The sequence below is a fragment of the Natronorubrum marinum genome (assembly GCF_052040125.1).
Classification (GTDB): Archaea; Halobacteriota; Halobacteria; order Halobacteriales; family Natrialbaceae; genus Natronorubrum.
Genome location: NZ_JBPPFV010000001.1, coordinates 1,513,120 through 1,567,289 on the forward strand (window position 1 = coordinate 1,513,120; position 54,170 = coordinate 1,567,289).

The following is a 54,170-nucleotide window of genomic DNA, read 5'->3' on the forward strand; positions in this document are numbered from 1 at the left end:
AATGTCGACGATCACGGCGGTGAGCACGACGATACCGGCGACCAGATACAGCGGTCTCATTTCGTTCGAACTACAGGACCGAACCCCGTCAACGGTGTCCCGGTCACTGACGCGGCTTTTTCAGTACCGACGAAACCGGCGGTGACGTCCCCAGTGTCGACGTCCGAAAACGCCGTTCTAGCGTCCCATAGGGTTTATAGTATTCACGCCACACCAACGATTATGAGTACACGAACGGGTGCCATCGATGGGTCCTTTTGGGGGGAGGTCGACGACGACCTGGCACTCTCTCGGTATCGGGCACTCGTCGAAACGATCGACGACGGTATCTATCAACTCGATGCCGACGGGCAGTTCGTCGCGGTCAACGACGAACTCGTGGATGCGACGGGGTACGCTCGAGACGAACTCGTCGGCGAGCACGTTTCCCTCCTTCTCGACGATTCGACTATCGACGCGATCGAACGCGACCTATCGAATCGGCTCCGAACGGACGGCGCCGACGCCGCGACCTTCGAACTCGAGGTTCGAACGGCCGACGGCGAGACGCTTCCCTGCGACGTTCGAATCAATCCGATCGTCGAGGGCGACGAGTTTCGAGGGACGATCGGCGTCGCCCGCGATCGTTCGCGCCCCACCGAGCGGTTACGCGCGGCCGACGCGGAGCGATCGGCACCGACGGATATTGCAGACACCACTTCCGAGTCGATCACGGCCATTCTCGACGACGCGAACATCGGCGTCGTCGTGCTCGATGAGGCGTTCAACGTCGCCTGGATCGACGAGACGATCGAGGGATTTCTCGGTCTCGAGCGCGAGTCTGACGTCGGTCGGGACGGCCGGACGATGTTCGAAGAGACTCTCTCTGAGACGATCGCCGAACCCGGTTCGTTCGCGGAGACCGTGCTGACCACCTACGACGAGGACAGCTACGCCGACGGTCTCGAGTGTCGAGTCACCGGAACCACAGGCGACGATCTCGAGGAACGATGGCTCGAGTACCAGAGCGAACCGATCGAGTCGGGTGAATACGCCGGCGGACGGGTCGAACTGTACTACAATATCACCGAGCAGAAGCGGTCGGAGGGTGCCTTACGGGAGAGCGAGGAGGAGTTTCGCTCGCTGGCTGACGCCGTCGAGGAGTACGCGATCTTCCGGCTGGATTCGGACGGTCACATCGTCAGCTGGAACAAAGGGGCGGCGCAGATCAAGGGATACGATCGAGCGGAAATCCTCGGCGAACACATCTCCACGTTCTACACCGAAGACGACCGCGCGGCGAACGTTCCCGAGAGAAACCTCGAGGCGGCGACCGAGAACGGCTCCGTCGAGGACGAAGGGTGGCGGGTTCGGAAGGACGGCGGGCGGTTCTGGGCGAACGTGACGATCACGCAAATTCGGGACGACGACGGGACCCATCAGGGGTTCCTGAAGGTGACTCGGGACATGACCGATCGGTGGGAGTTCGAACGAGAACTCGAAACCGAACTACAGCGCATTCTCAGCCGGATCTCCGACGCGTTCTACGCCGTCGACGACGAGTTTCGGTTTACCCACGTTAACGACCGCGCCGAAGAACTCCTCCAGCACTCCGAGGCGGAGTTACTCGGCGAGCAACTCTGGGACGTCTTCCCCGACCTCCTCGATCTCGAGGAGGTCTGGGACGCCTTCCAGACGGCACTGGAGACGCAGGAACCGACCAGCTACGAACTCTACTACGACACGCTCGACTTCTGGGTCGAGGCGAACCTTTACCCCTCCGAAACCGGTATTTCGGTCTACTTCCGCGACATCACCGACCGGAAAGAGCGCCAGCAGGCCGTAGAGGAGTCCGAGCAGCGCTATCGGACCCTCGCCGAGTACTTCCCGAACGGACTCGTCACGCTGTTCGACCACGATCTCGAGTACACGCTGGCGGCGGGCCAGGGCTTCGATCGGCTCCCCGTCGATCCCGAGGATCTCGAGGGAGAGAGCTTCTACGACGTGTGGCCCGAGGAGACGGGCGAGATGCTCGAGCCGGCGTTCCTGGCCGCCCTCGATGGGGAGGAACGGTCGGTCGATCTCACGTATGCCGACCGCGAGTGGGTGGTCCACGCGGTGCCGATCGAAGACGACAGTGGCGAGGTGGTCGCGGGCATGACGATGGCACAGGACGTCACGGAGCAAAAGGAGCGCGAGCAGTACCTCGAGGACGCCAAAGCCCAACTCGAGGCCGCGACCGAGGCCGGAGCCGTCGGCACCTGGGAGTGGCAGATTTCGGAGGATCAGTTCGTCACCGGCCGATCGTTCGCCAAGACGTTCGGCGTCGATCCCGAGGCGGCCCGCGAGGGCGTCCCCCTCGATCGAATCACGTCGTCGATTCACGAGGCGGATCGCGACCGCGTCGAGCGACGGATCGAGGCTGCCGTCGAGTCGGGCGAGGAGTACGAGGAGGAGTATCGCGTCTGGAACGCCGACGGCGAACTCCGGTGGGTCGTCGCCCGTGGACACGTCGAGTACGACGAGAACGGAACCCCTGAGACGTTCCCCGGTGCGCTCACCGACATCACGGAGCGAAAGCGAACGGAACTGGAACTCCAGCGGAACAAAGAACAGCTCCAGTCGCTGTTCGAGATCCTCCCCGTCGGGGTCATCGTCGCGGAGCAAAACGGCGGTATCGTCGAGGCGAACAGGGCCGCAAAGGAGATCTGGGGTATCGACGAGTTCGACGCCGACTCGTTCGACGAGTACGATCAGTTCCCGGTCAGATGGGCTGACACGGGCGAGCCGCTCGAGCGCGACGAGTGGACGATCGCTCGTGTCCTACAGGGCGAGGAGGTGACCGAGCCCAGAACCTTCGAGATCGATTCCAGAGACGGCGAGCGACGAATTCTCAGCGTCAGAGGGATGCCGATCAGAAACGCGCGCGGCGACGTGACGCGTGCCGTGATCACGCTCAGCGACATCACCGAACGCACGGAGTACCAGCGACGTCTCGAGGAGACGATCTCCCAGCTCGAGGAGTCGAACGAACGGCTCGAACACTTCGCCTACGCGGCCAGTCACGATCTACAGGAGCCGCTGCGAATGGTCTCGAGCTATCTCCGCCTTATCGAGCAGCGGTACGGGGACGAACTCGACGAGGACGGCGAGGAGTTCCTCGCGTTTGCGGTCGACGGCGCCGATCGGATGCGCGAGATGATCGAGGGGTTGCTCGCCTACTCCCGGGTGGAGACGCGGGGCGATCCGCTCGAGCCGGTCGATCTCGACGCGGTGCTCGCGGACGTCGTGGCGGATCTTCAGTTCCAGATCGAGGACTCCGAGGCCGAGGTTACGAGCGACGAACTCCCGCGCGTCGAGGGTGACGCGAGTCAGTTACGGCAGGTGTTCCAGAACCTGCTGACGAACGCGATCACGTACAGCGGCGACGAGCCGCCCCAGGTACACGTCGACGCCGAGCGACGGGGTCGGCAGTGGGAGGTGTCGGTCCACGACGAGGGGATCGGCATCGATCCGGAGGATCAGGAACGCGTGTTCGAAATCTTTCAGCGGCTCCACAGTCGCGGGGAACACGCTGGGACGGGGATCGGGCTCGCGCTCTGTCAGCGCATCGTCGAACGCCACGGCGGCGAGATCTGGCTCGACTCCGAACCGGGCGAGGGGACGACGTTTTCGTTTACCCTGCCAGCGGCCGAGCACGAATGAGGGCCAATCGATCGCCTCGAGAAAATCCTCCAACGGTTCGACCAGCCCGTCGATCCACCCCCCGTCCTCACCGGACACGTACCGGACTGCGATCGTCTCACGTTCGTCTCCGCCGCGCGCCGTGTCGAGTCGCTGGATGCGCTCAGTTCACTGCCAGATTCTCGTGACTTCGACGTGTCCGTGCTCGGCGTGATCGTCCGTCCCTCCGTTCTCGATAGCTCGGTCTTTTAGTCGGGGTTCTTCGAACTCTCGTGCATCGTCCCGTGGATACCGTTCTGGACGCCCGTACGACCCCTGGGCGCTCGACTGGTGCGCCTTTACGCTCGTTTCTGGCGTATGCCCACGCTTTGGCGCTCGTCGTCGGTCACGCCCTCGATAGACTCGAGCGGTCGACGTGACGGGAATCGAATCCCTCCAATCGGAGATTACCCAGCCGCCGAACGCAACTAATACGGTGTTGTAGCTCCCTCGATACGAGCAACCGACTATTATCGAGCGCTCGCCCGCGCGCGTACGTGACTTTTATTAGGGCCGGACCACTACCCGAAAGCAGGTTTTACATGTCCCAGGAAAGTGAGTACGGCGCCGGACAGATTCAGGTCTTAGAGGGCCTGGAGGCCGTGCGAAAACGGCCGGCGATGTATATCGGCTCTACGGATTCTCGAGGGCTCCACCATCTCGTCTACGAAGTGGTGGACAACTCGATCGACGAGGCACTGGCTGGCCACTGCGACGACATCACCGTCACGATCCACGACGACAACTCGGTGAGCGTCGCAGACGACGGCCGCGGCATCCCCGTCGACACGCACGACGAGTACGAACGCCCGGCTCTCGAGGTGATTCTCACTGTTCTCCACGCCGGGGGGAAGTTCGACAACAAGTCCTACCAGGTCTCCGGCGGTCTCCACGGCGTCGGCGTGAGCGTCGTCAACGCGCTCTCCGAGCGCCTCGAGGCCGAGGTCAAACGCGACGGCGGCGTGTTCGAACACGCCTTCGAGGCGGGCGAACCCGTCGGCGACATGGAGCGCGTTCGCGACATGGAGCCGGACGAGGAGACCGGCACGCAGGTTCGGTTCTGGGCCGACACCGGCATCTTCGAGGCCGACGAGTTTTCGTTTTCGACGCTCTCGAACCGGCTTCGCGAACTCGCCTTCCTCAACTCGGGCGTCCGCATTACGCTGCGTGACGAACGCGAGCAGACCGACGACGGCGAGTTCGTCGCGGACACCTACGAGTACGACGGCGGCATCCGCGAGTTCGTCGAGTATCTGAACGAGACGCGCTCGGCGATGCACGACGAGATCATCTACTTCGAGGACGAGGACCAGAACATCCAGGTCGAGGTCGCGATGCAGGCCACCGAGGAACTGCAGGGTTCGATCCACGCCTTCGCGAACAACATCAACACTCGAGAGGGCGGCACCCACCTCACCGGGTTCAAGACCGCGCTCACGCGGACGGTCAACGACTACGCGGGCGACAACGGCCTGCTCTCGGATCTCGAGGAGAACCTCACGGGCGAAGACATCCGCGAGGGACTCACCGCGGTCATCTCGATCAAACACCCGGACCCGCAGTTCGAGGGCCAGACGAAGACGAAACTCGGCAACTCGGAAGTGCGCGGGATCGTCGAGAGCGCGATGCACGAGGGCCTGGGCACCTACTTCGAAGAACACCCCGACACCGCACAGGCCATCGTCATGAAGGCCGTCGAGGCCGCGAAGGCCAGAAAAGCGGCCCGGAAGGCCGAGGAGTTGACGCGACGCAAGTCCGCGCTCGACTCGACCTCGCTGCCCGGAAAGCTGGCCGACTGCCAGACCAAAGACCCCGACGAGGCCGAACTGTTCATCGCGGAGGGAGACTCCGCGGGCGGCAGCGCGAAACAGGCCCGCAATCCGGAGTTCCAGGCCGTCTTGCCGATCAAGGGGAAGATCCTGAACGTCGAGAAACACCGACTCGATCGGATTCTCGAGAACGACGAGATTCGGAACATGATCACCGCAATCGGGGCGGGGATCGGCGACGAGTTCGACGTCGAAGACGTCCGTTACAAGAAGATCATCATGGCGACCGACGCCGACGTCGACGGCGCGCACATCCGGACGCTCATGCTCACGTTCTTCTACCGGCACATGCGGCCGCTTCTAGAAGGTGGCTACGTCTACGCGACCCAGCCGCCGCTGTACCGGATTCGCTACCGCGGCGAAACGTACGACGCGATGACCGACGCCGAGCGCGACGAGATCGTCGAGGAGAAGTGCGACGGCAACCCGACCCAGGTCCAGCGGTTCAAGGGACTGGGCGAGATGAACCCCGAACAGCTCTGGGAGACGACGATGAACCCCGAGAACCGTATCCTCAAGCAGATCACGGTCGAGGACGCGGCCGCGGCGGACAAGATGTTCTCCGTGCTGATGGGCGACGCCGTCGAACCGCGCAAGCAGTTTATCAAAGACCACGCTCCCGAAGCCGAGTGGATCGATATTTAGCCGAGGTGACGTAACTACATGAGTTCAGACGTACCCGAACCGACTGACGTACAGGCGCGGGCGGTCGAAAACGTCCGCATCGAAGACGAGATGGAGCAGAGCTACATCGACTACGCGATGTCCGTCATCGCGGGGCGAGCCCTCCCGGACGTCCGGGACGGCCTGAAGCCGGTCCACCGGCGCATCCTCTATGCGATGCACGAGATGGGCGTCTCCTCCGGCAGCAGCCACCGCAAATCCTCCTCGATCGTCGGGGAAACGATGGGTGACTACCACCCTCACGGCGACAGCGCGATCTACGACACCCTGGTCCGACTGGCCCAGGACTTCTCGATGCGCTATCCCCTCGTCGACGGGCAGGGGAACTTCGGTTCGATGGACGGCGATCCCGCCGCAGCGCCCCGATACACCGAGGCGCGGATGGCCCCCGTCGCCGAAGAGTTGCTCGAGGACATCGACAAGGACACGGTCGACTTCTCGGCGAACTACGACGACCGCCTGCAGGAACCCGACGTGTTGCCGGCTGCCTTCCCGAACCTGCTGGTTAACGGCTCCTCGGGGATCGCGGTCGGGATGTCGACGAACATCCCGCCGCACAATCTCGGCGAGGTGATCGACGCGACGATCGAACTGATCGACACCCCCGACGCGACGGTGGAGGACCTGATGGAGCACGTCAAGGGTCCCGACTTCCCGACCGGTGCGAACATCGTCGGTCGCGACGCCATCTACTCGGCGTACAAGACCGGCCGCGGTCGGATTCGCGTTCGCGCGGAGTTCGAGGTCGAGGAGTGGAAGAACGACCGCGAGCGGATCGTGATCACCGAACTTCCGTATCAGGCGAACAAGGCTCGAATGGTCGAGCGCATCGCCGACGACGTCAACGAGGGCCTGATCGAGGGGGTCTCCGACCTGCGCGACGAGTCGGACCGCGACGGCGTCCGCGTCGTCGTCGAGTGTAAACGCGGTGCGAACGTCGAGGTCGTCAAGAACCGACTGCTCGAGAACCACCTCGAGAAAACCTTCGGCGTCATCAACCTCGCACTGGTCGACGGCCAGCCTCAGGTGCTCTCGCTTCGAGAGACCTTGGAAGAGTACGTCGCCCACCGGCGGGAGGTCGTCCGCCGCCGCAGCGAGTACGACCTCGAGGAGGCCGAGGACCGAGAACACATCCTCGAGGGTCGGCTGACGGCCGTCGAGAACGCCGACGACGTCGTCGAACTGATCCGGAACAGCGAGGATCGCTCGGCCGCGAAGGAAGCCCTTCAGGAGGCGTACGACTTCTCACAGGCCCAGTCCGAGCACATCGTCCGGATGCAACTCGGCAGTCTCACTTCGATGGAGACGGCCGAGATCGAAGACGAGTACGAGGAGGTCCAGGCCGAGATCGAGCGCCTGACAACCATCCTCGAGAGCGAGCAGGAACTGCTCGCGGTCATCAAAGACGAGTTGCGGGAGATCAAAGACGAGTATTCGGACGACCGTCGGACTTCGATCGTCGAGGATCAGGGGACGGTCACCCACGAGGATCTCATCCCGGAGGAGGAGGTCTTCGTCGTCATGACCGAAGACGACTACGTCAAGCGGATGCCTATCGAGAACTTCGATCCCCAGGGCCGCGGCGGCAAGGGGATCATCGGCGCGGACGTCAAAGACGACGACCGCGTCACGACGGTGTTCCGGGCGAACACCCACGACTACCTGCTCTGTTTCACCAATCAGGGCAAAGTCTACCAGCTCAAGACCTACGAGATCCCCGAGATGGGCCGGACGGCCCGCGGGAAATCGGCGGTCAACATCCTCGATCTCGACCCCGGCGAGGACATCACGGCCATCGTCGACACCGACGCCTTCGGTGAGGACGAGTACGTGACCATGGCGACCCGCCACGGCTACGTCAAGCGAACCGCCGGCGACGACTTCGAGAACATCCGGACGACGGGGATCATCGCGGCCGACTTGGAGGAAGGCGACGAACTCGTCGACGTCGAGGTCACCGACGGCTCGCAGGATCTGGTCATCGCCACCGAGGGCGGGATGACGATCCGGTTCGACGAGAGCGAGGTCCGCGCGATGGGCCGGAACGCCCGCGGAGTCAACGGGATCAAACTACAAGAGGGCGACGCGGTCGCCGGCCTCGTCGCGACCGACGAGGAGGACGGACAAGCGCTGCTGACCGTGACGCGCAACGGGTACGGGAAACGGACCCGGCTCTCCGAGTACCGCACCCAGTCACGATACGGAAAGGGACTGATCGACATCAAAACGGGCGAACGGAACGGTCCCGTGACGGCGGTCAAGGCCGTCGACGACGACGACCAGCTCGTCATGATGAGCGAGCGCGGCCAGATCGTCCGCACCCGCGTCGACGAGATTTCGGAGGTCGGCCGGAACACGATGGGCGTGATCGTGATGGCCGTCGAGGACGGCGACGCGGTCGCGAGCGTCGACGACATTCCGGCGGCCGCGGCGGCCGACGCCGAGGCGGACGACGATGCCGAGGCAAACGATGCTAGCGATGCGGACGGCGAAGTCAAGGCAGACGCCGACGAGAACTGAGCGGCCCACAGCAATTTTTTGCGCGTCGAAGCGCCGTCGAGCACGGTAGGCGAGCGTAGCGTCGCTAGAGACTCTCGAGTAGGGATAAGCTATAGAGGGTCGAGACCTGCGGGCGACTCAGTGTGCGGGCTCTTCGGCGGGCGCGACCATGTCTTCGATCCGCAGGATGAGAATGTTATTGGTGTCGTCTTTGCCGTCGACGCGGCCCTCGATGACCAGTTTCGACAGCGGCGTCGGGCCGACGATGACCGAGTCGTCCTCGTGGATCTCGCCCATCGAGCCCTGCATGTGAATCTCGGCACGGCAGAGTTCGGGGTGGTGGACGCTCGAGAGGTCGATCTCCTCGACGATGACGTCCTGGACGGGGTTGCCCTCGTGCTCGAGCGGGACGGAGGCCGGATCGTCCATCTGCTGGATCTCGAGGGCCTCGTAGGCTGCGGCGGTCGGCTTGTAGCCACCTTTCGGGCCTGGTACACCTTCGACCAACTGCAGGGCTTTGAGACTCTGCATCTGGTTGCGAATCGTTCCGGGATTCCGGTCGACCTGCTCGGCGATGTCCTCGCCTTTGATCGCGGATTCGGACTCCTTGTGGAGATTCGTCAATGCGCGGAGGATCTTCTTCTGGCTGGGGGTGAGTTCGATGGATGACATACGTTATTGTTCGTAATTGATTTCCTTAAACCCGACGGGTACGCCGGGCTGACACACTCAGATTTTGCTGTTTGAACCGGTCATAGTAAGGCGTTTGGGTTCGTCATCCGTTTCGGTCTCCGTCCGCCGACTATCCGCCGCTCATGTCGGGACGAGCCAGCCCTCGAGGACCACGTCGGTGAGCACGCCATTGAGGAAGAACATGAAGGCGAACCCGAACGAGAACGTCGCGGCGTTGATCCGGGTGATGACGGCTTCGGCGTCGAACCGGATGAGTTCGGCGACCTCGATGAGCACCTGGAGGATCGCACCGATCGCGATGGCGTAGAACAGGACCGCGAGCAGAGTGGACTGGCCGAAGCTGCCGACCCAGCCGCCGAGAATAACGGTGCCCCCTGCGATGGCACCCATCGCGACGAAATGGTATAGCGGCGGCGTTGCCCTGTCGCGAGCGACGGCGGCGACGATGGTTGGGCCTTCCATTACGTTGTGCATCACGAACGCCAGGACGAGCAACATCACCAGCGATGCGTCGCCAGCCACGTAGGCGACGCCGATGCCGAGCCCCTCGCCGAGACTGTGCAGGCCGAGCGCGAGCGCGACCAGATAGGCGATTTCGAGGCCGCTTTTTTGCTGGTCTGCCATCTTGCGCTGACGCCACTCACTGGCAGCGTACATGACGAGGAACGTCCCCCCGACGCCGACGACGGCCAGCGCGGCAGCGAAACCGGTACTCTCGGCAGCAGCGCTATACTCGAAGATCTCTTCGGTCATCTCGACGGCGATGAAGACGAGGACACCGGCAGCGAGCGCCATGAAGGCGTGTAAGTACCGGGGATCGAGATCGCGAATGAACGGGAACCAGAGCATCCCGATCAACACCGGAATGATACCGGCGATCGCCCCGATTATCGTCAGCATCCAGAGCATATCGGCCGTGCTCGCTTCGTCCACGCTTCCGAGGTCGCCGAACGGCGAAGTGAGATAGAGCGCTCCGAAGATGGCCCCGAACACGAGAAGGGGACCGATCGCTAATAGCCAGCGAGGCAGGTCGTGTATCGACCGATCCGTCATCGCGAACCGACACCTCCAGCAACACACGCTCGAGTCGTCATTACACCTCGATTAGGGGCGTCTAAACTTATACCTTTTCCACGCACTATCCATTAGATTGAATCTAAATGAACATCTCGATCAGTTTCCTGTACGAATATGGACCGTTCCGTGTTATTGTTCAATCTCCGCCCCTCGAGCCACGCGAACGTGGTGGGCGACGGTATCGGGGAGCGAGACCGACTCGTCGTGCTCGCTCGAGCGCGCCGTGATCATCCCGAACGGTGCGACCTCGACGATCTCGAGTTCGACCCCGGGTTCGACGCCGTGGTCGGCGAGGTAGGAGAGGACGTCCGCGTCACGGTCGGCGACCTCCTCGACGACGACGATGTCGCCCTCTTCGAACTCGGTGACGGATTTGCCGTCGGGACGCTCCGGCGGCTCGAGGTCGGCGCTGGGGATCGGCGAGCCGTGGGGGTCGACCGTCGGCTGGCCTAAGGCGTCCGCCACGCGGGCCTCGAAATCCTCGCTAATGTGGTGTTCGAGCCGGTCGGCCTCTTCGTGGACCTCCGCCCAGTCGTAGTCTAAGTGTTCGGTGAGGTAGGCCTCGAGCAGTCGGTGGTGGCGGACGACCTCGAGGGCGACGGTCTCGCCCTCGTCGGTCAGCGTGACGCCGCGATACTTCTCGCGGTCGACGAAGCCCCGTTCCTCGAGTTTATCGAGCATGCTCGTGACGGTCGGCGACGTGACGTCTAGCTCTTCGGCGATGGCCGACGTCTTGATCCGCTCGTCGGTCTCGCGCTGGAGCTGATAGATCGCCTTGAGGTAGTCTTCCATCACGTCGCTCAGCATCATTCTATCAGAGATTTAGCCCCGTCTAACCCTAAATCTGTCGCCGTCTCGATCGTTACCATCAAATCGCCCCGTCGTAAACTGGACGTATGGGCACGACTGTCAGAATCATCGGTGCGCCGATGGACTACGGCGCGGATCGTCGCGGAGTCGACATGGGACCGTCCGCCATTCGGTACGCGGGACTGTCCGAAAGACTCGAGCGCGCGGGTGTCGATCCGGTCGACGCCGGGGACCTCGATATCCCGCGGGCCGAAGAACGGGATCCGGACGCCGGCGGCCCGAATCGAGGGAACGCCAAATTCCTCCAGGAGGTCGAAGATATCTGTACGCGGCTGGGAGACCAGGTCGCAGAGACGCTCGCCAACGGCGAGTTTCCGCTCGTCCTCGGCGGCGACCACTCGGTCGCCATCGGGTCGATGCACGGCGCCGCTCGAGACGCCGACCTCGGCGCGATCTGGTTCGACGCCCACGCGGACCTGAACACGCCCGAAACCTCGCCGAGCGGCAACGTCCACGGGATGCCCCTCGCCGCGACGCTCGGCCACGGCGCGTTCGCGGAGATGGAGTGGGCCACTGCGCCGCGCGTCCGAGAGGAGTCGATCGCGTACGTCGGGCTCCGGAGCATCGACGAGCGTGAACGCGAACTCGTCCGGGAGAGCGAGATGACGGCGTTTACGATGGCCGACATCGACGAACGCGGCATGACGGCCGTCGTCGAGGACGCACTCGACGTCGCAACCGCCGGCACCGACGGCGTCCACGTCAGCCTCGACCTCGACTGGCTCGACCCCAAAGCGGCTCCCGGCGTCGGGACGCCCGTCCGCGGCGGCGTCACCTATCGGGAAGCCCACGCCGCACTCGAGACCGTCTCCGAACGCCACGACAGCGAGGGAATCCTGCGATCGATGGACGTCGTCGAAGTGAATCCGATCCTCGACGAGGGGAACGAAACGGCGACGCTTGGGGCCGAACTGACCGCGAGCGCGTTCGGAAACCGAATTCTCTGAGCTCGAAACCTGTCAGGTGTCCGAGTTTCTGAGAATCGAATACTGTGGGGTGAGAACACAACACAACTCGATACGTGTTCCAACACCTTTGTATCGTAGTGTATCAGACTGTCGAATATGACTGAGAACGTCGTCGTGCTCGGCGCGGGCTATGCCGGTGCTGGTGCGATCAACAAGCTCCAATCGGAGCTCGGGGGCAACGCGCGGCTAACGTGGATCGCAGACGTCGACTATCATCTCGTTTTGCACGAATCCCACCGCGTGATTCGCGACCCGAACGTTCGCTCGGACATCACGTTCCCGGTCGAAGATATCGCCGACCCATCGACCCGGTTCATCCAGGACGAAGTCACCGGCCTCGATGTCGACGAACAGGTCGTCGAACTCGCCGATAGCGACGACGTCGACTACGACTACGTCCTCGTCGGCCTCGGGAGCCAGACCGCCTACTACGGCATCCCCGGTCTCGAGGACCACTCACTGACGCTGAAGAGCCTCGACGACGCCCTGGAGATCCACGAGGCCGTCAAGGACGCCAGCCAGGCCGCAACCCGTGGCGAACCCGCACAGGTCGTCATCGGCGGTGCCGGTCTCTCGGGCATCCAGACCGCCGGCGAGATCGCCGAGTTCCGCGACAACCACCGCGCGCCGATCGAAATCCACCTCGTCGAGGCGCTCGAGGAGATTTTCCCCGGTAACGATCCGGAAGTCCAGCAGGCGCTGCGCGACCTGCTCGAGGAGGCCGGCGTCCGGATCCACACGGACGACCCGATCACCGAAGCCAAGGCGGACGTCATCGAGTTCGACGAAGGCGAACCGCTCGAGCACGACGTGCTCGTCTGGACCGGCGGCATCACGGGCCGCGACGCGATGGACGGCGTCGACCTCGAGAACGAACACAACCGCGTCAACACGGAAGCGAACTTCCAGACCTCCGACGAGCGCGTCTTCGCCATCGGCGACTCGGCGATCATCGACCAGGGCGACCAGCCCGCACCGCCAACTGCACAGGCCGCCTGGCAGGCCGCCGAGGTCGCCGGCGAGAACATCTCGCGCGCCATCGAGAACCGCCCGCTCAAGACCTGGGAGTACAACGACAAAGGGACCGTCGTCTCCGTCGGCGAGAAAGCGGTCGCCCACGACGTACAGATGCTCCCCGTCGACACCTTCGGCGGCTTCCCCGCGAAGAACCTGAAAAAGATGATCGCCGCCCGCTGGATCGCGGACATCACCTCCTGGAACGTCGCCCGCAAGTCCTGGTCGTCGCTGTAGTCCGGCCACACCCCAGTTCCGAGCGCTCGAGTCGGTCTTTTTGCAGTGCTAGTGAGATTCGTTACGTCGATATTCACAGTGTCGGTGGGATTCGTTGCGTCGATAGCGTCCACACGTACAGCAGGATACGCGCGACGTCTTAGAACCGCCCGTCGAGATAGCTCCGTGCGAGCGTCGCCTCCGCTTTCCGCAGGTGGTCGCCGGCCGTACTCGTCGCGATTTCCAACTCGTCCGCGACGTCGCGTACGGTCCCTTCACGCGGGATTTCGTAGTAGCCGACTCGCTCGGCAGCCGCCAGTGTTTCCCGCTGTCGTTCGGTCAGTCCGACACGACCGCCGGTCGGCCCCATCGCAGTCACGGCCTCGAGTTCGACGCCGAATTCGTCGGGAAGTTCGTCTACGACGGTATCGACATCGGCGGCGGTTCCCAACACCTGTATCGTGAGTCGACCGCCGGGGAGGAACGTGATCGGCGGTACGGCGACGAGATTCGTCGCCGTGAACGCGTCGTACAGCTCTCGATCGCTCTCCGTGGGCGTATCCCTGACGTAGAGGTACAGTTCGTCGGCCCGACCGTCTACCAGTTCGTACTCGCGGATCGACGCCGTCTCTCGGAGCGCCCGCTCGTACACGTCGCGGTCGGCGAGCACGCGAAACACCAGCGCAATGTGGTCCCCGCTCGTCACGTTCCACTCGAGTAGCTCGCTCCGGTGAACCGCCTCCCGGTCGTCGATCAATCGATGCATCGGATGTTGGGCCCACTCCGGCATCCGGATCGCGACGGAAAACGATCGCATACCGATACCGACGGGGGCAGCTTATAAATAGCCGGATGTATCCGTGATAACGACCAGAGTATCGGGCCACCGATCCGCTACTATGAGCGAGGAGACACGCGCTCCAGAGACGACTAGCACCGGTAGCGACGCGGTGTCCACCGACGACGATCGCGGCGATCCCACCGATACTGGCGGCGACCGACTGGATCGTCCGAAACCGCTGCCCGTAATCGGCAACCTCCACCAGATAACCGGCGATCCGCTCGGGTTCTTCGACGCGGCACGCGGACACGACCTGCTGCCCTACCGGATGTTCACCGACCGGTGCTACGTCGTCGCCCATCCCGAAGGGGTCCAGACCGTTCTCGTCGACGACGATGACGCGTATTGCAAGGGGGAAATGATGCAACGACGGGTCGGGAGCCTCCTCGGCGACGGGGTTTTCCTCGCCGAAGGCGGCGACTGGCAACACCAGCGGTCGACGATGCAGCCCGCGTTCTACCGCGAGCGGATCTCCGGCTACGCAGACGCGATGATCGAGCGGTCCGCGAGGACGGCCAACGGCTGGACGGACGGCGAAATCGTCGACGTCGCCGATGCGGCGAGCGAACTCACCCTCGCGGTTCTGGCGGACACCCTGCTCGGAATCGATCCCGGGTCGGATCGGGACGTCGTCGCTCGCGCGGCCGACGCCATCGCCGCGAGATACGACTCCCGGCGCGTCGGCGCGTTCCTTCCGGAGTGGATCCCCTCGCCGACCAACCGTCGCTACCGCCGCGCGCTAACGGACCTCCGACGGACTATCGACCGAATCATCGACGACCGACGAACCGCTCTCGAGGGAGGGCGCTATTCCGGAACGGATCTCCTGTCGATGCTCATCGCCGCCACCGCTGACGGCGGGATGGACGACCGGACGCTTCGGGACAACGTCGTTACGTTCCTGTTCGCCGGCCACGAAACGACGGCACTCGGCCTGACCTACGCGCTCCATTCGCTCGCGACCGAGCCCGACGAACAGGCGACCGTTCGAGACGCGATCGCGGAGTTCGGCGACCCCGCGACCGATCCGGACGGCGCGGCTGCACCCGACGCGCTTCCGGCCGTCGACCGCGTCGTCGACGAGACGCTTCGGCTCTATCCGCCGGTACACGTGTTCTTCCGCGAGCCCGCTCGTTCGGTCGACCTGCTGGGCACTCGAGTCCCGGCCGGAACCGTCCTCGCACTGTCGCCGTGGACGTGCCACCGAGACCCGCGCTGGTGGGACGATTCCGAGTCGTTCCGCCCGGATCGCTGGACGAAATCGATGGGAGAAGGAAGAGACCGGGGGCCGGCATCGGAGTCGTCCCGTCCGGAGTACGCGTACTTCCCGTTCGGCGGCGGCCGGCGCCACTGTATCGGGATGCGCTTTGCGCTGCTGGAACTCCGAGTTACTCTCGCGGTGTTGCTCTCTCGGTACCGGTTCAGTCCGGTTACCGAGACGCTGTCCTTCGCTCCGAGCGCGACGCTCCAGCCCGACGGGCCGGTTCGGCTGCGAGTCGACGCCGACCGATCCTGACCGGGTTGACCCGTCCGGTTCGTGCCCAGCGAGTCGGTGCTTTTCCCGTGACGCGACGGGCGAGGTCGCGCCCCGCCTCAGTCGCTAGTGTCGCCGTCGTTGCGCTCTCCAGCGGCGTCGGCGGCCGACGATCCCATCGGCTCGGCGGGAACGCCCGCAACCGTCGTCCCCGGCGGCACGTCCCTCGTGACGAGCGAGTTCGCCGCGACGCGCGCATCCGCACCGATGTCGACCCCCGGGAGAACGATGGCGCCGGCGCCGATCATCGCCCGTTCGCCGATCCGGACCTCACCCGTCCGATACTCGTTCTGCAGGAACTCGTGACAGAGGATGGTCGCGTCGTAGCCCACGATCGCTTCGGCTTCGACGGTGATCAGTTCGGGCCAGAAGACGTCCGGCGTGGCCTCGAGCCCCCAGGAGACGCCCGGCCCGACGGTGACGCCGAGCCGTCGGAGGAGCCAACGTTTGAGTCGCAGACTCGGGGAAATCCGCACGAGCCAGACGACGACGTACGAGATCGCGACTCGAAGCGGACTACGAGCGCGGGTCCAGTCGGCGAGCGAGTTCCCCGGTCCCGGCGTTGGATGGCGCCGGACGCGGTCGTGGCGGGACGGCGTCTCGTCGGTCACTAACTGAAGGTATGACCTATCACTACATGAAACCGACCGATCGTCGTCAGGGCCTCGCCAAACCTGACACCGGTTCCGGTCCAGACTGTCGGGAGTTCGGAATCAGGGTGCGATCGATGTCGATTCATTGCAGTCATCTCCCCGCGTTTCGTTTCGGAACCCCGTTGCACAATCCATTACGGGAAACGCGATAATAGTAATAAACAATCGCCGTTCGTTAACTGTTCTTTGCCCGGACAGTATAGTTGGGGGCCCAACCAGTTAGGGCCAACCGTTGTTTCGCATGGCATCATTGTGTCGGACGTAATGTCGCTTCAACGAGATACCCTCGAGCGCGAGACGGTGTATTCGCTCCTCGCCAACCGAGTCCGTGGGTATTTACTCAGGTATCTATCGATCACCGATCGGACGACGGTGTCGGAAGCCGCCCAGCGGATCGCCGACTGGCAGCGCGAGACGACGGCAACGACGTTCGAATCGGATCGGACGGCCGTCCTCGTCCAGTTGGTCCACAACCACTTGCCGCGGCTCAGTCAGTACGATGTCGTCGAGTACGACCGCACGACCGAAGAGATTACCCCCAGCTCGAACTTCGAGGCGGTAGCGCCGTATGTCTCGGATCTCGAGATCTCGATCGATCACCAGTGACGCGCTATCAGGCGGGTTCGACCGCCGCGTCGCCGGCAGTTCGCTCGCCGGGGACGCCGACGAGTTGCCGGAACGCATCCCCGGAGATTCCACAGCGATAGGCCGGTTTGTACATCATGTTCTCGCCACCAGCACGGACGTCGAACGCGCTCGCGACCGATTCTCGAAGATAGTACTGCGCCCGTTCGTTCCCCGACTTGACGTAGTAGTCCGACAGCCGAATTGGGTGGCGCTCGAAGCGGCCGCCGGGTTCGCAGCCGTCGATCAGTACGACCGGTTTCTCGAGGTAGCACTCGCCGTCGCGAGCGCGTTTGGTGTGGGCGTTGTCCGGGTGTGCCGCGAGGATCGATTCACGTTCGTCCCGGGGCATCTCGGGGGTGACGACATCGACCCGGTCGACCGTGAAGAAACCGATCAGGTAGCGATGAGCGCGGTCGCCGTCGGGTCGGCGCAGGCCGGCGTAGAAGCCAACGACGTCGCCCGGTTCGAGCGCGCGTAGCCTCGAGACGTAGCCGCTGGTGCGGTGTTCGCCGTAGGTCAGCGCCTCGAAATTGGGATCGCGGTGGAACGGCCAGGACTCGAGTTCGTCGCCGGTGACGGTCCGGTCGGCGTCGCCGATCGGCTGGGGCGTGATCCGGGTTGTGAGGTCCGCCGCAGTCTCGTCGCTCGTGCGGAGCTTCCACGAGCCGAGCGTGGCGGTCTCGTCCGTTTCGCAGGTCTTCTCGGGGATCGGGACATACTCGAAGCGGCCGTCGTCGTACAGCGGCGCGAGCGCGCCCAGATTCGTGCTGTCCGCTCCGACTCCCGCGAGAACCACCGTCATTAGTCCTCCGTGGGGATGGCTGGGACGTAAACCCGACGATCGGCGGAGCGAGGACGGGGCGCGAGAATCCACGGAGACAGTGAGCGTGAGCTTTCGACGCCGCAGGCACCGTCCTCGAATCGGTCGGCTGCCGGCTACGACGAACATTACCGGGTCGACGATCGAGCCGAGTAAAACAGGGGGACGAGCAAGACGAGGAAGAGACAGCCCATCACAGCGATCCCGATCCAGATCGTCGACAGCCACGCTTCGGGAACCACGCCGGCCAACTCGAGCACCCAGAGGAGACTGTAGCCGCCGACGACAACGAGCGAGCAGACGTAGAGCCGGAGTCCCCAGCCGACGACGTGGTAGAGGGTGGTCTTCGTCACCTGCGGCGGGACCAACTCGAGCCCGAACATCAGAGCGTCACCGTTCGGTCGAAGACGCGCGTCTCTGCATCGCCGTCGGTAGCGACGGCGACGATTCGAACGTCGACATCGCGTGGCGTCGTCGAATCGACGGCTTTGCGGACCGTCGCGGTGTCGCCGACCGCGTCTACGTGGACGGTCCGCTCTGCGGTCCCGTTCGGGGTCCCATCGGCAATCGTCGGCGTGCCGTCGGTCGTCATCGCCGTAATTTCGACACGTTCTGCGCTGGTCATCGACGTTACCTCGAGGGTGACGAACCCATCGGTCGCGTCCTGAACTACCGTGCTCGTCTCGACCGCTGCTTTCGGTTCGGCCTCGTCCTCGAGGTCACTCTCGACGCCGATGAGGACCGTCCCCACGGCGGCCGAACAGAGCACCGCTACCCCGACGAGTAGCAGTCCGGCGACGACGGGATTGACGGCGCGGTCGGTCGGTGACTCGAGCGAGAGACGCATCGGTTTCGATACCTGTTGTGAGTCATGGCAGTACGTGCGCTTGAATCTATTTGCCGCGGACGGGACGGGAGGGCTCGAGGGTCACACACGTGTCGTTCACCGTGCAACGGCCCCATCGTGAGTAGCCAGCCGCGTCACCAAGTAGCTCTCCGGAGAAGAGAACGGATCATGACAGCTAGACAGATATATTATCGTATGCCGTCCAACCCTGAGATTCGAACCGAGCATCTGGACGCCAATATCATCACCAGTATCGCCGCTGTGGTCGGCATTTTCAGCGCGCTCGTCGCCGGCGATCTGGTGACCGGCGCGTCGCTGGCGATTCTTTCGGCGCTGCTCTGTTTCGTCTATCGGCTGGTGCTCGCCGTCGAACACCTCGCGTACGGTTCCTGACCGCGATCTATCGTCTCGAGACCCGGTGTGGATGCGCAGATGCGTCGCTCGAGACTCGTTGATCGCCCTCGACAGAGCCTCACATCTCCCCGTCTGTCCAACTGTTGGATCTGCGCGCGAGCGAGAGATCGGTCTCGAGTGCTGCCATCCGTGAACTCATCGAGAAGGGACGCTCTCGTGATCAATTTCCTCTCGCCGTGACTGCCCGCCGTCGGTCTCGAACTCGTGGACGGCTCGATTCAGCGGGTTCGAATCGGTAGTCGAACCGGAACGCCGCTGATAATTCGTCGTTCGACCCGGCAGCTGATTGGCGGTTCTTCGTTGGAATAGTACCGTAGGCTGATTGGTAATCGCTGTTAACGGAATCTCCGCCAACGGTCCGAATTTCTTCCTCCTCGAGCGAACAGCGAGCATCCGTACCGGATGTTTGACGACTGGATGGTCTTGGCGGTTCGACCCTCAAAGTCAACGACTCTCTTTTTGCGGATCTGATTTCGTTTCGTCTCGAATGCTCTCGAGTACCGCTGGTGGTTCTATCGTGTCCGAAAAAATATACCATTTCTAATATATCTATGCTTCATGAGCACCGACAAGAAGTCCATCCCGGTTTTGATCCCGGAAGGGCTGGTCGACGAACTCGACGAACTCGTCAAGGAAGGAACGTTCGGTTCACGATCCGATGCGCTGCGATATGGCGCACGGCTGGTTGCACGCGAAGCACAACAGAAACGACTGCACGAACGAACGTCGAGAACTGCCGAACAGGATATCGAGGATCGGCTGGAGAGAACGCGTGTACGTTGATACCGACGTCGTTCTCGCCGTTCTGAAGGCAGATGATTGGCTCAGTTCGGCCGTTGATCTCGAGAATATTCCCGACCCCAAAACGTCCGTCGCGACCTCTATCGAGGTGCAGTACGCGATGCAGGACGAATGGGATCGAGAGCGTCGGCCAATGGTTCACGAACAGTTCGCAGACGAGGCCATTCAGCTCGTTTCTCTGCCTTTCGAGCACGTCGACGCCGACTCGACGTTGCAGCGAGCGTACGAACGGCTGAATCTGTTCGATGCCGTTCACTCGGTGTTGCTACGGTTCTCGGCGAGACGATTGTTTCGACTGATACGCCGTACCCGTCGATCCAGGAAATCGAACACATCGACCCGCGCGACCTCGAGTAATGCCCGTCGTAGCAGCGTAGCTGGACTATCGCTCGAATTGGAGTGATTAGGAGTGACCGTCAGCGATCCCTCTCTTGCGTTTGCGTCGTGAAAAGTGGAATTACGATCGCAGCGAAGCCGCTTCCTGTCCCCAGTTTTCCGATGTGAAAAGTGGGACCGCCGAGAATTGAACTCGGGTCCTACGGACCCCATCCGCAGAGGATACCACTACCCCACGGTCCCGCATCTTGGTGGAGGTCGGTCTGCTGTTTAAGCGTGTCGTTTCGGGTCGACTGCCGGTCCGAAAACAGCTCCAGTGGCTACACTCGAGCGAGACTCGACTCAGACCAGCACGCGCTCGAGCGACACCACAATCCCACGATCCGCATCGGCATCGCCGACGAACTCACCGAGACACACCGCGGCCTCGTTCGGCGTGTAACACGCGACGAGGTCACCCTCCGTGACACCAGCATCAATCTCGAGCACGCCCGGTGCGTAGACGGGAGCCCCGTTGGCCACCTCTCGAGCCGCATTCTCCGCGATCGTAATCGACGGGAGATCCTCGAGAATCCGTTCGGCCGGATCGACCACCTCGAAGAGGGGGTCGGGATCGTCGTCCTCGACCCAGAAGGCGAGCGCGTCCAGGAAGTCGGACGTGCTGTGGAGGTCGCTGTCGTCGAACGGAGTCGTCGCCGAGCGACGTAAGTGGCCCATGTGGCCGCCCGTCCCGAGCGCGAGGCCCAGATCGTGACAGAGCTTGCGGACGTAGGTCCCGCTCTCGCAGCGAATCCGCAGGAGGACCTGTCGATCGTCGGTCTCGAGCACCTCGAGATCGTATATCTCGCGGACGCGCAGGCGTCGCGACACCGCGCTCTTGCGCGGCGGCTTCTGGTAGATGGGGCCCTCGAACTCCGCGACGACCGACTCGACGTCGGCGGGCACCGGTGCGTGACACTCGAGGACGGCGATGTACTCCTTCGATCCCTCGAGGAAGACCTGTGCCAGTCGGGTCGCCTCACCGAGCATGAGGGGGAGACAGCCGGTCACCTTGGGATCGAGGGTTCCGGCGTGAGCGGCTTGCTCGACCGTCGCGTCGGCGCCGTGTTCGGCGAGCGTCTCGGCGACGGAGTCGCGCAACCAGCCGCTCACCTGGTGTGAGGAAGGGCCGGGTGGCTTGTCGAGGTTGACGACGCCGAACGTGAGCAGTGCTACGGGCGAGCGGTCGTCGGGCGGGCCGCGGAGACGAGGACGATCAGCCATGGATCAGAACTCGTACTCGATCGGGATCGGTGCCTGCCCCTCGTCGCCTGCGGCCTCGTACTCCCCGACGGCGGTGACGAGCATGTCGAGTACTGCGTCGGGCTCCCAGCGAGCCGTGTTCACCGAGAGATCGTAGATCGTCAGATCTTGGATGTCGATGCCGTAATACTCTTGATAGCGCTTCGCCTCGCTGGCTTCGCGCGCCTGCGTCTCCTCCGTCGCGCGGGCGGGGTCTTTCTCTTCACGCTCGGCGATGCGCTCTCCTCGCACCCGTGCCGGTGCGTCAAGCCAGAATCGGAAGTCGGCTTGCTCGCCGGCCAACCAGCCCGCGAGTCGCGACTCCAGCACCAGATCGTCCTCCTCGACGGCGATTTCGCGGAGCCGGCGATCCAGATCGCGGTCGATCTGGGCGTTCTCCTCGGCGAGTTTGTTGAACTCGAGCGGCGTGTAGCCGCGTTCGTCGGCCAGTTCTCGGAAGATGTCGCCGCCGCTGACGTGATCGAGATCGAACGCGTCGGCGAGCAACTCCGCGGTCGTGCTCTTTCCGCTCCCTGGCGGGCCGGAGACGGTGAGTAACATAGTCGAACTGCGCGGTGACTGGTCAAATGGGTTTTGAATCGCTCGACGGAGCACGAACGTATCGCCGACCGAGGAGTCACCGAACAGACGCAGAGCCGAACTGTCGAAATCTTCGTCTCGAGGGGTTCAAGCCCCGGACGGCGTCATATCGATGTTCAGTGCTTTGCGCAACAGCTGCGTAAAGCCCATCGAGCACAGGAAGTACCAGACGATCCAGGCCGGCATCGGGCCGAGCAGCCCGGAGTTCCAGCCCGTCTCGCCGACCAGCGGCATGACGACGGTGCTGTCGATACCCACGCTCTGGATCTTCCAGTACATCCAGAGGAACAGTGGAATGGTAAAGAGCATGATCCAGACCATCGGCCGCAACTGCTCTTTGAACATCCCGAGGTTCTCCGCCATTGCCTCCATCTGTTCCTCGCGGACTTTCTCGAGTTCGTCGTCGAGACGCTCGATTTCGGCTTCGCTGGCGCCGCGCTCTTCGGCTTCTTGCTTGCGCTCGCGGGCGTCTTTCTGCTTCTGCTGCATGGCCTTCATCCGCTCCTGGTACTTCCCCATAATTTCGGGGTTCATGAGGTTCGCCTGCAGAAGCGTCGAATACAGACCAGTCAGCAGCGCCACAGAGAGAATAACCGCGTAAAACGGTAGTGCAGCGTCGAGCGGGCCGAGTGCCGCGTTGAGCGCTTCACCGACCGTATTTCGGACGGACTCGATCCAGTAGCCGAACATCAACAGGAGCGAGCCTACGCCAGCCAGTTTGTCCCACTGTGACCACGACGATTCTTCGGCGTCGATATCGACGTCGGTGTCGTAGCTATCGACATCGCCGTCGCCGTCGAGCGCCTGATCGTAGGCCTCGCGATCGGTGATCGCGAACCCTTCGTCGCCGTCGACTAATACACCTTTTTCGATCAGTCGGCCCCATTGTCCGCTCGTAAGCTCCCCGCGGACGTCGGCCCACTCGACCTCGCCCCCGTTTCGATCGGCCGCCTCGCGAATGGCCTTGAGGGCGTCCGTCATCGAAGAATCCTCGCGGACGAGGTCGTTGATCTTCTCCGCTGTACGCGTCATCTGTGTAGGGCTAGGGTACGTTCGGTATACAAGTGTTTATCTTCGTTTGTAGTGGCCGGGTGCCAGTTAATAAAGACATCACACTTAACGATTAGGTGTGACCAATTAATTCATATATTCTTTGATTGGCAATCTATATATGATTAATACCATGGTTTTATATTGGCCTGACAATATCAGAGTCAGTAAATGAGGGTGGATCCGAAGCGGAGATCCGATAATAGGGTCGCTGATCGTGGCATTAGCCCATTGGTGGGGCTCATCATATTGATTGGGCTCATCGTGCTTGGAAGCGTCCTGATCATCTCAATTGGAATGGACGCGAATAAAGACATAGAAGGCCAAATCTCAGGTGAGCAGGGCAAACAAACGATGGTGAATTTTGATAAGGACCTCACAACTTATTTGCTAAACACTGATGCGAGTGGTTCTCTGTATCTCCCAGAGACTGGACAAAGTGAATTGATTGATGGGGGGAATGTCGCAGTCACCATTTCGAACGGGTTCGAGACTGAAGAACTCGATGAAATTTCGATGGGAACCCTTAGATATGAAGACACTACTGGCAATGAGTTCGGGTATCAGGCTGGTGGGGTCTGGCGCGTCGAAGAACACGGAACGACGATGATTTCGAGTCCCGATATCCGGTACTATACCGAAATGAATGATGGCGAAGAAGTCGGTCGACTTGATCTGTCGATAGCGGACTTTGCGGGGAACGCCGGTCAAGGTGAACACACGGTTCAATACGAGGATTCAGACTCGGTTGATCTTGAAGGAGCAATGGAAGAGGTTGGATTCGTTCGTCACGTTGAAATAACGATCAGTGACACACCCTACCACGATGGCTGGTATGAGTTCCTGCAATCGGAGTTCGACGCCAGAGACGAAGGTGACGACTGTCCCAACCAACCAACCACAAACGTCATCTGCCAACCGGCTGACGACACCGTAACGGTTGTCGCAACGATCGACGGAAACAATTCGTTTGCGACGCAGATCGGTATTCGGCCGACGATTTACGGTGGCCTGTACGCCGATAGTATTACCGATCAGTACGACAGCGAACTGAACGTATCGGGCTACGACGATCACGATGCGACGGCGAACGTCTCCGAAGATCTCTTCGTCGTCAATAACGACTTCGAACTGGATGATGATGCCGATATCGAAGGTGTTCCCGTCGTCAACGGAACGATAGACGCGAGCGGAACGCCGGCGATTTCGCCGATCGGGTACGCTTCAGCTCTCGAGGAAGGGACAGCACCCGGACATTACGAGTATATCAACACGACGGAAGACGGGTCGACAGCCGTCTTCTGGTTGACCGATCAAGAGAAGACGCTCGTGGCAAATATGTCACGCCCCGCCGAAGAGATCCAGCCGATCACTGACAAACTCGAGAATAGAGCACTCACGTATCTTGCAGACGATGGTGAGTCGATCACCGGTAACTCCCTCGATGCTGGACTATACTACGGAAATACCCTGAACGTCGACACGATCGACACCTCGGAAGGGGACGTACACATCGGTATCGACGGCTCGAATCCCGTCCAACTTTCCGATATCGATGTGACTGGAGGCAATCAGACGTACGTCTACACCAATACGACCGCCGGGGTAACGGTCGAGGACATAACCGTTCCCGACGAGAATACAGGGGACTTCTGGCTGTACGGAACGGAAGATGCACAAATCACGGTCGAAGACAAGTATGAGGGTGTGATTTACGCACCCGGCAGCGACCTCACGATAGAAGACGACGCGGAACTCACCGGAGCAGTTGTCGGTGGGGAGACGACCCTGCAAGGGGATGCACGAATCAACTTTGACCGGACGTTACGAACTGACGCGGCGATTCCTCCGGAGAACAGGAATATTTCGGTCGAAGAAGCGAGAACGAGGGATCCGCTCGATGTCACGTTCGTTCTTGATCGCTCTGGTTCGATGGGAGGACCAGGTGTAGTTATGGGTGGCGATTGGCAGTCTGTACCAGTTTCAACGTATTCCACAGCTACAGTTGATCCAGAAGCGGATCATTCTATTGAAACCCGCTCATGTAGCATTTTTGGAGGATGTGATAGTCCAACAGTAGTTGATCCAGGGGAATCGTTCTCTATGGGTGGCTGGTTCTCTACAACTGAGGTCAGAGTTAAAGACGGTTCTAGTGGTGATAGTGTGATAGTTGGATCAGAGAGTGGTAACGATCCATGGGGGCTCCGTGCTGATGCGACAAGGAACTTCATCGATTTGATGAGCGTATCGAACGACGATCACGCTGGCGTATTTGAGTTTGATAACGGAGGCTACGAACTGCATCCGTTGAGCGATAATCTTGAATCTGTTCGGGAAAACGTATCGGTCACAGCAGATGGATCCACAGACATTTCAGCAGGGATTGATCTCGCACTTGACGAGTACAGTGGTACGGATCCAAGCGATAGAGAACGAGTCATGATCCTGTTGAGTGACGGTTCCAACACGATTGACGGTGCAGATACTCGAACGGAAAACCAGGCCATTCGTGCGGACAATCTCGGCGTCACCATCTATGCAATTGGGCTTGGCGAGGACGACCTGAACGAAGAGTTACTCGAAACGATTGCCGACGAGACCGGGGGAGATAACATTACGATCGACAACGCTGACGAACTCGAGGACATTTTCGAAGGAATCGCTGACGACGTGATCGAAGAGGAAGCGAACCTCACGCTCGATATTATGATGGATCCGCAAGTCGACGGCTCTTCGAGTGATTACGTGATTAATATCGACGAGCACAAAGTGAACCTCGATAGCTAAAATTCGCGGAAATAGTCATACTTCTGTCTCGGTGTTGTTGAAAGACGACGAGCACCCACGGTCGGCTAACTTATTGACCTACACGATTTCACTGCTACTCGCTAGTAAAAACACGTATGAACGAATCTGAACTGTTTTTGGAACGTTTGATCGAACAACTCTATTGATATACTGATTCTCAATATATTCGATATGATCGCACCGCGGGGAGAGAACGTATCGATTTCGGCGGGCCGAGGACAATCAACGGTGCTGGGGATCGTCCTCTTAATTGGAATGGTTGCGGCCGGCAGTGTCGGCATTCTTCTCGTTGCTGGCGATTCGATCTCCGATATCGAACACGAGTCCGAGCAGGACCGGATCGAACAAGCCTTCGTCGAACTCAGCCAGAAAATGGGCGAATCGTCGACGAACGACGATGTCACCCAATCGATGGATCTCGAAGCCGGAGAACAGGGTGCCGTGGCACGTCAAAACACGGGCTGGATCAACGTTTCGTCGGATGGACTGAACGAGCCGATCAACGAGACGATCGGAACTATCGAGTACGAAAGCGACGACGGAACCAAAATTGCCTACGAGGCCGGCGGCGTATTTCGAGAAACGGGTGAGGAGACACGTGTCGTCTCCGCGCCACCGATCAACTACGATGTCGGGAGTGAGACACTCTCACTCCCGGTAGTCACCGTCAGCGGTGAACAAACGCTCCACTCGGGGGACATTAAGTTCAAACACCAGAACACGACGACGTACGCAGATGCAAACGTTGTCGAAGACGCTGACGTGACAGTCACGATCAAAAGCGAGTATTACCGGGGCTGGCAACGGTTCTTCGAACAGGAAGCCGGTGACACGGTAACTGACAACGTCGATCCTGATAACCAGACAGTGACCGTCAAACTCGGCTATCAAGAGATGGAAAATGCGTTCGACACGGGTGTTACACACCCACCTGACGGGCTTGATGACTTCTGTACTGGGTCACCCCACGATCCGGACTGTGTTATCGGTGACAATGCACAAGAGGGGCTCATGCAGCCGATTGATCCCGTTGTCAACGATATGATCGCGGATGCGAAATCTGGGGAGATGGAAGTTGAAAATCTCTCTGGCGAGGAAGCACACGACGGCGAAGATCAGTTATCCGCAGGGACGTACTTCACGGAGTCTATCGAGGAATCCGGTCACTTCGAGTTCGATCTATCGGACGGAAATGCGACGCTCATTGTCGAGGACGATATCCTTGCCGACGGAAAGACGATCACGGTAGACGACTGGGACGACGACCATCACCTCCGAGTGTACGCCGGCGGGGATCTGATTATGGATGGTGGTGGCGACATTTGTGTACAGTCGTGTACGCGTGAAAGTGCCAAATTGATTCAGGTTTACGGAACCTCCGAGATGGGAGTAGACTTCGGAACAGGCGGGTCACCGCAGTTCGAGGGAGTCCTTTACGCAGCCAGCGATAAAGACAGCTGGGGAGAACGCGCTGGCCAATGCGACACCGATGTCCAGGTATGTATCCAGTCAAACCCGGAAATTTTCGGGTCGATCGTCGCCGGTTCAGTTGATGTCCATTCGAATGCAATGGACTTCACGTACGATACGGATCTTCAGGATGCGGATATCGATATGTACCCTGATGAATATTCACTCCCACCTCGACTGACATACCTCAACGTCGCTCATCACGAAGTAGATATTAAAAACAACTAACGGTCGTTACGCTGCGTCTTCGATCGTTGCCTTCACGTCCTGCCAAACCTCGTCGGGTGCCTGCTCGCCGTTGACTCGCTCGAGCGACCCCTCATCCTCGTAAAACTCGATAACCGGCTCGGTGTTCTCTCGGAACACGCGAAGCCGTTCCTTGACGGTCTCCTCGGTGTCGTCGTCGCGCTGCTCGAGTCGGGCCTCCACGTCGGGGTCCTCCGGCGGGTTGTACTCGATGTGGTAGATATCACCAGTTTCGGGATCCATCCGGCGACCGGTGAGCCGGTGGACGAGTTCGTCCTCGCCAACGTCGAGGTAGAGGACGACGTCCAGATCGGTCATCCCTTCGAGTTCTTCGGCCTGCTCGATGTTTCGCGGGTAGCCGTCGAGGACGAAGCCCTCGGCCTGGGAGAGGGCTTCGTCGACGATGGCGTTGACCACGTCGTCGGGGACGAGTTCGCCCTGGTCCATATACTCGCGTGGCGTGTCGTACTCGGTGTCCATATCGGAGATATCCATGTCCTTGTTCGCTCGGAGCGCGTCGCCGGTGGTGATGTGATCGACGTCGAACTCCTCGGTGATCTTTGCACTTTGGGTCCCCTTGCCTGCCCCGGGCGCCCCCAGGATCAGAATTCGTGGCTGTGCCATACGCCCTCGTTCACCGGCGTCACATAAAGGCTTAAAGAAACGCGCACATCCTCTGCAGTATGACCCGTTTCGAGGCGGCCGACCCGGCGGAGCGACGAAAATTGTACGTCGATGCGATCACGGCTCACCGGCAGCGAGGAAGCGAGTTCGTGACCCTCGAGGTCGACGGTGAGGTGTTCGATACGGACGGCGACGACGGGACCTTCGATGACGGCAACGGGGGCGAAAGCGACGTCGGTGCCGGCGACGGACTCGATCCGGAGCTCGGTCTCCCTTGGATCCAGTTCGGCGACGGAACGATCAACGTCGACTGTACGGATACGGAACTCGAGACCCTCAAAACCGTCCTCGGAGAGTTCCCGGCGTTCAAGATCGACGAGATCCACCGGCCGGACGATGCCGAAGGCGTCAACGTTCGTATCAGTGCGAAAGCGGATCCCAACCGGATCGCCCAGTGTCTCGACGCGATTTTCCAACGAGTCTACGAACTCCCCGATGACGTTCGTATCTGGGTCGTGGAGATCTGACTCGCCGTCCTCCGCGAGACTATTTCGAGACCCGAGTCGATCCGCCAGTTAGTCGATCGAGAGCGTGCCGTCGCCGGCTTCCTCCCCATCTTCACCCTCGTCCCACTCGAGTTCGAACTCGAGTCCGAGCTCGCCCGGGCCGTCGGGCGCCGAACTGGAGGTTTCTCGTTCGGCTTTGATCTCGAACGTCGGCCGAGCGGGCGGATCCATCGTTACCGACTCGCCACCTGCTTCGAGCGAGATCGAGTCGCCGTTCTCGAGGCTGTCGGCAACGGTTCGAAGGTAGTTGGCGATCTCGGCACGCTCCATGCGTTGCTCGAACTTGAAGAGAACCTCTTCTGGCATGTGTACTCATATGTGGTCAACGGTATAGAACGTTCCGCAAAACGTCATCGAGAACGTGACCTAGTTTCGGTCACGTTCGCGACGACACCCGTAGCGCGCGCGAGCGAATTACCGCGTGGTACGACGGGGGTTGGTGCGCCGTTGTAATTTCCCCGTTGCTCGCGGTCCGAACACGTTCGCTTTCGGGCGAAAATTCCCCGAGTAGCTGTCCGATACGAGACAGGAATTTCGACCCACAGCGATAGAAAAAAGGTCTCTCCCCCAAAGCGGATGTTGAGGGACTGAGAAATAATGGCAAGGGTCACCGTAATCGAACGCCGATATCCGCGGTAACAGTGGACGACGAGACCGATTCAATCGGGCCGTTTCCAAATAGATAAGTGTCCCCGGCCATCATCGTCCGAGATATAAGCGGTATACAAACGAGGTGAATACAATCTTCAGCGCACTTACGACCCCGATGCAGGTGCAGACGCGCGTAGACGTGTTCGAGAGCATCTTTCAGGTGTTTCTCGCACTCGGAACGCTCGTCGGTGTCGTCGTCATCGCGTACACCTTGTACAACGCGTACAAGTATCGCGATACTGACGACGCGAAAGCCGACGATTCGCTGCCCACACTCGGGGAGTTACCGACAGGCGGAGAGGGTGGAAAGAAACTGTTCCTATCGTTCGGAATCAGCGCCATTATCGTTATTTCGCTGGTAATCTGGACGTATGGAATGCTGTTGTACGTCGAGGACCCGCAGGACGACTTCGAAGAGGAACCGGTCGATATCGAAGTGGTCGGCCAAGGCTTTGCCTGGTCTTTCGAATACGAAAACGGTGCCGTAGAGAGAGGGACGATGACCGTTCCTGAAGATCATCCGGTCGCAATTCAGGTGACCTCTGGCGACGTCTGGCATACCTTCGGGATCTCCGATCTCCGTGTGAAAGCGGACGCGATCCCGGGCGAGTACGACGAGACGTGGTTCATTGCCGACGACGCCGATGCGGAACACGAAATCGAGTGCTTCGAACTCTGCGGTGACCAGCACACGCAGATGGACGGTACCGTCGAGGTACTGCCGGAAGACGAGTTCGAAACATGGCTCGACGAACGGTTCAACCTCGAGATCAGCTTCGAAGACCCGGAGGGCGAACCGATCAACGAAACCGGTCCACTCACGCTCGAACTCGTCCACCAGGAGAACGACGAGTTTGACGAGGACCTCGCGTACTCGTATACCGAGGAAGACTTCGATAACGACACGATCACCATCGAAGACATCGAACAGGGTGGTGAGTACGACCTGGTAATCGAGTTCGAAGAGGAGGAGTTCGAGACGATCGAGGACGAGCTCTCCATTACCAGTCCGTCGAGCGAGACCTACACGCTCGGTGAGGAAGATGAAGAGGACGAGGAGAACGATGAAAACAACGAGGACGAAGCGAACGGCGAAGAAGCGGACGAAGGCAATGAGGAAGGAGGTGAGGACTGATGAGTGACTTGCCCCCGATGACGTCCGTCAAGCGATGGCTCGTCACGACGAACCACAAGGACGTCGGGATTCTCTATCTCGCGACGGCGCTGTTCTTCCTTCTGTTCGGCGGCGTGCTCGCGCTGATTTTCCGCGCTCACCTCTGGGAAACGGGTGGAACGGGACTGCTTACGGGGAACCAGTTTAACCAGGCCGTCTCAGCCCACGGACTGTTGATGGTGTTCTGGTTCCTTTCCCCGATTGCGTCCGGATTCGCGAACTACTTCGTGCCGCTGCAGATCGGGGCGAAGGACCTCGCGTTCCCGCGATTGAACGCCCTGAGTTACTGGTTCTACCTGTTCTCGGGCATCCTCATCGCCATCTCGTTCTTCCAGCAAGGAACGTTCGCGGGCGGGTGGACGATGTACGCGCCACTGAACGTGCCGACGTACACCCCTGCGATGGAGGCGACGACTGGCAGCAATGCGACAGTCCTCGCGTTGTTGCTGTTCGTCTTCTCGATTACGCTCGGGACGGTGAACTTCCTCACGACGATTCACCGGTCGCGCGCAGAGGGACTCGGCCTCTGGAACATGCCGATGTTCACCTGGTCGTGGCTGCTAACGGTCTGGATGATGCTGTTCGCGTTCGCGGCGCTGCTCGCCGCACTGCTGTTGCTGTCGATCGACCGGCTGTTCCTCACGCAGTACTTCGCAACAGATCAGGGATCGGGTCTGCTGTGGGCGCACCTGTTCTGGTTCTTCGGGCACCCGGAGGTGTACATTGTCTTCTTCCCTGCGCTGGGGATCATGTTCGAGACGTTCCAGACCTTCTGTGGTCGACGGCTCGTCGGTCGGAAGTGGGTTATCATCGCGATGGTCCTCGTGGCCGTCCAGTCGTTCCTGGTCTGGATGCACCACATGTTCCTGACGACGATCAACCTCGAGATCAAGACGCTATTCATGGCGACGACGATCGGGATCTCGTTGCCCTTTGACCTGATGGTCTTCGCGCTGATCTACACGATGGTCAAGGGCCGCGTTCGGTTCACGACGCCGTTCCTGTTCAGCCTCGGTGCGCTCGTCCTGTTCATTCTCGGCGGCATCACGGGAGTCTTCCTCGGTGCCGTCGTGCTGGACTACGAGTTCCGCGGCACCTACTGGGTCGTCGCACACTTCCACTACGTGATGGTTTCCGGCGTGACGGCGCTGATCGCCGGCCTCTACTACTGGTGGCCGAAGATCTCCGGGAAGATGTACTCCGAGACGCTCGGCAAACTCAACTTCGCGGTCTACTTTATCGGCTTCAACCTGCTGTACTTCCCGATGTTCCTCGCCTGGGAGACGCCGCGGCGCGTCTTCAACTACGGCGAAGGGATGCAGATCTACCATCAGATGGCGACCGTCGGGGCGTTCGTTCTGGGCGCGTCGTTCCTGATCATGTTCTACACCTTTGCGAAAAGTTGGATTTCGGGGCCCGACGCACCCGATAACCCGTGGGAATTCTCCCGCACCGCCGAGTGGGCGATCCCCTCGCCCCCGCCCCTCGAGAACTGGGACGGTCGGCCGAGCTACGCCAGCGGCCGACTCGAGTTCGTTGACGACTCCAAGGCGGCCACCGACGGCGGCGTCGCCACCGGCCACGGTGAAGCGACGGCAGTCGATACGAGCGAAGAGGAACACGCCGACCACGCCAGTATCTGGCCGCTCGGTGTCGGATTCGGGACCTTCGTGTTCTTCCTCGGCCTGACCGGCCTGACGCCGTACGTGGTCGAGTTCGCCCAGGCACGAGGGCTCGAGGGCGTCGGAACTGGAGCCGAGCAGACCATCCTGTACCCGATCCTTATCGTCGCCGGACTGGCCATCCTCGCGGTCACGCTGTACAAGTTCGGTATGGAAGAGTTCAACGCGCCCGAGATGGCGATCGCTGAGCGCTGGCCGTTCGAGGGCGTCGGCAACACGAAACTCGGCGTCTGGTTCTTCCTGGCGTCGGACGTCGTCGTCTTCGGTGCCGCGATCGGCGCGTTCATCTTCATGCGCCTGCACATGGGCTGGAACAACTGGACGACAGTCCCATTCGCTTCCTGGCCCGGCCTGCTCAACACCTACATCCTGCTGACCTCGAGTTTCACGGTCATCCTCGCGCTCGTCTTCGCCGAGCGCAAGAACAAGAAGGGGCTGCTCGGCGCCATGGGCGCGACGCTCCTCCTTGGATTGGCGTTCATGAGCGTGAAGGCCTACGAGTACAGCGTGAAGTTCGCCGACGGCGATTACTGGTGGTACGGTATCGAGTACTCCATCTACTTCGTCACGACGGGACTGCACGCACTGCACGTGGTCCTCGGATTGCTCATCGCCGTCTTCATGATCTACCGGATCCTGAGCGTCGATGCCTACCTCGAGGATCATCGGCCGGTCGAGTTCTTCGGCCTCTACTGGCACTTCGTCGACATCGTCTGGGTCTTCCTGTTCCCGCTGTTCTACCTGATGTAGCGGCCATCCGCTACACGGGATTCGAATTTCGGTATTTGTGAAGCCGTAGTTCCTCCCGAGCGTTAGCGATAGTAGTCGCTGAACGTCACTGCACATCCGATCGCAGGACGGCTGCGCGGTTCGGAGCGTACGCGGTTCGGAGCGAACGAAGTGAGCGAGAACCGCGAAAAGCGAACGGGGAGCGCAAGCGATCCGTGAGCGAACGAAGTGAGCGAGAACTGCGATAGTGCGATCGGTGTGTAAATCGTTTCAGTTGTTACTATAGTCGCTGCGCTGAGTCGGATCCGTCTGGAAGTCGTTACCCGACCGAACGGTTCCGATCAGCTACCCGCCGTAGCTACGCTCCGACTCGCTCACACGCCGGCGAGTGGCGATCTCCGCTCCGTCCGAACCGGACTGTAACTCTCCCGAGAGCGTGGTTCCCGATCGCCGACCGTACGCTCGTCTCTCGTCGCGACTGTCAGGGCACACGACGCTCGAAAAAATCACGGAACGCGTCTTCCGGTCCAGAAGAATCGTGGGTCGAGACCGCGCGTACGGCCGAGATGTTCCCGCCGGCTCAACGCTCGGTCTCTCGAGACGCCGAGCGGGCGGCGAACAGTGCGATGACAGCGACGAGCACTACGATGACCGATACGCCAGCGGCGAACAGTTGGCTGTAGGGTGCCGTCGTTCTCGATTCCGTCTCGGTCGCGCTATCCGCCGAATCGGTACCGATCGCTTCGCGAGTGTCGACGAGTGCGTCGGTCGCAGCCTTCGCGTCGACGATACCGTGCCCGTAGCGCGTGTCCATCGTCTCCGTATCTGCGCCGTCGGGTTTCCAGGTCGTCCCGTAGAGTGCCGTCGAGATCTCCTCGGTCGTTGCATCGGGTTCGGCCGACAGCATCAGCGCGACCGTTCCCGAGACGTGTGGTGTCGCCATCGAGGTGCCCGGTATGGGCTGATATCCGCCGCCAGGGACCGCGCTGAAGACGGCGACACCGTGTGCCACCACGTCGGGGACGACGTACGACGACGGCCACGACGCTTGCTCGTGAGTCCAGTCGCTTCGGTTGATCGTTTCGCCGCCCGAGAAGGAAGCGACGGTTCCGTCCGTGTGAACGGCGCCGACGCTGATCGCCTCGTAGACGTTTCCTGGCGAGTTGGAGGTCTCCTCGCCGTCGTTACCGATCGCTGCGATGACGACGGCACCGCTATCGACGGCGTTTTGCACCGGACCGATCAGCGGGCTATGTGTGCCTGTCGCCCCGAGACTCATACTGATTACGTCCGCCTCCTCCTCGAGCGCCCATTCCATACCGGCAATGATCTGTGCGAACGAGCCGCTGGTCTCGTGCAAGACGAGTCCGTGGAGTAACTCCGCGTCCGGTGCGACACCGATCTGTGCCCCGCTCGCGGCGTTGCCCGCGACCGTCCCGCTGACGTGCGTGCCGTGGGTGCCGGAGTCGTACGGCGTCGACCCCTCGACGCGCTCGCCCGCCGCGTCGAACTCGGCCCAGCCGCCCGGATACGTCGGATCCGACGGATCCTCAGTGTGGAGGTCGATCGAGGGATGATCGGCGTCGACGCCGGTGTCGAGCACGGCAACCCTGACGCCGTCGCCGCGGGTGTCGTACGAGTCCCAAACCGCCGGCGCGTTCAGTTGTGCGATACCGGGCGTCGTTAGCTGAGACGTACCGCTGATTTCGTCGCTGTCGACGAGTATCTCCGCCGTACTAGCCGTCCCGTCGACCGTCGGCTCCTCGGGAACGGAGAGCTCGAAGTTCTCGTGGACCGCTTCGACGGGGCCGACGGCCGCGAGGACCTCGAGGGTCTCGAGGTCGATCCGATCGGCGTCGACTTCGAGGAGGACGGCGTTGGTCAGCCAGAACTCCGACTCGACGCTGACGCCGGGTGTGTCGGCGACGTGCTCGAGGAGCGACTCCTGTGTCTCCTCGGCGTGGTCTTCGAGGAGCCGTTCTGCTTCCGCCGCAGTCGCGTCCGCGGGGATGGTCGCTTCCTCGAGTCGTAGAACGACCTCGATCGTTCCGTTGGCCGACTCGACGGAGTCCTCGACGTCGGTGTGGATCACGCCGTCCGCCGAGTCAGCCGTCGTCTGAAGCTGAATCGTACCCGTTCCGCCGCCGTCAACGGTGGGGTGCTCGAATCCACTGGTCGCAGCGAGCGCGGGGGTAAGCAGCGCCGTCGTCAGCACTAGACAGGCGAGTGCAACGGTCAGAAGACGAACGGTCCCGGCAGTCGGGACCACACGGTGTGCCGCCATGATACGCCAACTGGGTAGTCATGCGATAAAGAGATTCTGGAGAGTGGATCGATCCGTTCAGCCGGCCCAGACGAGCGCGTAAAGGAAGGTGAACATGAAGTAGGTCAGAAAGACGGTGACGGCCGCTTTGAGGTGGAACGTGAAGAGTTCGTACTCCTCGTCGTCGCGCTCGTCTTCGAACGCCGTGCGTTCGTCTGCGGTGAGTTCGTCGGGGTGGGAGACCCCGAGGTGGTACGTGGCGTACCGCGCGGAGCGAAACGGGCGGCCACAGTAGGGACAGGTCGTCGCGGGCATCTCGTCCGACGGCACGTCGTACTCGCACTCCGTGACGGCTTCCGGATACAACTCGACGGTCGGTCGGTGCTCGAGGCGCATTCGTTGGCCGTGACTTGGGGCGGTTCGATACTGTGTATTTCGGTGTTCGATCGGCGGTGACTGGCGATCGTCCGTCGGCCGAGACGATTCAGCCCGGTACGTAGACCGGTTCCGTAGCGGGCACCGAGACGAGATACAGACTCACCATGGTAAAGAAAATCATGACGACGATGAAGGGGTACTGGCTCCGGATCGCTTGCAGCTTTCCGGGGAACAATTCGAACGAGACGGCGTGGGTGATCCAGACGGCGAGGATATGACCGAGCAGGATTCCGGCGATCTCGACGTAGCCGAACCACGACGTCAGCACGTACTGGGTCGGGTTCTCGGGCGGATTCAGTGGGGCAGCCATCGTATCGACGAGCGACGGCCACAGCGAGATCGAGAACCCGATGTAGTGGGCGAAGTGATAGCCGGCCGCGATGGCGAGCAGCGGCGGTGCGAATCGGAGGGCGAGATAGCGCCGCGAGAGGTACGTCTCGGCGCGTTCGCGCGTCCTGGCGGCGGCGGTCCAGTACACCGTCCAGAAGAGGGCGAAGCCGGCCAGCAATAGCCCCAGATAGACGATCTGGGGCGGGATCCCGAGAGCGACGAGCAGTTCGACGGTTCGAACGCCCGGCTCGGTGACGATGAAGCCGCTGTAGGTCAGCTCCCAGACGAGCACGAGGACGAACGCGACCAGCGAGACGTCGGTGACCACGTCGTCGTCGCCGAGCCTCGAGCCGGGATAGCGAACCTCGAGCCCGTCTTGGGTCCGCTGTAGGGGAGCGACTGCGCCGTAGAGGTGGAACCAGACGGAGATCGGATCCCCTCTTCGGAACCACGTCTCGGGGGAGAAGACGACGGCACCGCCGATCGTGAACGCGGAGTACGCGAGGACCACGACGACGAGCGCGCGTGCCGAACTGCTCAACGGCAGCAGTAACTCGAGCCAGATGAGCGCGAGGAGCGCGCCCACGGCGGGCCAGGAGCCGAGCCACGCGGGGTAGGTGGCGTAGCCGTTCGGGAGGAAGACGGCGATGCGACGCCACGGGTTGAGTGCGCGCCACGGATTGCCGACGGTGTAAGCGACGATCGTCAACAGCGCACGGCCACCGACGAACGTCAACAGGACGGCAGCGCTGAAATTGCCGAGTTGAGGGCCGACGAGGCCGACGACGACGATGAATACCAGAGCGCCGATGCCGAGCGTTCCGAGCAACAGCGAGCCCGCCGCTTGGAGACGCTCCGCGGGGAATCCGACCGTATCGTCGTGGAAGCTGCCGATAACATCGCGATCGGTCACGAGCATCGTCATCAGCGCCGACGCCCCGATGACGCCGCCACCCGTCGCGAGATACAGCCACGTCGGGACCGCCGTCTCGCCGCTTTGTTCGGAAAGCCCGACAGCGACGTTGCTCGCGGCGACGATGCCGGCACCGACGGCGAGCGCGACGAGCACGAAGGCGCTAAGGATGCCGGTTCGCCGAAGGAGGGCCCGACGTCCACTCATTGCTCGAGCGTTAGGCTGTGGCCCCATCTACGTGTCGTTTTGGACGATGGTGCTCCCGAAGATGTTCGCCAAGACAGGCGTTTCGGAGCGGTACGACCCGTCGGCGAGCGGTCGCGACCGATCGTATGAGGAAGGTATAAGTGGCCGTCATCCGGATTGTACACCAATGGCTGACGTTCGGACATACGCTCTCATATACGTCGTACTGTTAGCGCTCGGGACGGGCAAGTTCCTGTTCTTCGAGCTCGACCAGCTATTCACGGAGCAGATGGCGATCGCCGGGACGGTTATCCTAGCGATCGTCAAGTCGCTGCTGATCGCCGGTTACTTCCAGCACCTGCGGGAGGAACCGCGCTCGATCACCTACCTGATGCTCACCGCCGTGTTCATGGTGTTCCTGCTGACGGTTGCGGCGGGCTACTCCATCCAGTAAGCGTCCCTCACCGTCGTTTTACGTTCTCTTCTCCCTGAACGGTTGTCGTTGTCACCAGTTGTAGATTTTGCTCGAGGGTATCGCCGCTTCGGCAAGTGCGGTCTCGATTCCCAGTCCTCGAGCTAACCGATTGCGCCGACTCCGACCCGTAGTCGGATCGATCGAACAGGTGACCGTTCGGAATCAGTTTCAGTTCCGGTGACAATCATCCCCGTTCGGAGTATCGTCCCCGCTGGAGAGGCCAATTGAAGTGTCCACTGTCGTCGCTATCGAACTACGTCCGTCTGTGACGTCCCGTTCGGTCCGGCTATCCGGTCGAAGACGTACGCGCCGGCTCTCGAGTTCGCGACGGAGGACGTAACCGCCGGCACTGATCGGTGTCGCCACACGACGGTCGGCCGATGTCTGCGAGACGGAGCGGTTCCGTCTGTGTCGACAATTCGACGCTAGTCGCCGGGTCATCGTACTACAGCTAACGGGCAGACGGACATAATCGCGAGGCCCTCGGACTCGTCACGCGAGCGCAGGGAGGCTCGTTGGTCACCGTGACAATTCCGTACGGCGGACTTGAGCGGAACGGAATGGCTGTCGCTACCGGGGTCGAAAATAACGGAAAGAGGAAAGAAGGTCGCTACTCCCGGCCGAACATCTGGCGCATCATCGGATGCATCTCCATCATCTGCTCCTCGGCGATCTCCTCGTACAGCTTGTACGTGATGGAGACGGCCAGCAGCAGCCCGGTTCCCGTAACACCACCGACCGTCCCGAGCATGTTCGCCCAGACGGCCAGCAGTCCCACGAGCGCACCACCGATGACGGTCACTTGCGGGATGTACCGCTCCATGACCTTCTCGATGACGCCGACGTTCTGCCGGAAGCCGGGAATCTGCATCCCGGAGTTCTGGATCTGACGCGCGGTCGCCTCAGGACCCATATTGGTGGTCTCGACCCAGAAGATGGCGAAGACCGCACCGCCGACGACCATGAACGTTAGGTCGACGGAGATACGGATCAACACCATCCACGTCTCTTGGGTAACGGCACCGGTCCACCACATCCAATCCTGTGGCGAGTAGATCGGCGCGGTGTAGTAGAAGAACCCGCTGACGGGCTCTCCGCCGGAGTAGTTACCCAGCCACGTGGGCATTCCGGCCCACTGACTGTTCAGGATCTGCCCCATGAACTGAATGTTCGCCTGCAGCGCGCGGACGAGGATCATCGGCAGGACGCTCGCGTAGATGAGCTTCACCGGGAAGCGTCCGCGAGCACCCTTGACGCGGGCGTGACTGAGCGGAATCTCGACCCGCACGGATTCCGCGTAGACGACGATACTGAAGATCAGTAGCGTCGTCAGCAAGGCGACGATCTGTCCCTCGCCGAGCAAAAGCGTGTAGAGTCCGTCGCCGGAGACGAGCGAGCCGGTTTCGATCCGGCCGGTAAGGATCCGGTACCAGTCGTAGAAGAACCCGTCGGCGCTGGGTTGGATGAACCCGGTGACGAGTCGCTGGCTCACGCTGGCGATGATGAACAGCCCGATCCCGCTGCCGATCCCCCACTTACTGACGACCTCGTCCATATACAGGATGAGGATCCCGCCAATGAAGATCTGGGTGAACATCAGCACCTGGACCTCGGTCTGTCCGAACTCGAATCCGCCGAGAGCCAGTGACTGCTGGGCTGGCAGGAAGCCGCCGGCGAACACCATCGGGAGCGCAGTCAGCGCCGTCATGATGATGACGAGCAGTTTCTGCAGCCCCTGGTAGAGCACCTGGTCCCGCGGATCGTCCGTGTCGAGACCGAGCAGGTTGGCACCACCGAGCAGCTGTAAGACGATGCTGGCGGTGACGATCGGTCCGATACCGACCTGCATCAGCGACCCCATCTCGCCGGCGAGCACCGAACGGAACTCGCCGAAGATGTCGGTCGCCTCTCCGCCCTGCAACCCGAGCAAGGCGATGTTCGTCAGGAAGAAGTACAACACGAGGATCCCCGCAGTCCACGCCAGCTTGCGCTTGAAGGGAACGTGTCCCTCCGGACGGCGGACTGCAGGCATCCGCGTCAAGACCGGTTCAGCGGCTTCCTTCCATCCCATCTGTTAGTCCTCGTTCTGTTCGTCGTCGGCGTCGGCTTCCTCGGCCTCGGCTGCCGCGGCCTGCTGTGCTCGTTCCGTGAGCACGGCCTCGCCGCCGGCAGCCTCGAGTTTCTCCGCGGCGGATTCGGAGAAGTCGTCTGCCGTGATTTCGAGGGAGTTTCGAACCTGTCCCGAGCCGAGAACCTTCACTATGTCGACCTCGTGTCCGTCTTCGACGACGTCGCGAGCGTCGATCGCGTAGCCGTCGTCGGTCTCGTCCGCGAGATCGTCGGCGACGTACAGGATCGCGTCCTCGTCGAGTTTCTGGACGTCGATCTCCGCGACCTCGTCGCGGATGTTCTGCGGTCGCTTGAAGCCGTGTTTGCCCTTCGGTTCGTAGTTGTGGAACTCGTGTTTGCTACGTCCAGCACGGCCGCGGCCACCGCGATGGCCCGCACCGCGTCGGTTCTTGTGGGTGCCGCCGCTGTGAGTGCGCGATCCGCGCTGGCGTCGTTTTTTACTCGTCATGGTTATCGCATCGATTCTAACAGGTCGTTAATCTGCGCTGTTGTATGCTTTCCGAGTTGGCCGCCTTCGACAGTCGGCTTCTTGATGCCGTCGTGGCCGCCTCGTGGTGGGTGCAGTCGAAGCGTTGGCGACAGACCCTGCTCGCGCAGCGTCGTCTCCTCTGCGAGTAGTGCCTCGGCGAGTCCACCGAAGTCCTCGTAGTCGGTGTGCTCCGCGAGCCACTCCTCGTCGACGTCTGCCTGTTTGCCTTCGAGGGGCTCCGCTCGCTTCGCGAGCAGCGTCTCGAGGACGTCGGCGTCCGGTTCGCCGACGGCGACGTAGTCGTTGACCTTCGAGATCATGCCCTGGTAGGCGTCAGTCTCGGGGACGAGCGTGCAGTGGTTGACGCTGTGAATGTTGAGCATCTCCAGGGTGTCCTGGATATCGCCCTTGCGGTTGACCTCACCGCGGACCTGAACGATCGCTTTCATTGGTCAGCCACCTCGGCTTCGTCCTGTCGACCCCGCTGCTGGGGCTGACGCGACTGCGATGCGTTCTCGAGTGCATTGAACGTCGCCTTCGCGAGGTTGACGGTCGTTCGAGTGTTGCCGTGACTCTTGGTCCAGGCGTTTTCGATGCCGGCCAGTTCGAGGACGTGACGGACGGTGTCGCTCGCAGCCAGTCCGAGCCCTTCGGGCGCGGGGATGACCTCGACCTCGACGGAGCCGGCTTTGCCGGTCGTCCGTCGGGTCAGCGAGTGTGGCCGATCCGAACGGTCCTCCCAGGAACCGGAGCCGCGTGGCACCTGGATGATGTTCAGCTTCGCGATACCGATCGCCTTCTGGATGGCGGAGCCGACCTGGTCGTCTCGGCCTTCCGCGTAGCCGACGTAGCCGTCGCGGTTACCGACCGCGACGACGCATCGGAACTTCACGCGGCGTCCGGAGTCGGTCATCCGCTGGACCATGTTGATGTCCAGCACTTCGTCGTCCAGTCCGGGAAGGAGCTGGTCGACGATCTCGGGTTCCTTCAGCGGGAGTCCCGAGGCGAGGGCGGTCGCCATATCGTCGATCTCGCCCTCTTGGACCTTCCGACCGAGACGGGTGACGGGTTCCCATCCGCTGTCGTTGTAGTTGCTCATTCGAGAATCGCCTCTCGTACCTCGTCGAAGTGTTCTGGGAGATCAGCTGCGTCGAACTCCCCGCTGTACAGCGGCTCGTCGAGCTGTTCGGCGTACTCGGCGATGTGTTCGCCGCGGGTACGCGACCAGTCCGCGAGCACGCTATCGTTGTGCGGAATCTCGAGGCCTGCGTCGATGGCCCCTTCCTGCACTGCGAACACCTTGTTCCCGGGTGTGGCCGTGTTGAGACCGATGTCGAGGACCGCTTCCTCGAGACCGGCGTCGACGGCTCGTTTGCCGGCCAGCAGGCCGGTCAGATACGCCGCGGAGATGTTGGATGTCGGGGCTTCCCAGCCGTACTCCTCCAAGTCGCTGGAGTGTGCGCTTGCGAGCGTCTCGTCTCCCTGAGGTCCGGGAGTGATCAGCTGCGCCGTAGTGTGCTTGTTGCTCTTGCGAGCGACGAGGCGGGGCTTTCCCGATTTCAGCAGGCGCAACCTCTGGTGGTAGTCCGTCCGGACCTCACGGCGACGCCGCATCGGTACCTTATATCGTGGTCCTGTCGCCATTATTGGTCACCGTAGGTTTCGTCGATGTAGTTCAACAGGTACTGGACGCTCCGGAACTCCCCACCGCCAGCCTTCTTGTAGAGCTGTCGGTACTGCGTGGGCGTCAGCTCGCCCGAATCGCGGAGTTCACGCAGCTTCCGTCGCTGTGCGCGAATCTTGTTCTGCCATTCGTCTTTCTCGTTCTGGCGTGCGCCTTTCTTGCCGCGGCGCTTGCCCGGCCCGTTCTGGTGTCCGTAGGCGCGCTTCTTGTTGCGCTCACGGGCACGGCCACGAGAGTTGCCAGAGGCGTCGTCAGCCTGAATGCGACCTTCGTCGACGAGGTCGCGGATCTCGTCGCGGGTGATCGCTTCGGCAATCTCCGACTGGGCGTCGGGATCGAGCCAGACGCGGTTCTGACCGACATCCATGACGTCGGCTGCGAGTCGCTTCTGTGCGGAGAGATCAGTCATTTGATTCCACCTCGACTTCTTCGTAGGTCGGGTTCAGGACGCGAACGCCCTGTTCCTCTGCTTGCTCTTCGATCCGTTCGCGCTTGCGCGCGCCGACCGAGGAGGCGATGCGGACCGCTTCGTATGAGCCGTCGACACCCTCGAGGTCGTTCGTGTTCTCGACGTAGACCTCGTCGAAGCCGCTGGGGTGTTTCCCTCGCACGGCTTCGGGGGTGCGGTAGCCGGCCTGGACCTTGGGGCCCTTGCCTTTGATACCGCGTCGCTGTTTCGATAGCTGCCCGCGTGGGCGGCGCCAGGACTCCGGCGTCCGCTTTTTCTTGTGGTAGTCCTGTCGGTTGAACTGCGGCTTGCCTTCGCTCTGCCGGCGGCCGAGGAGTCGCTCCTCGTCGTCGGAGAGTTCGGGCGTCTTCTCGGTCAGCCCGCGGGGCTGCAGTTCGGTCTCGACGTCGTCGGCCGCTTCGGCTTCCTCGTCGACGCCTTCGTCTTCGATCTCGGCGTCGGTCTCTTCGGAAACTTCGAGGTCGCCGACGTCGGCTTTGATTCGGGCCGCAAGTGCGTTCCCGATACCTTCGGCTTCGGCCAGGTCGTCCTGGTCTGCCTCTTTGACGTCCTCGATGGAGTCGAATCCGGCGTCGCGCAGGGCTTCCGCCTTGCTCGCACCGACGCCGCTGATGTCTTCGAGCTCCTGGGGCTCGTCTTCGGCCGAGTTGTCTTCGGGTTCTTCGTCTGCCATCTATCAGGCACCTCCTTTGGCGGGTTTCTCGGTGATGTAGACCCCGTCCTGAAAGACGCGGGTGTCCTTGTCGTTGACGCGTGTCAACTGTTCGATGTCCGCCGCTGTCTGGCCGACGTCCTCCTTGTTCGGACCGGAGAGGACGAGCCGTTCGTCGTCGACGGAAACGTCGGTCTCACCGTGGATAGTCGTACGTCGCGGTGCCTTTTCGCCGAGGAAGTTTTCGATGACGACGTCGTCACCCTCCACGCGGACCTGCATCGGGAAGTGAGAGTAGAAGACTTCCATCTTGTACTCCCAGCCCTCGGTCACGCCGTGGAAGGCGTTGCGGATGTGACTCTCGAAGGTGCCAACGGTCGCGTTCGTTTTCGCGTCCTCGTTGTCGCTTTCGATCGCTACAGTGTCGTCTTCGAGTTCGACGGACACGTCGGGGTACCAGAGACGTCGCGTGACGTTGCCCTCTGGACCGTCGACGGTCACGTCGAGGTGGTCGATCTCGACGGATACGTTTTCGGGGATTTCCAGTTCGACTCGCATGGTTAGTAGACGTATGCGATTACCTGGCCGCCGATCCCCTGCTCACGAGCCTCGTAATGGCTCATGATGCCGCTGCTCGTCGTCACGACGAGCGCACCGAAATCTCGAGCGGGGAGATAGCGCTTCTCCCACTTCTCGAAGTCCTCGGCACCTGCGGCGTAGCGGGGCTTGACGGGGCCACACTCGTTGATCGCTCCTTTCAATTCGACCTCGAACTGACCGGCTTTACCGTCGTCGACGTACTCGAAGCCGTCGATGTACCCGCGGTCGTAGAAGACCTCGAGTACGCTGCCGATCTCGTTGGAGGCGGGCGTTACCTCGTGGGACAGATGTCCCACACTCTCGGCGTTGTCGATTCCCGAGAGCGCGTTACTGAGTGGATCGTTTCCGGTCATGTTATCGATACTTCTTGAATCCCATATCGCGAGCGATTTCGCGGAAACACTGGCGACAGAGGTTGATGTCGTACTTGCCGACGAGCCCCTGTTTGCGGCCACAGCGCTGGCAGGCCGCTTCCTGGCCCGTGCGCTTTGCGGCGTGTTCGCCCGTTTGCTCGCGTTCTACGTCAGTTTCAGTTTCACTCATCGTCTGCCTCCTCGACGGTCACGTCGAAGTTCGCCTCGATGAACGCGATGGCGTCCTCGGGGGTGAGTCGGTGGTTCGACGGGATCGACCGGTTGGCCTTGTCGCGCTTGGCCACGCGGTAGCCCGGTCGAACCAGATTGACCGTCACGTCCATTCCGTAGATACCGACGTTCGGGTCGTACTCCTGGCTCGGGAACTCCGTGTGTTCCTCGACGCCGAAGCTGAAGTTGCCGGTGTCGTCGAACTGCTTCGCGGAGAACTCCGCGAGCGGCAGGGACTTGTCGAGGAAGTCGTAGGCGTCCTCGCCGCGGAGGGTGACCTTCGTGCCGATCGGGTCGCCCTGACGGATACCGAAGTCGGGTTCGGTCCGTTTCGCCTGGGTACGAACGCTCTGCTGGTTCGTGACCGCCTCGATGATGTCTTCGGCCTTGCCGAGTTCGCGGCCACCGCGGCCGACGCCCATGTGGACGACGACTTTCTCGACGCGGGGTTCGCGCATCTCGTGGAACTCGCCGTCGGATCCGGCTTCACTACTCATCATCATCACCCGTGAAGTTCTCGTCGATGACGACGATGTACTCCTGAATGGTTTCGAAGCCGCCGTCCTCGGTGTCGACACCGATCGTGTTCGGGCCGCTGCCCGGCGTGATGTCGATCGCGTCGATCTCGCCGATCTTGCCGCCGTGGTTGCCACGGACGGCCGTCACGAGCGCACCCTCTTCGAACGGGAAGTGGGCGACGATGGACTTGTCATCGTTGTCGACGACGATCGAGTCGTCCGAGTTGTACTCGGTCTCGTCGTCGACGATGACGTTCGTGCCATCGTGGAGGGTCAGCTGCGTCTGTCCTCCGGGAACCTGCTGTTTGCCCTTGATCTTGCCGAGGCGGCTTCCGGCGGCGTCCTCGTCGATTTCGGTCAGCGCGAGCCGACCGCCTTCGTCGGGGAAGACGCGGTAGTACTCCTCTCGGCCGGGGAACGCAACGATGTCGAACATGCCGATCGGGCGCTGTTCGTCGTTGATCGGTTCCCCGTTGACGAGGATCGCATCCTCGGAGAGGGCGTATCGTGCTTCTTTCTTGGAGTCGACGTAGCCGAGTACGTCCCGCAGCAAGACGACGAGCGGCACGCCGTCCTTACCGTGCGGTCCAGCGCCGGCTTTGACCGTGAAGGTCTCCGTCTTGCGCTCGACCGGCCAGGACTTCGGTACTGACAGTCGTTTCTGGTGTTTCGTCATTCGCTATCACCTTCGAGGCGTGCCTCGCGACGCTCGTCCTCGAGGTCGAGGTCCGTGAGACGGACGTTCGAGGGGGCGAGCGGCCGCGGCACTTCTTCGCCGTCTGCCGTCTCGACCGTCACGCCCTCGACGTGGATGGTGCCATCCTCGAGGATCGCACGCAGGACTTCGCCGGATTCGCCGGCGTCGTCGCCGCGCATGACCTCGACCGTGTCCCCCGCGTTGACGCGGGTTCGACGGGTGCCGTACTCCTCGCGGAGGTCGTCGGACAGCGTCGCGTGAAGCTGCTTCTGTCGCTTGTGCAGCGGTGCACGCGCAGTTTCGTTTCGCTGTTTGGTTGGTTGTTCGCTCATAGTTCTATACGATCATCGTTGCGGTGGATGCGATTGCTCCGAAGCGCTCCGCGACTTCGCGGGCAATCGGGCCCTTGATCTCCGTCCCGCGGGGCTCTTCGTTCTCGTCGATGATGACGGCCGCGTTGTCCTCGAACTTCAGGCGCGTGCCGTCGGGCCGGCGGATCGATTGCCGCTGGCGGACGACGACGGCCTCGAGGACCTGCCGGCGCATCTCGGGGGTACCCTTGGTGACCGAGACGGTCACTTTGTCACCGATTCCCGCCTTCGGCTGGCGGTTCTTGGTGCCGTGGTAGCCCGCGACGCTGATGACTTTGAGTTCGCGTGCGCCGGTGTTGTCGGCACACGTGACCAGCGACCCCTTCTTGAGTCCCTGCGTGACGTCGGCTTTCATCGCCTCCATCACTCATCACCCTCTTCGTCATCGCTCTCGGCGCTGAGGTCTTCGGCCGAGAGCTGTGGGTCCGGCTCCGCTTCGCCGGTGAGTTCAGCGACGTCCTCTGCCGTCGCTTCTTCGGTTACTTCGACAACCACGTGCGATTTCGTCTTCGACAGTGGTCGGGTCTCTGCGATCTTGACCGTGTCACCGACCGAGAGTGGCTCGAGCACGCCCGGCACGTGTGCCGGAACGCGCGAGCGACGTTTCATTTGACGGTCGTACTTCGGAACCGTCACGTCATACTCTCGCTCGACGACTACGGTCTTGTCCATGTCCGTCGAGACGACCTGCCCTTCGAGGATCTGTCCTCGAACGGGAAGCTCGCCGTAGAACGGACACGTCTCGTAGTCGTATTCCTCCGGGTTTTCGGGTTCCGGAGGGGTTTCAACGTCTAGTCCTATTGCCATGGTGAGTCACCATTCGTTTCCGTGCGTCGGGCGGGTCGTGAGAGCAGCCGCGATCCATCGACCGTAACGTAGGCTACGTCCTCGCCGGCGTGCCCGCTGACACGAGCACAGCCGGCGGCATCGCCGCCGGCTCCGTCCGACTCGTCCGATTCCTCGGACGGGTCGGGTTGAGTATCGGCCAGTTTGGACGCAGTCCCCGAGGACTTCTCGTCCTCGGCGGCTTCATCTGTGATCGCGAACTCGAACGTCGAGCCCGACTTCGGCACCATCAGCACCCGAGACTCGCCATCGTCTCGAACTTCTATCGAAAGGGTGTTCGTCGTCTCGATGACGACGCGTCCCTCGAGGCCAACCCGCGAGGCGTCGTCGCTCTCGACGACTCTCACGGGCAGTCCATTGAGTTCGTGTCGGGGCAGGGTCTCGGGTGTCAGTGCCATTGTTATCTTACTCGTCGCCGAGGTCGCCTTCTTCTCGCTGGATCGTCTTGACCCGAGCGATCGTCCGGCTCAGTTCGCCGATGCGGCCCGGGTTCTCCGGGGCACCACCGGCGGCGAGGACGGACTTTTGGTTCAGCAGTTCCGTCTCGAGTTCCTCGAGTTCCTCTGCGCGTTCCGCAGGGGTCATGTCGCGAATCTCTGCGACGTGGAGGATCGCCATCAGGCGTCACCTCCCTCGTCCGCGTCGTCGGCCTCGGCTTCCTCCTCGTCCATCTCCGCGACGAGTTCCTCGGCTTCGGCTTCGACGTCTTCCTCGAGCTCGTCGAGGTCCTCCTCGATCGGGGAGTCGTCGGGAATGTCGACGTCTTCCTCGTCGGTCTCGACTTCCGCTTCGATGACCTCCTCGACGTCCTCTTCTTCGAGTTCTGGCTCGGGCTCGACGGCATCCTCGGCAGGGGCTTCGGCGCCGTCGTCGGCGGCCTCGGCCTCCTCGGGTTCGCCCTCGAGCAGCTCCTCGACGCCCTCGGCCTCGTTGGCCTCGACGGCGTCGGGAACGACCTCTGCGGGGTCCATATCTTCGTGGACACCGAAGTCGTCGGGCAGCTCGGCTCCCGGCGGGATGATCTTGACGTCGACCCCGATGGTACCGAGTTTCATCACCGCGACGCCCTGGCCGTGGTCGACGACCTCTTCGGCGGGTTCGCCGTTGTGCTTGATGTAGCCGCGGTTGAACTTCTCGACGCGCGAGCGGGCACCGGTGACCTTTCCGGAGAGGACGATTTCGGCGCCGAGCGCGCCGGCGTCCATGATGCGGTCGATCGTCGTGTGACCGGCCTTCCGGAAGTACCAGCCGCGCTCGAGTGCGTTAGCCAGTCGGTCCGCGACGATGCGTGCGTTGAGGTCGGGTTCGTCGACCTCCTGCACGTCGATCTGTGGGTCCTCGAGGTTGAACTTCTCCTCGAGCGCCGTCGTGACCTTCCGGATGTTCTCGCCACCTTTGCCGATGACCATCCCGGGCTTTTCGGCCTTGAGGACGATTTGGGTTCCCATCGGCGTCTTGGCGACGTCCATGCCACCGTAGCCTGCGCGGCCGAGTTCTTCCTGGAAGAACTCGTCGATCTGGGACCGCTGAAGGCCGTTTTCGATGAATTGGTGTTCGTCAGCCATTAGTTATCGTCCTCCGTTTCTTCGTCGACTTCCTCGACGACGATCTCGACGTCGACCTGCGGCGTGTTCCAGGCGGATGCACGCCCCATCGCGCGGGGCTTGCGACCGACCGATTCGCCGACCTTGTGGGCGGCGACGTGGACGATCTTCATCGATTCGCCGTCGAAACCCTGGTGGTCAGCGTTCGCCGCGACGTTCTCGAGCAGGTCCAGGAACTCGCCCGAGACCTTCTCGGGGTACTTTCCTGCGTCCCAGCCGTCGATGTCGGAGCGGTGACCCGCACCGGTGTTGTGGGACTTGAACGGAACGGACTGCTCTTTGTCGATGACGTCCTGAAGGAAGGCCTGTGCGTCCGCGACGGTTCGGCCCTTCAGTTCGCGAGCGACCTCCTTGCTGTGCTTGTTGCTCATGTGACGCTCCCGAAGCATCGCTTTCGCGGTCTTGTCCGGGTCGGCGTCGACTGAGTAGTTGATTCCCATACGATGATCACTTCAGTGGGACGAACTTCGAGGAGCGAGTCGCACCGATCCCTGCCTGTCCGTGCTCGACGGACGTGCGGGTCAGCTGGAACTCGCCGAGATAGTGTCCGATCATCTCGGGCTCGACGCGGACGCGCTCGAACGACTGTCCGTTGTAGACCTCGAAGGTCAGGCCAACGAACTCCGGCAGGATCGGCATATCCCGCAGGTGCGTTCGGATCGGCGCGTTCGCCGTCTCCTCTTCTTCTTTCTCGCGGGCCTTCTCGAGCAGCTTCTGCTTCTCGACGGAGAGGCCGCGTTCGATACTTCGCCGCTTTCGAGCGGGCAGCAGTTCTGCGACTTCGTCGATGTCCAGATCCTGCAACTCCTCGAGCGTGTGACCGCGGTAGGTAAACTCACCTTCGCGGCCGGTTCGGTACTCCTGACTCATTTGTTTCCACCTCGGCCGGTACGGCGCGAGGAAATGTCACCAACCTTCCGTCCCGGCGGGGCATCCCGCGAGACGGACTTTGGTTTGCCCGGGTGCTGTCGGCCACCGCCACCGAACGGGTGGTCGACGGCGTTCATCGCGACACCACGGACGCGAGGGTATTTCGTCCCCCGTGCCTTCATTTTGTGATACTTGTTCCCGGCCTTGACGAACGGTTTCTCCGTTCGACCGCCGCCGGCGACGACGCCGACGGTGGCGCGGCACTGCGGATCGAGGCGCTTGACCTCGCCGCTGGGAAGCTGGACGACCGCAGCGTTGCGGTCGTGAGTGACCAGATCCGCGTTGACGCCGGAGGCCCGGGCGAATCGACCGCCGTCGCCCTGGTTCGCCTCGACGTTACAGACCGGAATTCCTTCGGGGATCTCCGCGAGCGGGAGCGTGTTACCCGGCTTGATCTCCGCGGAGACGCCGACCTGAATCTCCTCGCCGACGGCGATGCCTTCGGGTGCGAGGATGAGTCGCTGGTCGCCGTCGTCGAACTCGACGGCGGCGATCGGCGCGGATCGCGCCGGGTCGTGTTCGATATCCACGACTGTTCCGCGAACGAGGTCGTCGTCCTCCTGTTTCTTGTGGTCGAGTTTCGCCTTGTAGCGGTGTGACGGGGCACGGAACGTCGGGCCACCGCGACCGCGTCGTTGTCCCTGAATTCGTCGTCCCATCTTTAGAACACCCCGATTCGCGAGGCGACTTCCTGTGCGTCGTCGTCCTCGGAGAGTTTGATAATCGCTTTCTTCTTGCCTTTCATCGTCACTTGCGTGTTGACGTTGTCGACCGAGACGTCGAAGCGCTCCTCGACGACCGAGCTAATCTCGGGTTTCGCGGCGTCGGGGTTGACGACGAACTGGAGCTTGTTCTCGAAGTCCATGTCGTTCATCGCCTTCTCCGTCACGAGGGGGTGCTCGATGATCGAACTCATCGGTCTGCCACCTCCTCGAGTGCGCTCTCGGTCCAGACGGTCAGCCGACCCGGCTGTGCGCCGGGTGCGAGCTCTTCGGCGTTGACCTCCGCGGCCGTCGTCACGTCGGCACCGGCGAGGTTCCGAGCCGCACGGGACGGGCCGGACTCGCTGGAGGTAACGAACAGAATCGACGTCGGCGTCTTGTACTTCCGGCCACGGGCTTTCCCCTGTCCGGATCGGACGCTCCGACCCTCGTCGGCGCGTTCGATGTCGTCCGCGAGGCCGGCGGCCTCGAGGAACGAGACGACTTCCTTCGTCTTCTGAAGGGCTTCGAACTCGTCGCTCACGACGACGGGAATCTCCGCGTCGTCGTCGAACTGGTGGCCGCGCTCGGCGACCAGGTCGGCGTCCGTCGTCGCCGCGATAGCGCTGCGGACGGCGAGTTTCTTCGCTTTCGTGTTGATCGATTGGGACTGGTCCTTCTCGGCTTTCGGTGGGTGGGATTTCCGTCCTTTAACCGCCTGGGGAACGCGTCGTGCGCGTCCGTCCTGACGTGGAACGTGAGCCATCCCGCGACCGCTACCGAACGACTCCGCGGGCGTGCGCATGCCAGCGAACTCGTCGGCACCGTAGGCCTGTTTTCGGTTTGCCCGGGCGACGTTGACGGCGCGAGCGATCAGGTCCGGGCGGTAGGTGGTCTCGAAGACCGCCGGGAGCTCGATCGAGCCCGCGTCGTCGCCGTCCAGGTCTCGTACTGTTGCTTCCATGTGTTATCCCTGGTTAGATGCGGTGGAGACGTAGCGTACCTCGGGATCGAGGCGCGGCTGGTCTCCGGGTCGGATCGCCGGGCGGAAGCGCACGAGGCGCTTGTTCGGCCCGGGGAGCGAGCCCTTGATCAGCGCGTGCGGTCCGTCGACTTCGCCGTAGTTGACGAAGCCGCCGTCGACCGTCGCGTCTGCGCCGTCGCCGATATCGACGAGGCGTTTGTTCAGTTCCGTCCGCTGGTGGTAGCCGGTCTGTCCCTGCTGTGGGACCGTCGACCGAACGCGGGACGGGTTCCAGGGACCGAGGTTCCCGATGCGGCGGCGCCATCCCTGCCGGGCGTGCTTGCCCTTTCGTTTCTGGACGCCCCATCGCTTGACGGGACCCTGGGTACCCTTTCCTTTCGTGACACCGCTTGCGTCGACGTACTCGCCCGCGCGGAACACGTCGTTCATGACGTGCTCGCCGCCGTCTGCGACGGTCTCGAGGGCGAAATCGACGCGGTCCTCGACGGAACCGCCGCCGACTCGCGTCTCCATCACGTCCGGTTTCTTCTTCGGCATCGAGGGAATGCTCCCTGGAACCGTATGCGTGATAACGCGAACGTCGTCGACGCGTCCTCCTTCGAGGTAGCCGCGAAGTTCGTCTTCGGCGGCGTCGGCGTCGTAGTCATCACCGGGGACGTCGAGGACGCGATCGAGTTCGGAAACGAACTCGTCGGTCCAGACCTCGGTGACCGGCTTCATGCCGTATGGCGTTGCTTCGTACGCTCGTAGTGCGACCGCGCGCATCGGCGGCGTCTCCACGATCGTCACGGGGACGGTCTGTTCCATCCCCTCGGTCGGCGAGTTCGCTTTATCGTCGACCATAACGACGTGGGTCATGCCGGCCTTGTAGCCCGCGAATCCCTGGAGCGTTGGCTGTCCGTCGTCGTCCGGCCACGAGTTAAAGCGTGGGACCTCGCTGGTCGCACGCTGTCGTGGACCGAACCCGAGTGAGCCTTTGCGTGGTGAATTTGCTTGTGGCATTCTATCACTCTCTCAGTGAGAGGGGAGCGAGCGAGGCGAACAGAGCCTCCTCCGTTCGCACGACCTCGCTTCCCTGGTCCGGAACCGTATTTAGCCAGAGGTCGAACCCCGGATCGGCAGTGGGTTCGACTCCGTCGTCCGCGTCGCCCGTTCCATCCGCGGGGGCGACGGCGGAAGCCTCGATGTCGAGGATGTCCGGCAGCCCTCGTTCGGGCGCCCCGAACGCGACGGTCATCCCGTCCCGTTCGACGCGTCCGGCCAGCGTCTCGAGCCGTCCGACGGTGAGCTTCTCACCGAATCGGGAGGCTGCGATACAGACGCCGGCGTCCTCACGGCCGAGTGCTGCGGAGAGGTCCGTCCGCTCGACCGACAGTCCCGGAAGGGGACCGTCGACGAGTTTCGCCCGGACCGGTCGTCGCGAAGAGATCCTGACGGTCACGCGCTCCCCCTCCTCGACCTCCATTTTCGGAGGAACGTTGAGGGAGATCGGGTGTTGCAAGCCGCAATTGACCCGGACGCGCCCTTCAGGTCCGACCTCGGTCACGATTCCTTGTCTTGACGACCCCGAACCGTCAGATTCGGAGCCGGTCTGTGACATGGCACGGAGCGGCGGCAAGATGCCCGCATACTCCAGTTCGTCCCGCATCCCCCATGCCTCGTTGCGGAGGTATGGCGGGGTTGCGGCGTACCGCAAGACGGTATGTACGAATTCGCCGTCGAATCGCCCGGTTTCGCCATCCCGGTCGGGATAGACGATCAGGCGATCGGCCCGGAAGATCGTCGCCGCGCGGGCGACGTATCCGAGTTTGCGAGTTGCCTCGCGTTTGTCCTCGGCTTCACGGGTGAGCGACGACGGGACGAGTATGCTGACGGTCATGCCGAAACGCTTCGGCGCCGCGTCACTAGACTGTAGCGATGTGTTGCCGGTAATGTCTTAAAAGGGTAGCGGATTCGATCCCGGCTGTGAACGGCTCACACCCGCGAATTCGTGTGTTACAGCCACACACTCTGTCGAAGTGATAATTGTATGATCGATTTCCGGAAAACAGGGTTGTTCGGACGGGTACGTTGGCTCGAGAACCGATAGCGGGCGGCCGGACATCGTCATGTTCCGGCATGCCGATGCCGGGTCGATTCGCAACCCTTATACATCCCTCCGGGTGTACAATAGAGTGTAGCAGGGCGCTGGTAGTGTAGTGGTATCACGTGACCTTGCCATGGTCACAACCTGGGTTCAAATCCCAGCCAGCGCATTTCTGTCGCGAACAAACTCGTGAGCGACAGAAATCGGTCTGGATTTGAACGAGAGAAGTCGCAGCTTGCAAAGCGAACGCAGTGAGCGAGCAAGATCGTCTTCGCGTTGTTCAAATCCCAGCCAGCGCAGTTTTCCGAACACAACATCACGAGCATTGCGCAGCAATGCGAGTACCTATGTTCGGAGAAATCGGTCTGGATGTGGAGTAGACTGAGGTTCTGCGACCGCAGGGAGCAGGTTCTCAGGCGTGGTTCAAATCCCAGCCAGCGCGTTTTTGGGTGAACGATACCGACGAGCGAAGCGAGGAGTCCGTTCACTCAAAAACCGTCCTGAATTTGAACGTAGACCAGTCGCGGGCAGCGAAACGAGCATACCTGGGCGTCGTTCAAATCCCGGCCGGCACGCGGACCAGTGACTACTCGCGGACCAGTGACCATCCTCGAGCCCGGGCGCCCCACCTCGAGAGTCGCAATTGAAAACCACACCGGCAGTCGAGGCAGTGAACAACCGATTACGCCGGGGATGGCAAAGGGCTGTGACATTTCGTTCGTCCCAAAGTGCTATTCGCTGCGAGCCGCTACCGGCCCGCTGACAGGCAAAGACGTCGTTTTCGAACGAAAACGATGAGTCCACACTCGATAAGACGTGATTGTACTGACGGGACGACGGAGCTATCCTTCTAACTGACCATCAGTAGGGGAACACTATCTGACTGATCGAACAGTTCTCACAGATTCTGGGTCAAAATCAGTAACCAATACC

General features: G+C 61.8%; 57 protein-coding genes and 2 tRNA genes (1 of these 59 running past the window's edge). 15 read left to right on the top strand and 44 right to left on the bottom strand.

Annotated features, from left to right (window positions below; translation table 11 throughout):
- A protein-coding gene (locus ACSFC5_RS07460; protein ID WP_440764589.1) for an ion channel crosses the window boundary here: on the bottom strand, positions 1-60 show its 5' end (the start). 945 nt of this gene lie to the left of the window's left edge; the window shows 60 of its 1,005 coding nt (coding positions 1-60); its start codon is at positions 58-60; its stop codon lies beyond the left edge, outside the window.
- Between the two features lie 162 nt (positions 61-222).
- Here ACSFC5_RS07460 and ACSFC5_RS07465 point away from each other — a divergent pair, with 162 nt between their 5' ends.
- From ACSFC5_RS07465 to gyrA, 3 genes are all read left to right on the top strand, one after another.
- On the top strand, positions 223-3,684 hold the full coding sequence (locus ACSFC5_RS07465; protein WP_440764590.1) for a PAS domain S-box protein: 3,462 nt from the start codon (positions 223-225) through the stop codon (positions 3,682-3,684).
- 560 nt (positions 3,685-4,244) lie between these two features.
- Entirely contained in the window at positions 4,245-6,176 is a 1,932-nt protein-coding gene (gyrB, locus tag ACSFC5_RS07470; RefSeq protein WP_440764591.1) for a DNA topoisomerase (ATP-hydrolyzing) subunit B, read from the top strand.
- A gap of 18 nt (positions 6,177-6,194) precedes the next feature.
- Positions 6,195-8,735: a DNA gyrase subunit A gene (gene gyrA, locus ACSFC5_RS07475; RefSeq protein ID WP_440764592.1), complete on the top strand. Its 2,541-nt coding sequence runs from the start codon at positions 6,195-6,197 to the stop codon at positions 8,733-8,735.
- A gap of 117 nt (positions 8,736-8,852) precedes the next feature.
- On the opposite strand, the gene ACSFC5_RS07480 is transcribed toward gyrA, so the two are convergent.
- The 3 genes from ACSFC5_RS07480 to ACSFC5_RS07490 form a co-directional block, all read right to left on the bottom strand.
- Entirely contained in the window at positions 8,853-9,386 is a 534-nt protein-coding gene (locus ACSFC5_RS07480; RefSeq protein WP_440764593.1) for an Rrf2 family transcriptional regulator, read from the bottom strand.
- 141 nt (positions 9,387-9,527) lie between these two features.
- The gene (locus tag ACSFC5_RS07485) at positions 9,528-10,460 is read right to left on the bottom strand and encodes a ZIP family metal transporter (protein ID WP_440764594.1); all 933 of its coding nucleotides are present in this window, start codon (positions 10,458-10,460) and stop codon (positions 9,528-9,530) included.
- 153 nt (positions 10,461-10,613) lie between these two features.
- Positions 10,614-11,294 carry a metal-dependent transcriptional regulator gene (locus ACSFC5_RS07490; RefSeq protein WP_440764595.1) on the bottom strand — a complete coding sequence of 227 codons (681 nt, stop codon included), beginning with the start codon at positions 11,292-11,294 and terminating at the stop codon, positions 10,614-10,616.
- Positions 11,295-11,380: 86 nt separating this feature from the next.
- Between ACSFC5_RS07490 and rocF the strand changes: the two genes are divergently transcribed.
- Both rocF and ACSFC5_RS07500 read left to right on the top strand, forming a co-directional pair.
- On the top strand, positions 11,381-12,301 hold the full coding sequence (rocF, locus tag ACSFC5_RS07495; RefSeq protein ID WP_440764596.1) for an arginase: 921 nt from the start codon (positions 11,381-11,383) through the stop codon (positions 12,299-12,301).
- Positions 12,302-12,418: 117 nt separating this feature from the next.
- Positions 12,419-13,573 carry an NAD(P)/FAD-dependent oxidoreductase gene (locus ACSFC5_RS07500; RefSeq protein ID WP_440764597.1) on the top strand — a complete coding sequence of 385 codons (1,155 nt, stop codon included), beginning with the start codon at positions 12,419-12,421 and terminating at the stop codon, positions 13,571-13,573.
- A 139-nt stretch (positions 13,574-13,712) separates the two neighbouring features.
- Here ACSFC5_RS07500 and ACSFC5_RS07505 read toward each other — a convergent pair whose 3' ends face one another.
- Positions 13,713-14,369 carry a helix-turn-helix domain-containing protein gene (locus ACSFC5_RS07505; RefSeq protein ID WP_440764598.1) on the bottom strand — a complete coding sequence of 219 codons (657 nt, stop codon included), beginning with the start codon at positions 14,367-14,369 and terminating at the stop codon, positions 13,713-13,715.
- 82 nt (positions 14,370-14,451) lie between these two features.
- On the opposite strand from ACSFC5_RS07505, the gene ACSFC5_RS07510 reads away from it, so the two are divergent.
- Complete coding sequence (locus tag ACSFC5_RS07510; protein ID WP_440764599.1) at positions 14,452-15,909, top strand: cytochrome P450; 1,458 nt, start codon at positions 14,452-14,454, stop codon at positions 15,907-15,909.
- A 77-nt stretch (positions 15,910-15,986) separates the two neighbouring features.
- Here the strand turns inward: ACSFC5_RS07510 and ACSFC5_RS07515 are convergent, their stop codons facing one another.
- On the bottom strand, positions 15,987-16,538 hold the full coding sequence (locus tag ACSFC5_RS07515; protein ID WP_440764600.1) for an acyltransferase: 552 nt from the start codon (positions 16,536-16,538) through the stop codon (positions 15,987-15,989).
- 306 nt (positions 16,539-16,844) lie between these two features.
- On the opposite strand from ACSFC5_RS07515, the gene ACSFC5_RS07520 reads away from it, so the two are divergent.
- Complete coding sequence (locus ACSFC5_RS07520) at positions 16,845-17,186, top strand: DUF7344 domain-containing protein (RefSeq protein WP_440764601.1); 342 nt, start codon at positions 16,845-16,847, stop codon at positions 17,184-17,186.
- 7 nt (positions 17,187-17,193) lie between these two features.
- Here ACSFC5_RS07520 and ACSFC5_RS07525 read toward each other — a convergent pair whose 3' ends face one another.
- From ACSFC5_RS07525 to ACSFC5_RS07535, 3 genes are all read right to left on the bottom strand, one after another.
- Complete coding sequence (locus ACSFC5_RS07525; RefSeq protein WP_440764602.1) at positions 17,194-18,009, bottom strand: Nmad3 family putative nucleotide modification protein; 816 nt, start codon at positions 18,007-18,009, stop codon at positions 17,194-17,196.
- 146 nt (positions 18,010-18,155) lie between these two features.
- Positions 18,156-18,410 carry a hypothetical protein gene (locus tag ACSFC5_RS07530; protein ID WP_440764603.1) on the bottom strand — a complete coding sequence of 85 codons (255 nt, stop codon included), beginning with the start codon at positions 18,408-18,410 and terminating at the stop codon, positions 18,156-18,158.
- Entirely contained in the window at positions 18,410-18,874 is a 465-nt protein-coding gene (locus ACSFC5_RS07535) for a type IV pilin domain-containing protein (RefSeq protein WP_440764604.1), read from the bottom strand. The genes ACSFC5_RS07530 and ACSFC5_RS07535 overlap by 1 nt, the downstream gene beginning before the upstream one ends.
- Before the next feature lie 195 nt (positions 18,875-19,069).
- Between ACSFC5_RS07535 and ACSFC5_RS07540 the strand changes: the two genes are divergently transcribed.
- Positions 19,070-19,267: a DUF8066 domain-containing protein gene (locus ACSFC5_RS07540; RefSeq protein WP_440764605.1), complete on the top strand. Its 198-nt coding sequence runs from the start codon at positions 19,070-19,072 to the stop codon at positions 19,265-19,267.
- A 649-nt stretch (positions 19,268-19,916) separates the two neighbouring features.
- Here ACSFC5_RS07540 and ACSFC5_RS07545 read toward each other — a convergent pair.
- The 5 genes from ACSFC5_RS07545 to ACSFC5_RS07565 all read right to left on the bottom strand — a co-directional run bounded on the left by ACSFC5_RS07545 (position 19,917) and on the right by ACSFC5_RS07565 (position 23,338).
- On the bottom strand, positions 19,917-20,345 hold the full coding sequence (locus tag ACSFC5_RS07545; protein WP_440764606.1) for a hypothetical protein: 429 nt from the start codon (positions 20,343-20,345) through the stop codon (positions 19,917-19,919).
- 252 nt (positions 20,346-20,597) lie between these two features.
- A tRNA-Pro gene (locus ACSFC5_RS07550) sits at positions 20,598-20,668 on the bottom strand.
- Positions 20,669-20,767: 99 nt separating this feature from the next.
- Positions 20,768-21,688: an RNA-guided pseudouridylation complex pseudouridine synthase subunit Cbf5 gene (locus ACSFC5_RS07555; protein WP_440764607.1), complete on the bottom strand. Its 921-nt coding sequence runs from the start codon at positions 21,686-21,688 to the stop codon at positions 20,768-20,770.
- Positions 21,689-21,691: 3 nt separating this feature from the next.
- A complete protein-coding gene (gene cmk, locus ACSFC5_RS07560; RefSeq protein ID WP_440764608.1) occupies positions 21,692-22,267 on the bottom strand; it encodes a (d)CMP kinase in 576 nt (191 codons plus the stop codon).
- A 126-nt stretch (positions 22,268-22,393) separates the two neighbouring features.
- On the bottom strand, positions 22,394-23,338 hold the full coding sequence (locus ACSFC5_RS07565) for a DUF106 domain-containing protein (protein ID WP_440764609.1): 945 nt from the start codon (positions 23,336-23,338) through the stop codon (positions 22,394-22,396).
- A gap of 189 nt (positions 23,339-23,527) precedes the next feature.
- Here ACSFC5_RS07565 and ACSFC5_RS07570 point away from each other — a divergent pair, with 189 nt between their 5' ends.
- Both ACSFC5_RS07570 and ACSFC5_RS07575 read left to right on the top strand, forming a co-directional pair.
- Positions 23,528-26,143 carry a vWA domain-containing protein gene (locus tag ACSFC5_RS07570; protein ID WP_440764610.1) on the top strand — a complete coding sequence of 872 codons (2,616 nt, stop codon included), beginning with the start codon at positions 23,528-23,530 and terminating at the stop codon, positions 26,141-26,143.
- A gap of 192 nt (positions 26,144-26,335) precedes the next feature.
- Positions 26,336-27,862, top strand: a complete 1,527-nt coding sequence (locus tag ACSFC5_RS07575; RefSeq protein ID WP_440764611.1) for a DUF7289 family protein — start codon at positions 26,336-26,338, stop codon at positions 27,860-27,862.
- Between the two features lie 6 nt (positions 27,863-27,868).
- Here ACSFC5_RS07575 and ACSFC5_RS07580 read toward each other — a convergent pair whose 3' ends face one another.
- Positions 27,869-28,504, bottom strand: coding sequence for an adenylate kinase (locus ACSFC5_RS07580; protein ID WP_440764612.1), 636 nt, complete (start codon positions 28,502-28,504; stop codon positions 27,869-27,871).
- Between the two features lie 59 nt (positions 28,505-28,563).
- Between ACSFC5_RS07580 and ACSFC5_RS07585 the strand changes: the two genes are divergently transcribed.
- Positions 28,564-29,031: a DUF7975 family protein gene (locus ACSFC5_RS07585; protein WP_440764613.1), complete on the top strand. Its 468-nt coding sequence runs from the start codon at positions 28,564-28,566 to the stop codon at positions 29,029-29,031.
- Between the two features lie 48 nt (positions 29,032-29,079).
- On the opposite strand, the gene ACSFC5_RS07590 is transcribed toward ACSFC5_RS07585, so the two are convergent.
- Complete coding sequence (locus tag ACSFC5_RS07590; protein ID WP_440764614.1) at positions 29,080-29,376, bottom strand: amphi-Trp domain-containing protein; 297 nt, start codon at positions 29,374-29,376, stop codon at positions 29,080-29,082.
- 460 nt (positions 29,377-29,836) lie between these two features.
- On the opposite strand from ACSFC5_RS07590, the gene coxB reads away from it, so the two are divergent.
- On the top strand, positions 29,837-30,856 hold the full coding sequence (gene coxB / locus ACSFC5_RS07595) for a cytochrome c oxidase subunit II (RefSeq protein ID WP_440764615.1): 1,020 nt from the start codon (positions 29,837-29,839) through the stop codon (positions 30,854-30,856).
- Positions 30,856-33,327, top strand: a complete 2,472-nt coding sequence (locus tag ACSFC5_RS07600; protein ID WP_440764616.1) for a cbb3-type cytochrome c oxidase subunit I — start codon at positions 30,856-30,858, stop codon at positions 33,325-33,327. Before coxB ends, ACSFC5_RS07600 begins: the two co-directional genes overlap by 1 nt.
- A gap of 559 nt (positions 33,328-33,886) precedes the next feature.
- On the opposite strand, the gene ACSFC5_RS07605 is transcribed toward ACSFC5_RS07600, so the two are convergent.
- The 3 genes from ACSFC5_RS07605 to ACSFC5_RS07615 all read right to left on the bottom strand — a co-directional run bounded on the left by ACSFC5_RS07605 (position 33,887) and on the right by ACSFC5_RS07615 (position 37,457).
- Complete coding sequence (locus ACSFC5_RS07605; protein ID WP_440764617.1) at positions 33,887-35,590, bottom strand: S8 family serine peptidase; 1,704 nt, start codon at positions 35,588-35,590, stop codon at positions 33,887-33,889.
- A gap of 57 nt (positions 35,591-35,647) precedes the next feature.
- Positions 35,648-35,965, bottom strand: a complete 318-nt coding sequence (locus ACSFC5_RS07610; protein WP_440764618.1) for a DUF7410 domain-containing protein — start codon at positions 35,963-35,965, stop codon at positions 35,648-35,650.
- Between the two features lie 88 nt (positions 35,966-36,053).
- Entirely contained in the window at positions 36,054-37,457 is a 1,404-nt protein-coding gene (locus tag ACSFC5_RS07615) for a hypothetical protein (protein WP_440764619.1), read from the bottom strand.
- A gap of 166 nt (positions 37,458-37,623) precedes the next feature.
- Between ACSFC5_RS07615 and ACSFC5_RS07620 the strand changes: the two genes are divergently transcribed.
- Positions 37,624-37,890: a cytochrome C oxidase subunit IV family protein gene (locus ACSFC5_RS07620; RefSeq protein WP_440764620.1), complete on the top strand. Its 267-nt coding sequence runs from the start codon at positions 37,624-37,626 to the stop codon at positions 37,888-37,890.
- Positions 37,891-38,521: 631 nt separating this feature from the next.
- Here ACSFC5_RS07620 and secY read toward each other — a convergent pair.
- The 25 genes from secY to ACSFC5_RS07745 are packed head-to-tail and all read right to left on the bottom strand — an operon-like array spanning position 38,522 to position 53,030.
- Complete coding sequence (secY, locus tag ACSFC5_RS07625; protein WP_440764621.1) at positions 38,522-39,982, bottom strand: preprotein translocase subunit SecY; 1,461 nt, start codon at positions 39,980-39,982, stop codon at positions 38,522-38,524.
- A 3-nt stretch (positions 39,983-39,985) separates the two neighbouring features.
- Positions 39,986-40,489: an uL15m family ribosomal protein gene (locus ACSFC5_RS07630; protein WP_440764622.1), complete on the bottom strand. Its 504-nt coding sequence runs from the start codon at positions 40,487-40,489 to the stop codon at positions 39,986-39,988.
- Between the two features lie 2 nt (positions 40,490-40,491).
- Positions 40,492-40,959 (bottom strand): 50S ribosomal protein L30, encoded by a 468-nt coding sequence (locus ACSFC5_RS07635; protein WP_440764623.1) that lies wholly within the window; start codon positions 40,957-40,959, stop codon positions 40,492-40,494.
- Entirely contained in the window at positions 40,956-41,609 is a 654-nt protein-coding gene (locus ACSFC5_RS07640) for a 30S ribosomal protein S5 (RefSeq protein ID WP_090303777.1), read from the bottom strand. Before ACSFC5_RS07640 ends, ACSFC5_RS07635 begins: the two co-directional genes overlap by 4 nt.
- On the bottom strand, positions 41,606-42,154 hold the full coding sequence (locus tag ACSFC5_RS07645) for a 50S ribosomal protein L18 (protein ID WP_006088317.1): 549 nt from the start codon (positions 42,152-42,154) through the stop codon (positions 41,606-41,608). Before ACSFC5_RS07645 ends, ACSFC5_RS07640 begins: the two co-directional genes overlap by 4 nt.
- Positions 42,154-42,603, bottom strand: a complete 450-nt coding sequence (locus ACSFC5_RS07650; RefSeq protein WP_440764624.1) for a 50S ribosomal protein L19e — start codon at positions 42,601-42,603, stop codon at positions 42,154-42,156. Before ACSFC5_RS07650 ends, ACSFC5_RS07645 begins: the two co-directional genes overlap by 1 nt.
- Positions 42,596-43,336 carry a 50S ribosomal protein L32e gene (locus ACSFC5_RS07655; protein ID WP_440764625.1) on the bottom strand — a complete coding sequence of 247 codons (741 nt, stop codon included), beginning with the start codon at positions 43,334-43,336 and terminating at the stop codon, positions 42,596-42,598. Before ACSFC5_RS07655 ends, ACSFC5_RS07650 begins: the two co-directional genes overlap by 8 nt.
- A gap of 3 nt (positions 43,337-43,339) precedes the next feature.
- Positions 43,340-43,873 carry a 50S ribosomal protein L6 gene (locus ACSFC5_RS07660; protein WP_440764626.1) on the bottom strand — a complete coding sequence of 178 codons (534 nt, stop codon included), beginning with the start codon at positions 43,871-43,873 and terminating at the stop codon, positions 43,340-43,342.
- Between the two features lie 2 nt (positions 43,874-43,875).
- On the bottom strand, positions 43,876-44,268 hold the full coding sequence (locus tag ACSFC5_RS07665; RefSeq protein ID WP_440764627.1) for a 30S ribosomal protein S8: 393 nt from the start codon (positions 44,266-44,268) through the stop codon (positions 43,876-43,878).
- Between the two features lies 1 nt (position 44,269).
- A complete protein-coding gene (locus ACSFC5_RS07670) occupies positions 44,270-44,458 on the bottom strand; it encodes a 30S ribosomal protein S14 (RefSeq protein WP_006088310.1) in 189 nt (62 codons plus the stop codon).
- Positions 44,451-44,996, bottom strand: a complete 546-nt coding sequence (locus ACSFC5_RS07675; RefSeq protein WP_440764628.1) for a 50S ribosomal protein L5 — start codon at positions 44,994-44,996, stop codon at positions 44,451-44,453. The genes ACSFC5_RS07670 and ACSFC5_RS07675 overlap by 8 nt, the downstream gene beginning before the upstream one ends.
- Positions 44,989-45,693 (bottom strand): 30S ribosomal protein S4e, encoded by a 705-nt coding sequence (locus tag ACSFC5_RS07680; RefSeq protein WP_440764629.1) that lies wholly within the window; start codon positions 45,691-45,693, stop codon positions 44,989-44,991. Before ACSFC5_RS07680 ends, ACSFC5_RS07675 begins: the two co-directional genes overlap by 8 nt.
- Complete coding sequence (rplX, locus tag ACSFC5_RS07685; protein ID WP_440764630.1) at positions 45,690-46,046, bottom strand: 50S ribosomal protein L24; 357 nt, start codon at positions 46,044-46,046, stop codon at positions 45,690-45,692. Before rplX ends, ACSFC5_RS07680 begins: the two co-directional genes overlap by 4 nt.
- A gap of 4 nt (positions 46,047-46,050) precedes the next feature.
- Positions 46,051-46,449, bottom strand: a complete 399-nt coding sequence (locus ACSFC5_RS07690; protein WP_090303786.1) for a 50S ribosomal protein L14 — start codon at positions 46,447-46,449, stop codon at positions 46,051-46,053.
- A complete protein-coding gene (locus ACSFC5_RS07695; RefSeq protein WP_440764631.1) occupies positions 46,449-46,892 on the bottom strand; it encodes a 30S ribosomal protein S17 in 444 nt (147 codons plus the stop codon). The genes ACSFC5_RS07690 and ACSFC5_RS07695 overlap by 1 nt, the downstream gene beginning before the upstream one ends.
- Complete coding sequence (locus tag ACSFC5_RS07700; RefSeq protein WP_440764632.1) at positions 46,883-47,329, bottom strand: ribonuclease P protein component 1; 447 nt, start codon at positions 47,327-47,329, stop codon at positions 46,883-46,885. The genes ACSFC5_RS07695 and ACSFC5_RS07700 overlap by 10 nt, the downstream gene beginning before the upstream one ends.
- Positions 47,330-47,336: 7 nt before the next feature.
- The gene (rpmC, locus tag ACSFC5_RS07705) at positions 47,337-47,549 is read right to left on the bottom strand and encodes a 50S ribosomal protein L29 (RefSeq protein WP_440764633.1); all 213 of its coding nucleotides are present in this window, start codon (positions 47,547-47,549) and stop codon (positions 47,337-47,339) included.
- On the bottom strand, positions 47,549-48,496 hold the full coding sequence (locus ACSFC5_RS07710) for a 30S ribosomal protein S3 (RefSeq protein ID WP_440764634.1): 948 nt from the start codon (positions 48,494-48,496) through the stop codon (positions 47,549-47,551). Before ACSFC5_RS07710 ends, rpmC begins: the two co-directional genes overlap by 1 nt.
- Complete coding sequence (locus ACSFC5_RS07715) at positions 48,496-48,975, bottom strand: 50S ribosomal protein L22 (protein ID WP_440764635.1); 480 nt, start codon at positions 48,973-48,975, stop codon at positions 48,496-48,498. The genes ACSFC5_RS07710 and ACSFC5_RS07715 overlap by 1 nt, the downstream gene beginning before the upstream one ends.
- Positions 48,976-48,982: 7 nt before the next feature.
- Positions 48,983-49,405, bottom strand: coding sequence for a 30S ribosomal protein S19 (locus ACSFC5_RS07720; RefSeq protein ID WP_440764636.1), 423 nt, complete (start codon positions 49,403-49,405; stop codon positions 48,983-48,985).
- Entirely contained in the window at positions 49,402-50,124 is a 723-nt protein-coding gene (locus tag ACSFC5_RS07725) for a 50S ribosomal protein L2 (RefSeq protein WP_440764637.1), read from the bottom strand. Before ACSFC5_RS07725 ends, ACSFC5_RS07720 begins: the two co-directional genes overlap by 4 nt.
- 2 nt (positions 50,125-50,126) lie before the next feature.
- Complete coding sequence (locus ACSFC5_RS07730; protein ID WP_440764638.1) at positions 50,127-50,381, bottom strand: 50S ribosomal protein L23; 255 nt, start codon at positions 50,379-50,381, stop codon at positions 50,127-50,129.
- The gene (gene rpl4p / locus ACSFC5_RS07735) at positions 50,378-51,130 is read right to left on the bottom strand and encodes a 50S ribosomal protein L4 (RefSeq protein ID WP_440764639.1); all 753 of its coding nucleotides are present in this window, start codon (positions 51,128-51,130) and stop codon (positions 50,378-50,380) included. The genes ACSFC5_RS07730 and rpl4p overlap by 4 nt, the downstream gene beginning before the upstream one ends.
- 3 nt (positions 51,131-51,133) lie before the next feature.
- Positions 51,134-52,153 (bottom strand): 50S ribosomal protein L3, encoded by a 1,020-nt coding sequence (locus ACSFC5_RS07740; protein ID WP_440764640.1) that lies wholly within the window; start codon positions 52,151-52,153, stop codon positions 51,134-51,136.
- Between the two features lie 4 nt (positions 52,154-52,157).
- On the bottom strand, positions 52,158-53,030 hold the full coding sequence (locus ACSFC5_RS07745) for a putative RNA uridine N3 methyltransferase (protein WP_440764641.1): 873 nt from the start codon (positions 53,028-53,030) through the stop codon (positions 52,158-52,160).
- A 305-nt stretch (positions 53,031-53,335) separates the two neighbouring features.
- Between ACSFC5_RS07745 and ACSFC5_RS07750 the strand changes: the two genes are divergently transcribed.
- Positions 53,336-53,406, top strand: a tRNA-Gly gene (locus ACSFC5_RS07750).
- Positions 53,407-54,170 lie beyond the last annotated feature (764 nt).

Coding starts and splice junctions, on each gene's coding strand:
- ACSFC5_RS07465 (WP_440764590.1), top strand. CDS start 223: ATGAGTACACGAACGGGTGCCATCGATGGGTCCTTTTGGGGGGAGGTC.
- gyrB (WP_440764591.1), top strand. CDS start 4,245: ATGTCCCAGGAAAGTGAGTACGGCGCCGGACAGATTCAGGTCTTAGAG.
- gyrA (WP_440764592.1), top strand. CDS start 6,195: ATGAGTTCAGACGTACCCGAACCGACTGACGTACAGGCGCGGGCGGTC.
- ACSFC5_RS07480 (WP_440764593.1), bottom strand. CDS start 9,386: ATGTCATCCATCGAACTCACCCCCAGCCAGAAGAAGATCCTCCGCGCA.
- ACSFC5_RS07485 (WP_440764594.1), bottom strand. CDS start 10,460: ATGACGGATCGGTCGATACACGACCTGCCTCGCTGGCTATTAGCGATC.
- ACSFC5_RS07490 (WP_440764595.1), bottom strand. CDS start 11,294: ATGATGCTGAGCGACGTGATGGAAGACTACCTCAAGGCGATCTATCAG.
- rocF (WP_440764596.1), top strand. CDS start 11,381: ATGGGCACGACTGTCAGAATCATCGGTGCGCCGATGGACTACGGCGCG.
- ACSFC5_RS07500 (WP_440764597.1), top strand. CDS start 12,419: ATGACTGAGAACGTCGTCGTGCTCGGCGCGGGCTATGCCGGTGCTGGT.
- ACSFC5_RS07505 (WP_440764598.1), bottom strand. CDS start 14,369: ATGCGATCGTTTTCCGTCGCGATCCGGATGCCGGAGTGGGCCCAACAT.
- ACSFC5_RS07510 (WP_440764599.1), top strand. CDS start 14,452: ATGAGCGAGGAGACACGCGCTCCAGAGACGACTAGCACCGGTAGCGAC.
- ACSFC5_RS07520 (WP_440764601.1), top strand. CDS start 16,845: ATGTCGCTTCAACGAGATACCCTCGAGCGCGAGACGGTGTATTCGCTC.
- ACSFC5_RS07525 (WP_440764602.1), bottom strand. CDS start 18,009: ATGACGGTGGTTCTCGCGGGAGTCGGAGCGGACAGCACGAATCTGGGC.
- ACSFC5_RS07530 (WP_440764603.1), bottom strand. CDS start 18,410: ATGTTCGGGCTCGAGTTGGTCCCGCCGCAGGTGACGAAGACCACCCTC.
- ACSFC5_RS07535 (WP_440764604.1), bottom strand. CDS start 18,874: ATGCGTCTCTCGCTCGAGTCACCGACCGACCGCGCCGTCAATCCCGTC.
- ACSFC5_RS07540 (WP_440764605.1), top strand. CDS start 19,070: ATGCCGTCCAACCCTGAGATTCGAACCGAGCATCTGGACGCCAATATC.
- ACSFC5_RS07555 (WP_440764607.1), bottom strand. CDS start 21,688: ATGGCTGATCGTCCTCGTCTCCGCGGCCCGCCCGACGACCGCTCGCCC.
- cmk (WP_440764608.1), bottom strand. CDS start 22,267: ATGTTACTCACCGTCTCCGGCCCGCCAGGGAGCGGAAAGAGCACGACC.
- ACSFC5_RS07565 (WP_440764609.1), bottom strand. CDS start 23,338: ATGACGCGTACAGCGGAGAAGATCAACGACCTCGTCCGCGAGGATTCT.
- ACSFC5_RS07570 (WP_440764610.1), top strand. CDS start 23,528: ATGAGGGTGGATCCGAAGCGGAGATCCGATAATAGGGTCGCTGATCGT.
- ACSFC5_RS07575 (WP_440764611.1), top strand. CDS start 26,336: ATGATCGCACCGCGGGGAGAGAACGTATCGATTTCGGCGGGCCGAGGA.
- ACSFC5_RS07580 (WP_440764612.1), bottom strand. CDS start 28,504: ATGGCACAGCCACGAATTCTGATCCTGGGGGCGCCCGGGGCAGGCAAG.
- ACSFC5_RS07585 (WP_440764613.1), top strand. CDS start 28,564: ATGACCCGTTTCGAGGCGGCCGACCCGGCGGAGCGACGAAAATTGTAC.
- ACSFC5_RS07590 (WP_440764614.1), bottom strand. CDS start 29,376: ATGCCAGAAGAGGTTCTCTTCAAGTTCGAGCAACGCATGGAGCGTGCC.
- coxB (WP_440764615.1), top strand. CDS start 29,837: ATGCAGGTGCAGACGCGCGTAGACGTGTTCGAGAGCATCTTTCAGGTG.
- ACSFC5_RS07600 (WP_440764616.1), top strand. CDS start 30,856: ATGAGTGACTTGCCCCCGATGACGTCCGTCAAGCGATGGCTCGTCACG.
- ACSFC5_RS07605 (WP_440764617.1), bottom strand. CDS start 35,590: ATGGCGGCACACCGTGTGGTCCCGACTGCCGGGACCGTTCGTCTTCTG.
- ACSFC5_RS07610 (WP_440764618.1), bottom strand. CDS start 35,965: ATGCGCCTCGAGCACCGACCGACCGTCGAGTTGTATCCGGAAGCCGTC.
- ACSFC5_RS07615 (WP_440764619.1), bottom strand. CDS start 37,457: ATGAGTGGACGTCGGGCCCTCCTTCGGCGAACCGGCATCCTTAGCGCC.
- ACSFC5_RS07620 (WP_440764620.1), top strand. CDS start 37,624: ATGGCTGACGTTCGGACATACGCTCTCATATACGTCGTACTGTTAGCG.
- secY (WP_440764621.1), bottom strand. CDS start 39,982: ATGGGATGGAAGGAAGCCGCTGAACCGGTCTTGACGCGGATGCCTGCA.
- ACSFC5_RS07630 (WP_440764622.1), bottom strand. CDS start 40,489: ATGACGAGTAAAAAACGACGCCAGCGCGGATCGCGCACTCACAGCGGC.
- ACSFC5_RS07635 (WP_440764623.1), bottom strand. CDS start 40,959: ATGAAAGCGATCGTTCAGGTCCGCGGTGAGGTCAACCGCAAGGGCGAT.
- ACSFC5_RS07640 (WP_090303777.1), bottom strand. CDS start 41,609: ATGAGCAACTACAACGACAGCGGATGGGAACCCGTCACCCGTCTCGGT.
- ACSFC5_RS07645 (WP_006088317.1), bottom strand. CDS start 42,154: ATGGCGACAGGACCACGATATAAGGTACCGATGCGGCGTCGCCGTGAG.
- ACSFC5_RS07650 (WP_440764624.1), bottom strand. CDS start 42,603: ATGACTGATCTCTCCGCACAGAAGCGACTCGCAGCCGACGTCATGGAT.
- ACSFC5_RS07655 (WP_440764625.1), bottom strand. CDS start 43,336: ATGGCAGACGAAGAACCCGAAGACAACTCGGCCGAAGACGAGCCCCAG.
- ACSFC5_RS07660 (WP_440764626.1), bottom strand. CDS start 43,873: ATGCGAGTCGAACTGGAAATCCCCGAAAACGTATCCGTCGAGATCGAC.
- ACSFC5_RS07665 (WP_440764627.1), bottom strand. CDS start 44,268: ATGACCGGAAACGATCCACTCAGTAACGCGCTCTCGGGAATCGACAAC.
- ACSFC5_RS07670 (WP_006088310.1), bottom strand. CDS start 44,458: ATGAGTGAAACTGAAACTGACGTAGAACGCGAGCAAACGGGCGAACAC.
- ACSFC5_RS07675 (WP_440764628.1), bottom strand. CDS start 44,996: ATGAGTAGTGAAGCCGGATCCGACGGCGAGTTCCACGAGATGCGCGAA.
- ACSFC5_RS07680 (WP_440764629.1), bottom strand. CDS start 45,693: ATGACGAAACACCAGAAACGACTGTCAGTACCGAAGTCCTGGCCGGTC.
- rplX (WP_440764630.1), bottom strand. CDS start 46,046: ATGAGCGAACAACCAACCAAACAGCGAAACGAAACTGCGCGTGCACCG.
- ACSFC5_RS07690 (WP_090303786.1), bottom strand. CDS start 46,449: ATGGAGGCGATGAAAGCCGACGTCACGCAGGGACTCAAGAAGGGGTCG.
- ACSFC5_RS07695 (WP_440764631.1), bottom strand. CDS start 46,892: ATGGCAATAGGACTAGACGTTGAAACCCCTCCGGAACCCGAAAACCCG.
- ACSFC5_RS07700 (WP_440764632.1), bottom strand. CDS start 47,329: ATGGCACTGACACCCGAGACCCTGCCCCGACACGAACTCAATGGACTG.
- rpmC (WP_440764633.1), bottom strand. CDS start 47,549: ATGGCGATCCTCCACGTCGCAGAGATTCGCGACATGACCCCTGCGGAA.
- ACSFC5_RS07710 (WP_440764634.1), bottom strand. CDS start 48,496: ATGGCTGACGAACACCAATTCATCGAAAACGGCCTTCAGCGGTCCCAG.
- ACSFC5_RS07715 (WP_440764635.1), bottom strand. CDS start 48,975: ATGGGAATCAACTACTCAGTCGACGCCGACCCGGACAAGACCGCGAAA.
- ACSFC5_RS07720 (WP_440764636.1), bottom strand. CDS start 49,405: ATGAGTCAGGAGTACCGAACCGGCCGCGAAGGTGAGTTTACCTACCGC.
- ACSFC5_RS07725 (WP_440764637.1), bottom strand. CDS start 50,124: ATGGGACGACGAATTCAGGGACAACGACGCGGTCGCGGTGGCCCGACG.
- ACSFC5_RS07730 (WP_440764638.1), bottom strand. CDS start 50,381: ATGAGTTCGATCATCGAGCACCCCCTCGTGACGGAGAAGGCGATGAAC.
- rpl4p (WP_440764639.1), bottom strand. CDS start 51,130: ATGGAAGCAACAGTACGAGACCTGGACGGCGACGACGCGGGCTCGATC.
- ACSFC5_RS07740 (WP_440764640.1), bottom strand. CDS start 52,153: ATGCCACAAGCAAATTCACCACGCAAAGGCTCACTCGGGTTCGGTCCA.
- ACSFC5_RS07745 (WP_440764641.1), bottom strand. CDS start 53,030: ATGACCGTCAGCATACTCGTCCCGTCGTCGCTCACCCGTGAAGCCGAG.